This is a genomic window from Roseicyclus salinarum, from assembly GCF_029624655.1.
Taxonomy (GTDB): Bacteria; Pseudomonadota; Alphaproteobacteria; order Rhodobacterales; family Rhodobacteraceae; genus Roseibacterium; species Roseibacterium salinarum.
On sequence record NZ_JARRSA010000028.1, the window covers coordinates 1 to 49,529 of the forward strand.

The following is a 49,529-nucleotide window of genomic DNA, read 5'->3' on the forward strand; positions in this document are numbered from 1 at the left end:
CCCGCAGGCGCCGCACGCACGGACCGTCTCCCTGCGCCGCCCTCCGCCGGGCCGAAGCCCTGCCGCTGGCGGGCCGACAGGCCCCGGCAAGGCGTCAGCTCAGCGCGCTGGACCTGCACGGCGTGCCATGTGGACGCCTTCACCCAGAACGGCAGGCCGCCCAAGGAGTGCAAGCGCGCGCTTGGACCCGCCGCGCTCTAGCGCCGCCCCGTGCCATCCTCGGCCGCCGCACGCCTCGCGCGCCTTGCGTTCCGCCGCCGGGCAGGCAGGATGCGCCCGCAACCGCCACGCCGCCCCGGACCGCCTCAGGAAGGACCGCCCGACCATGCCCGACCGACAGGACACGCCACTTCCCCCGCCCGATGCCGAGGCGCGGCGCGCCGTGCGTCCCGTCATCTGCTACCCGACCGAGACGCTTGCCGCGCCCGACCCCGAAGGACTGGCCGCCGCCCGAACCGGGTTGCGCAAGGTGGGCGAGGTTCTGGTCCCGCCCCGCGACGCGCGGAGCTTCCGCGTGCGCGCGGGCCAGGTCTTTCGCATCACCAGCGTCGAGGGGCCGCAGGTCGGCGACCTGAACCTGTGGAATGCGCAGGACCTGTCCGAGCGGTTCTATTCCGGCAAGACCCGCGCCCTGCACGGCACCCACGTCAGCACCGGCGACAGGCTGTGGTCCAGCTTCCCCTCGCTCAGGCCGATGGCGACCATCGTGGACGACACGCTCGGCTGGTACGGCATCGACGCCTATGGCGGCGGCGTCCACGACGTGATCGGCACGCGCTGCGACCCCTACACCCACGCCCTCCTGTCGGGCGGGCAGTATCACCATTGCTGCCACTCGAACCTGACGCGCGCGCTGGCCGATGCGACGGGGCTGACGCTGGCCGAGGCCGAGGGGCATGTCCACGATGTTCTCAACGTCTTCATGTGCACCGGCTTCACGCGCGACACCGGCCAGTATTTCATGAAGGCCAGCCCCGTGCGCCCCGGCGATCACATCGACTTTCTCGCCGAGGTCGATCTTCTGGGCGCGCTGTCGGCCTGCCCCGGCGGCGACTGCGGGGCCGAGCATTCCTCGGACGCCGCGCCCTGCTTCCCGCTTCTCGTCGAGGTCTTCGACTGCGCGCTGACGGCCGGGCACGAGCCCCCGCCGCGCAGCCGCTACGACCGCAGCCACGGCCGCTGAGGCGGGCCGGACCGGCCGACACGCGGTGCAAAACGCAGCGCCCGAAAAAAATTTCGGGGCGCCCCAAATCTATCCTTGATTCGACTCACGCTTTGCCCCAGATGCCCCCGCATAGACGCCAACGCACGCGCCTCTGTCACGGGTGGCACTCGACCGGCAACCGGATCCGAACCACCGCAGTTACGTAGCGACGGTAACGTCTCCCTTGGAACTTTTCGGCCACCACCTGGCCGGGTCTATTGGAGATGACCATGAACGCTACGTTCGCCGGCTTCCCGGCGGCTTTCGCCGCATCGTATCCTCAGCGCAGCTCGGCCCGCATCGAGGCCCATATCCGCGAGCGCCATTTCGACCGTCCGACCCTCGTCCTCGATATCGACGCGGTCGAGGCGCAGTATCACGCGCTGAAGGCGGGCCTCGGCCGCGCCGACATCCACTACGCGGTCAAGGCGAACCCCGCCCGCGAGGTCGTCGAGCGCCTCGTCGAGGTCGGATCGCACTTCGACGCGGCCTCGCGCGGCGAGATCGAGCTGTGCCTGTCGCTCGGCGCCCGCCCCGAGACGATCTCGTTCGGCAACACCGTCAAGCGGGTGTCCGACATCGCCTTCGCGCATTCCGCCGGCATCACGCTGTTCGCCGCCGACGCCGAAGAAGAGCTGGAGAAGATCGCGGCCCACGCCCCCGGCGCGCAGGTCTACATCCGTCTCATCGTCGAGGCCTCCGGCGCCGACTGGCCGCTGACGCGCAAGTTCGGCACCGCGCGCGACAAGGTCCTGTCGCTGATGGGCATGGCCCGCGATCTCGGCCTCGCGCCGGTGGGCCTGTCGTTCCACGTCGGCTCGCAGACGCGCGACCCCGCGATGTGGGAAGGCACCCTCGACCAGGTGGCGGCGGTCTGGACGCAGGCCGTCGAGGCGGGCTTCGAGCTTTCGCTCCTGAACATCGGCGGCGGCTTCCCGGCCTTCTACGGCGACGACATCCCGCATCCGACCGTCTATGCCTCTGCGGTAATGGACCGGGTCGAGGCGCGCTTTCCCGGCGCGGCGCAGATCATGGCCGAGCCCGGTCGCGGTCTGGTGGCCGAGGCCGGCATGATCGCCGCCGAGGTGCTTCTGGTGTCGCGCAAGTCCGACGACGACCTCTGCCGCTGGGTCTACCTCGACATCGGCAAGTTCTCGGGTCTGGCCGAAACCATCGACGAGGCCATCCGCTACCAGTTCACGACCGATCGCGACCACGAGGCGGCGGGTCCCTGCATCCTCGCCGGTCCCTCCTGCGACAGCGCCGACGTGCTCTACGAGAAGCGTCCCGTTTCCCTGCCGCTGGGCCTGAAGTCCGGCGACCGGGTCATCATCCGCAACTGCGGCGCCTACACGTCGAGCTATTCCTCGGTCGGCTTCAACGGCTTCCCGCCGCTGGACGTGGTGATCATCTGACTGCGAAAGGGCGCCCCCCGGGCGCCCTTTTCGTCTCAGCCGTATTGCTCCACGCCGATCCACTGCGCGTCGGAATACCGCGAGCCGTGGGCGAAGCCGATTGGCAGAATCGTCTCTATCTCGGCGATGTCCTGCGGCGAAAGCGCGATCTCCGGGGCCTGCGCGAGGTCGCGAAGGTGGTCCGCGCTGCGGGTTCCGGGGATCGGAAGGACATGGTCACCCTTGTGCAGCGTCCATGCCACGGCCGTCGCGGCGGTGGACCAGCCGCGTGCGCGGCACCAGTCCCGGAAGGGCGCGATGGCGGCCGTGTTGGCCGAGTAGTTGGGTTCGGTGAAGCGGGGATTGCTGGCGCGGAAATCGCCCCTGGGGAAGGATTTCGGGTCGGGGAAGCGGTCCGCGAAGATGCCGCGTCCGACGGGCGAGAAGGCCACGAAGGTCACGCCCAGCTCCGCGCAGGCCTGCAGCATCCCCAGTTCGGGCTGCCGCGTCCACAGCGAGTATTCAGACTGCACGGCCGCGACGGGATGGACGGCGCAGGCGCGGCGCAGCGTGGCGGGCGACACCTCGGACAGGCCGATGCCGCCGATCATCCCCTCCTCGAGGAAACCCACCAGCGTGGTCATCACCTCCTCGATCGGGCGGGCGGCCTCGCGGCGGTGGATGTAGAACAGCTCCACCCGGTCGCGTCCAAGCCGCTGCAGCGAGCCCTCCAGCGAGGCGCGCAGCGCGTCCGCATCGTTGCGGAAATGGCGCTCGGGTTTGGGATAGATCCCGGCCTTGGTGGCGATGCTGACCTCCGCGCGGTGCTGCGCGAGGAAGCGGCCCATCACCGTCTCGGAGACGCCCATCCCGTAGATCTCGGCCACGTCCCAGTGATCGACGCCCAGCACCAGCGCCTCTGCGAGGCAGGCGAAGCTTTCGTCCTCGTCGGTCGCGCCGTAGACGCCGCCGAAGCTCATGCAGCCGAGGCCGACCGCCCCCACGGTGCGCCCCGCGAGTGTCCGTTTCAGTCTCATGCGAAGGCCGCCTCCAGCGCGATCTCGACCATGTCCGAGAAACTGGACTGCCGATCCTCCGAGGGCAACGCCTCATGCGTCAGAAGGTGGTCCGAGATGGTCAGCACCGCCAGCGCGCGCACCCCGTGCCGCGCGGCGACCGAGTAAAGCTCGGCCGTCTCCATCTCGACGGCGAGGATGCCGTGGCGCGTCATCTGCTCGTTGAGGTCGGGGCGCTCGTCATAGAACACGTCCGAGGAATAGATCCCCCCGACATGCACGGCGCACTCCTTCGTCCTCGCCGCGGCATGGGCCGCCGCCAAGAGGCCGAAATCGGCGCAGGGCGCGAAGTTCAGGTCGCCGAAGATGCCGCGCGAGGGCGTCGAAAGCGACGAGGACGTCATCGCCAGCACCACGTCGCGCAGGCGCACGCCATGCTGCATCGCCCCGGCCGAGCCGATGCGGATCAGCGTCCTTGCGCCGTAGTCGCGGATGAGTTCGTTGGCGTAGATCGACAGGCTGGGCATCCCCATGCCCGACCCATGGATCGTGACGCGGTGCGAATTTCCGTCCGCGCCGGTCCAGGTGCCGGTGTAGCCCAGCATCCCCCTGACCTCGTTGACGCAGACGGGATCTTCGAGAAACCGCTCGGCGGCCCACTTTGCACGAAGCGGGTCGCCGGGCATAAGGACGGTCTCGGCGATGTCGCCTGGCGAAGCGCCGATGTGGACCGTCATCGTTCAGATCGCGAGATCGTCGAGGGATTTGCCCTTGGCGAGCGCGTCCTTCACCCAGGTCGGCTGGCGGCCACGGCCGGTCCAGGTCTGATCGGGGTTCGCGGGGTTCGCATATTTCGGAAGCCCCTTGGAGCCGCCCTTGTTGCTGAGGATATCCTCCAGCGAAAAGCCATGCTCCTGCGCGGCCTTTTGTGCGGCGACAAGCGCATCCTTCTTCTTGCGCTTTTCGAAATTCTTGATCTGGGCGTCCACCTGCTTCCTCAGATCATGCAACTCTTGAAGGGACAGCCTTTCGAGGTCGATTGACATGTTATTTCCTTTGCCGTCGTTGCCGGAATTGATCCGGCATGCGCCACATATCAGCGCGCCCCGCGAAAAGACAAGGGGTATGCCCCGGCTTGCGCGTCATCGGCAAAAAGCCGTCCGCGCGGGCTATTCGGCGGCGATCGAGTCCGGATCGGCCAGCGCCACGATATCCATCATGATGCGGTTCAATTCGAAATCCTTGGGCGTATAGACGCGCGCCACGCCCGATGCCGTCAGCCGGGCCGCATCCTCGTCGGGAATGATCCCGCCGACCATGACCGGAATATGGTCGAGGCCTTCCTCGCGCAACCGGTCCATGACCTCCCCGATCAACGGGACGTGACTGCCCGACAGGATCGAAAGCCCGATCACGTCGGGGGCCTCGGCGCGGGCGGCGGCGACGATTTCGGCGGGCGTCAGCCTTATCCCCTCGTAGGAGATGTCCATGCCGCAGTCGCGCGCGCGGAACGCGATCTGCTCGGCTCCGTTGGAATGGCCGTCCAGCCCCGGCTTGCCCACGAGGAACCTCATGCGGCGGCCCAGCCTGTCGGAGACCGCGTCGACCGCCTCGCGGATCTCGTCGAGGCCTTCGGTCTTGTTGGACATGGATTTGGACACGCCCGTGGGCCCGCGATACTCGCCGTGGACGGCGCGCATGACGCCCGCCCATTCGCCCGTCGTGGCCCCGGCCTTCGCCGCCGCGATGGAGGCGGGCATGACGTTGCGCCCCTCGGCCGCCGCCTGCCGCAGGTCGGCCAGCGCCGCCTCGACCGCGTCCGTGTCCCGCGTGGCGCGCCAGTCGTTCAGCCGGGCGATCTGGTCCTGTTCGACCGCCGGATCGACGACCATGATCCCGCCATCCTCGCCCATCAGCGGCGAGGGTTCCGATTGCGTATACCTGTTGACGCCCACGACCACGGTTTCGCCGCGCTCGATGGCGTTCACCCGGTCGGCGTTGGATTCCACCAGCCGCGATTTCATGTAGTCGATCGCCGCGATCGCCCCGCCCATCGACTCGAGGTTGGCAAGTTCGGCGCGCGCGCCCTGCTTCAGCTCCTCGACCTTGGCGTCGACCACGGGATTGCCGTCGAAGAGGTCCCCGTATTCCAGAAGATCGGTCTCGAAGGCCATGATCTGCTGCATCCGCATCGACCATTGCTGATCCCACGGCCGGGGCAATCCCAACGCCTCGTTCCACGCGGGCAATTGAACCGCGCGCGCGCGCGCCCTTTTCGAAAGCGTCACCGCCAGCATCTCGATGAGAATACGGTAAACGTTGTTCTCGGGCTGCTGTTCCGTCAGTCCCAGCGAATTCACCTGCACTCCGTAGCGGAAGCGGCGGTATTTCGGATCCTGCACCCCGTAGCGGTCCGCGCAGATCTCGTCCCAGAGATCGACGAAGGCGCGCATCTTGCACATTTCGGTGACGAAACGAATGCCCGCGTTCACGAAGAACGAGATCCGCCCGACCAGCACCGGGAAATCTTCTTCCGGCACGCGGGGCCGGAGTTCGTCGAGGACCGCGATCGCGGTTCCCAGCGCATAGGCCAGTTCCTGTTCGGGCGTCGCGCCGGCCTCCTGCAGGTGGTAGGAGCACACGTTCATCGGGTTCCATTTCGGGACGTGCCGGTAGCAGTATTCGGCCACGTCCGCGATCATGGCGAGCGAGGGCTTCGGCGGGCAGATGTAGGTGCCGCGGCTGAGGTATTCCTTCATCAGGTCGTTCTGGACCGTGCCCTGCAGCTTCGAGACGTCCGCCCCCTGTTCCTCGGCCACCGCGATGTAAAGCGCGAGCAGCCACGGCGCGGTCGCGTTGATCGTCATGGACGTGTTCATCTGCTCCAGAGGGATCTCGTCGAACAGCGCGCGCATGTCGCCCAGATGGCTGATCGGCACGCCGACCTTGCCCACCTCGCCGCGCGACAGGACATGGTCGCTGTCGTAGCCCGTCTGGGTAGGCAGGTCGAAGGCGACCGAAAGGCCGGTCTGCCCCTTGGCGAGATTACCCCGGTAAAGCGCGTTCGAGGCCTTCGCCGTGGAATGGCCCGCATAGGTGCGGATCAGCCAGGGCTTGTCTTTCTGCATGGCGGTCACGGGCGGCCTCCGGATTTTCGTCTCGGCAATTTCATTTCGTTCATCGCGGTATATGGAGAAGAATATGACCCTGTCAATTCGCTGCATCGCGGCAGAGCCGGGGTGCGGGGCAGTCCCGCGCCCGTGCCGCCGCTGGCCGCGACCGCCCCGGCCAATCGCCCGCAACGCCGCGCATCCCCTCCCGAAAACGCCGTATTGTCCGCAGGCGTCATTCCTGCCACCGTTCGCGGCGATGACCGGCACCGTCACCCTGCCTCTCTGGCTGTTCCTCTTGATCCTGCTTTTCGCGGGCGTGACCTTCGCGTCGCATTTCCTGTTTCCGTCGGTGCGCTGGTATTTCCGCCGCCGCCTCGAGAACGCGGTGACGCGGCTGAACCAGAGGCTGGAGCGTCCGATCCAGCCCTTCAAGCTCGCCCGCCGCATGGATACGGTGCGCCGGCTGATCTACGACCCCGAGGTCGCCCGCGCCATCTCGGAGCACGCCCACGAGAACGGCATCCGCGAGGACGTCGCCTTCCAGAAGGCCGAACGCTATGCCCGCGAGATCGTGCCGGGCTTTTCGGCCTTCACCTACTTCTCCTTCGCGATCCGCGCCGCCCGCCTGTTCAGCCAGTCGCTGTATCGCGTGCGCCTCGCCAATCCCAACGAGGAGGCGCTGGCCGCCATCCCCGAGGACAAGACCGTCATCTTCGTGATGAACCACCGCTCGAACATGGATTACGTCCTCGTGACCTGGCTGGTGGCCGAACGCTCGGCGCTGGCCTACGCGGTGGGCGAATGGGCGCGGGTCTGGCCCCTCGGACAGCTGGTGCGCGCGATGGGCGGCTACTTCATCCGGCGCCGGCACAACAACGCGCTCTACCGCAAGGTGCTGGCCCGCTATGTCCAGATGGCGACCGAGGCGGGCCTGACGCAGGCGGTCTTCCCCGAAGGCGGGCTCAGCCGGACCGGGGGGCTGGGGCGGCCCAAGCTGGGACTGATCTCCTACATTCTCGACGGGTTCGATCCGCGCACCTCGCGCGACGTCGTCTTCGTGCCCGTGGCGCTGAACTACGACCGCGTGATGGAGGACCTCGACCTGATCGCGGCGCGCGAGAACGGCACGCGCGCCTTCCGTTTCTCGCTCAGGCCGATCTGGCGCTACCTGCGGCGGCAGATCTGGCTCAGGCTGCGGGGCAAGCTGCACCGCTACGGCTACGCCGCCGTAAGCTTCGGCGCGCCGCTCAGCCTGTCGGAGTTCATGAAGCACCCGCACGAGGACCCCTCGCACGATCTCGGCGGCGACCTGATGGACCGCATCGCCGCCGTCATGCCGGTCACGCCCGTGCCGCTCGTCGCGCACCTGGTGGCGCAGGGCGCGGAGACCGAAGCCGCGCTGCGCGACGCCGCCCACGAGGCGATGGCCGCCGCGCGCGACAGGGGCATCACGCTGCTTGTTCCGCGCGGCGACGAGGCCGACACCGTCGAGGCCGGCCTTCGCGCCTTCACCGTGCGGCGGATGCTCGTGATCGGCGAGGACGGCAGCCTCGCCTTCACCGAACAGGGCAGGCGCCTCGTGGATTTCTACGCGGCGTCCGTCGCGCACCTGTTCCCCGAAACGGCCAGGGAAGACGCCCGCGAGGTCGCTGCCGTCGTATCGAGTGCGACATAATATTTCGCGAAAACCAATTTCCGGTTTGCTTTATTGCGTGGCCATCCTTATGTCTCGCTGCAACAGCATATCGCGATTCCGCATTGCGGCATCGCCACGTCCACCGGAGACCCGCCCATGGCCCTCGACCGTGAATCGCCCATCGCCGCCTACGACGCGCCGAAGAAAGACCTCTACGAGATGGGAGAGATCCCGCCCCTCGGCCACGTCCCCTCGCGGATGTACGGCTGGATCCTGCGGCAGGAGCGGCACGGCGACCCGACGGAGGCCCTCAAGGTCGAGGTCGTGGACACCCCCGTCCTCGACAGCCACGACGTCCTCGTCCTCGTGATGGCGGCGGGCGTGAACTACAACGGCGTCTGGGCCTGCCTCGGCAAGCCCGCCTCGGTCTTCAACCAGCACAAGGCCGACTACGCCATCATCGGCTCGGACGCGGCGGGCATCGTCTGGGCGGTCGGCGACAGGGTCACGCGCTGGAAGGTCGGCGACGAGGTCGTGGTCCACTGCAACCAGGACGACGGCGACGACGAGGAGTGCAACGGCGGCGACCCGATGCTGTCGCCCTCGCAGCGCATCTGGGGCTACGAGACGCCCGACGGCTCCTTCGCGCAGTTCACCCGCGTGCAGTCCCAGCAGCTGATGCCGCGCCCCAAGCACCTCACATGGGAGGAAAGCGCCTGCTACACGCTGACGCTCGCCACCGCCTACAGGATGCTGTTCGGGCACGAGCCGCACGACCTGAAGCCCGGTCAGAACGTGCTCGTCTGGGGCGCGTCGGGGGGCCTCGGGTCCTTCGCGATCCAGCTCATCAACACGGCCGGCGCCAACGCCATCGGCGTGATCTCGGACGAGGACAAGCGCCAGTTCGTCATGGACCTCGGGGCCAAGGGCGTCATCAACCGCAAGGATTTCGACTGCTGGGGCAGGCTGCCGGAAGTCGGCACCGAGGACTACAAGACCTGGTTCGGCGAGGTGCGCCGCTTCGGCAAGGCGATCTGGGACATCACCGGCAAGGGCGTGAACGTCGACATGGTGTTCGAGCACCCCGGCGAGGCGACGTTCCCCGTCTCCACCTTCGTGGTCAAGCGCGGCGGCATGGTGGTGATCTGTGCGGGCACCACGGGCTACAACTGCACCTTCGACGTGCGCCACATGTGGTCCCACCAGAAGCGCCTTCAGGGCTCGCACTTCGCGCATCTCAAGCAGGCGGCCGCCGCCAACAAGCTGATGCTCGACCGCAGGCTCGATCCCTGCATGTCCGAGGTCTTCCCGTGGGAGGAGCTGCCGCAGGCGCACATGAAGATGCTCCGCAACGAACACAAGCCGGGCAACATGGCCGTCCTCGTGCAGGCGCCGCGCACCGGTCTGCGGACGCTGGAGGACGTGCTTGAGGCCGGGCCGACCGCGGGCTGATCGCCCGCGCCGCCCGCGCGCCCCGGGCCCTGTCCCGCCATGCGTTGACGGGCGTTAAGGCGTCGCCGCGCCCGGCGGATTATCGTTCCTCCCAGGTTCACCGACCAGGGAGGATGTCCGCATGTATGCGAATCTGACGCGCTCCAGGACCAAACCCGGCATGACCTCAGCCTCGCTCGCCCTGATGGAGCGGATGAAGGACCGGATCATGTCGCTGCCCGGCCTGCGGCAGTTCCTCGACATCATGGACGAGGACGGCGCGGGCTGCGTCATCGGCCTCTGGGACGACCGCGAGGCCGCCTGCGCGAATGCCGGCCGCGAGGCCGGGATGTGGGCCGCCTACGTCGATTGCCTCGAGCCGCCCGACCCCCAGCTGGCCCACGAGGTGCGCGCCAACTGGTCCGCCTGAGCCGGGCCGCGCCCCGTTCCCCCGGCGCATGAAACAAGAAAGGACCCGCCATGAAAGTGCCCGGCCTGATCCTCATGATCTCGGCCCTTCTCGCGCTGACGGCGTGCGAGACGCCGACGCGATACCCGGTGACGGGCGAGCCCTGTTCTTCGGGCGACCCCGTCCTCGAGCTCGATGCGCGGGATTGCGTCCCGCCGGTCTGATGCGCGACGGGCGCGCGCCGTCCGGGCCACCCTCTTGTCCTGCACGATCGCCCTCGTGCCGCAGTTCATGCCGCAGCGCGCAGTGCCCGCGATGCCCCGCTGCGTGCCCATGGACCTGCCCGTGGCGAGCGTGGAGGACGCGCCGACGCAATACGCCGACTTCTGCACCCGCCACCCCGCCGCCTGCGAGCTGACCGGCGCGCCGCGCCTCGAATGGACCGACGCCCTGCACGGGCAGCTCGAGGCGGTGAACCGCACCGTCAACGCGGAGGTGGAATTCGTCAGCGACATGGACAGCCTCGGCCTCGAGGAGCACTGGGACTTTCCGGTGGAGTGCCGTGGCGACTGCGAGGATCTCGTGCTGGAAAAGCGCGAGCGGCTCGTCGGCCTCGGCCTTCCGCGCGCCGCGCTGACCATCGCCTTCGCCTTCCACGAGGTCGATTTCTTCCCCCACGCCGTCCTTCTGGCGGAAACCAGCGCCGGAACCCTCGTGCTCGACAATTTGTACGACGAGGTCGTGTGTTGGGACGCTTTGCCCTATAGGTTCACTAGACGGGAAGCGCCGGACGGAAGCTGGCTCCGCTTCGATCCCTGGCGCTGAGGGCGGCGCGGGGCCCGGCCGGGGTCTCCGTTGTCAAGGGAAGGCGCAAGGAAAGAACGGCGGCACGGCCGCGAGGGATGAGACCGGATGGACAACACGACGGTGCACTACTGGATCGAGGCGATCGGCTGGCTCGCCTCGATCCTGACGGTCGGGACCTATGCGATGAACACCATGCTTCCGCTGCGGATCCTCGCGATCGGATCGTCGCTGTGCTTCTTTGCCTACGGCTTCGCGCTGCAGCTCTGGCCGCTGCTCGCGATGGAGATGCTGCTGCTTCCGATCAACTGCTACCGTCTCTGGCAGATCGTGTCGCTGCGCGGCAAGCTCGCGGCGCCCGAGCGGGCGCGCAGGCCCGACTTCTCCGTCATCAGGACCTACGGCAAGTCGCGCCGCGTCGCGGCGGGCTCGGTGATCTTCAGGCGCGGCGACCCGGTGGACCAGCTCTATTACATCGGGTCGGGCAAGGTCCTGATCGAGGAGCTGGGCATCGAGATCGAAGGAGGCGAGATCTTCGGCGAGATCGCCTTCTTCACCGACGCCGCCACCCGCACCGCCACCGCGCGCTGCACCGAGGACGCGCAGCTCTACGAGATCGACGAGAAGCGCTTCATGCGGCTCCAGTTCGAGGACCCGAGCTTCGGCCTTTCGGTCATGCGCACGGTCACGCGCCGCATCGCCGAGAACGGCAGCTGGCCCGTAGGTCTGTCGGGCGGAGGCGCTGTCGCGGACGGGGCAGGGGGCGGGGCGTCCTTCACGCAGTCTTAACCTTGCCACGGCATAAGACCGGGTGCTGCAGCGAAGCTATCGGTTCGATCCCGGCCCCAGACCACCCCGCCACGGGTGCAGGCCCGGATGCCAGACCAACGATCGGCCGGGGCCCTTCCCCGGATCGGCCGCCGGACCCAATGGGCCCGGCGCACGGCAACCGCATCGCCCACCAGGGCGGCGCCGCCATTCGTCCGACAGATCCGGTCCCCCGGGCCCGGAAACCTGTTCAGTGTCCTTCCTGCGGCCCGTCAGCGACCGCCGCCTCGCGGATCGCCCGGATGTTCTCGCCGTAGACCTGCGGCGCATCCACCGATCCGCCCCGGAACACGGCCGAGCCCGCAACCAGCACATCCGCGCCCGCACGGGCCACCAGCGGGGCCGTCGCCGTGTCCACGCCACCGTCGATCTCGATATGCACCGGCCGGTCGCCGATCATGCCGCGCAGGGTCGCGACCTTGCCGGTGAGGTCGATGAACTTCTGCCCGCCGAATCCCGGGTTCACCGTCATCACGCAGACGAGGTCGCACAGGTCCAGAAGGTGCGCGACCGCCTCGGCCGGGGTGCCGGGGTTCAGGGCCACGCCCGCCTTCATGCCCGCCGCCCTTGTCGCCTGAAGCGTCCGGTGGATGTGCGGCCCGGCCTCGACATGCGCGGTCAGGATGTCCGCGCCCGCATCGGCGTAGGCGTCGATGTAGGGATCGACCGGCGCGATCATCAGGTGGACGTCCATCACGGTCGTGACATGCCTGCGGAATGCCTTCACCGCCATCGGGCCGAAGGTGAGGTTCGGCACGAAATGCCCGTCCATCACGTCGACATGCACCCAATCCGCGCCCTGGTCCTCGATCGCCCGGATCTCGCGGCCGAAATCGGCGAAGTCGGCGGACAGGATGGAGGGCGCGATCTTGATCGAACGGTCGAAGGCCATGGCGGTGTTCCCCTGGATGTGCGCCCGCGTGTTAGACGCTCCGCCGCGTTCTGTCACGCCCGCTCGCCGCACATGGCCCCCCTTGCCCGGCATCGGGTCCGGGCGCAGTCTCGGTGCGTTCCTGGGAGGAGACGGTTCCATGAGCATCCAGGTCATCGCCGCGCTGGCCTTCGCGGCGCTCGGCGGCGCGGCGAGCGCGCTTCAGGCCCCCATCAACGCGCGGCTCGCGGCCCATGCGGGCGACCCCGTCGCCGCCGCCGCGCTGTCCTTCGGCGTCGGGGTCCTGCTGCTGTCGGCGCTGGCGCTGCTGCGCTCGGGCCTGCCCGAGGGCTCGGCGCTGGCCGCCGCGCCGTGGTGGGCATGGGCGGGCGGCGCCTTCGGGGCGGTCTACGTCTGGAGCGCTCTGGCCACGGTCGGCACGCTTGGCGCCGTGACCATGGTGGCGGCCCTGATTCTCGGCCAGCTTTCGGCGGCGCTGGTGATCGACGCGACGGGCGGCTTCGGCCTTGCGGTCCGCGAAATCGACTGGACGCGGATCGCCGCGGTGGGCTTCGTCGCCATGGGCCTCGTCCTGTCGCGCGTCTGACGATTTTGACCGTTTGGTCAAGCTTGCCTTCCTGCCCCGCGCATGAGACCTTCCGCTCCGACCACAGCCGCTCATGGCCCCCGGCCGCAGGCCCGATGAAGGGGATGCCCCGATGACCCATCCGCAGACCGCAGCCCATGATCTCAAGGCCGAGGCGTCGGGCCAGCTGCCGCAGGTGCACCTGCCGCGCAACGCGGGCCAGCCGCTCGACCTCGACTGGGTCGCGCGGGTGCAGGCGAACACCTCCGCCATCGAGCGCCGCGCGGCAAGCCTTCCGGGCCGTCGCACCGTCAAGAAGGAGTGGCAGGCCGCGTGGCTCGCAAGGGCGATCACGCTGATCGACCTGACCACGCTTTCGGGCGACGACACCGAGGGGCGGGTCCGACGCCTCTGCGCCAAGGCCCGACAGCCGGTACGCGCCGACATCCTCGAGGCGCTCGGCCTGCCGCCGATCACCACCGGCGCGGTCTGCGTCTACCACGAGATGGTGCCCGCCGCCGTCGAGGCGCTGGAGGGCTCGGGCATTCCCGTGGCCGCCGTCTCGACCGGCTTTCCGGCGGGCCTGTCGCCGTTCCGCCTGCGCGTGGCCGAGATCGGCGAAAGCGTGAAGGCCGGCGCCAGGGAGATCGACATCGTCATCTCCCGCCGCCACGTCCTGACCGGGAACTGGCAGGCGCTCTACGAAGAGATGGCCGAGTTCCGCGCGGCCTGCGGCGATGCCCACGTCAAGGCGATCCTCGCGACGGGCGAGCTTGGCACGCTGCGGAACGTCGCGCGCGCCTCGCTGGTCTGCATGATGGCCGGCGCGGACTTCATCAAGACGTCCACCGGCAAGGAAAGCGTCAATGCGACCCTTCCCGTCACGCTCACCATGATCCGCGCCATCCGCGCCTACGAGGCCGCGACCGGCTACAAGGTCGGCTACAAGCCCGCCGGCGGCATCTCCAAGGCCAAGGACGCGCTGGTCTACCTCACCATGATGAAGGAGGAGCTGGGCGACCGCTGGCTGCAGCCCGACCTCTTCCGCTTCGGCGCGTCCTCGCTTCTGGGCGACATCGAGCGGCAGCTCGAGCATCACGCGACCGGCGCCTATTCCGCCAGCTACCGCCATCCGGCGGCCTGAGCCCCGTGGCCCTGTCCTTCCAGAGCCTCGCACTTGCCGTCGCCGTCCTCATCGGCGTCGCGCTCGCCGTCGTGCAGCACCGCCGCGCCAGGGCGCTCGCCGAAGGCCTGACCGAGGCCGAGCGCGCCCGCTTCGAGGCCGAGTTCCGCGACCGCGCCGCCCGCGACGCCATGCCCGCGAAATTCGCGCCCTACGCAAGCGCCCATGACCGCGCGCAGGGCGGCAAGGCGGGGGCGGGCCTCCTGATCCTCGTCGCACTTCTTGTCACCATCCTCTGAGAGGGCCCGCCCATGACCACCCGCGAGATCTTCGACAACATGGAGTACGGCCCCGCCCCCGAAAGCGACGCCGAGGCGCGCGCATGGATCGCGGAACGCGGGCCCGCCTTCGGGCACTTCATCGACGGCGCCTTCACCGCGCCGGGCGACACCTTCGAGACGAGGAACCCCGCCCGCGGCGAGGTGCTGGCCCACGTGACCCAAGGCACCGCCGGAGACGTGGACGCGGCGGTGAAGGCCGCGACGCGCGCCGCGCCGAAATGGGCGAAGCTGTCGGGGCACGAACGCGCGCGCCATCTCTATGCGCTGGCCCGCCTCCTGCAGAAGCATTCGCGGCTTTTCGCGGTGCTGGAATCCCTCGACAACGGCAAGCCGATCCGCGAGGCGCGCGACATCGACATCCCGCTCGCTCAGCGGCATTTCTACTATCATGCGGGCCTCGCCCAACTTCTTGCAGAAGAACTTCCCGGACATGCGCCGCTCGGCGTCTGCGGGCAGATCATCCCGTGGAACTTCCCGCTTCTCATGCTGGCTTGGAAGATCGCGCCCGCGCTGGCCGCGGGAAACACCGTCGTCCTGAAGCCCGCCGAATACACCTCGCTCACCGCGCTTCTGTTCGCCGACATCTGCCGGGAGGCCGGGCTGCCCAGGGGCGTCGTCAACATCGTCACCGGCGACGGCGCGACGGGAGAGGCCATCGTCGGCCATGACGGCATCGCCAAGATCGCCTTCACCGGCTCCACCGCCGTCGGCCGCCGCATCCGCGAGGCGACGGCCGGAACGGCGAAGTCGCTCACGCTCGAGCTTGGCGGCAAGTCGCCCTACATCGTCTTCGACGACGCCGACATCGACAGCGCGATCGAGGGACTGGTGGACGCCATCTGGTTCAACCAGGGGCAGGTCTGCTGCGCCGGCTCGCGGCTTCTGGTGCAGGAAGGCATCGCCGAGGATTTCCACGCCCGGCTCAAGGCGCGGATGGACAAGCTGCGCGTCGGCGATCCGCTCGACAAGTGCATCGACGTGGGCGCGGTGGTGGACCCCGTGCAGCACGCGGCGATCACGCGGCTGGTGGACGCCAACACCGAGGGCGAGGTCTACCGCGCCGCCACCGACATGCCCGAAACGGGCTGCTTCTATCCGCCGACGCTGATCACCGGCCTCTCGCCCGCCGCCCCCCTGATGCAGGAGGAGATCTTCGGCCCGGTCCTCGTCTCCGGCACCTTCCGCACGCCCGCCGAGGCGGTGAGCCTCGCCAACAACACGCGCTACGGCCTTGCCGCGACGCTGTGGACCGAGAACCTCAACCTCGCGCTCGATGTCGCGCCCAAGCTTGCGGCGGGCGTCGTCTGGGTGAACGCCACCAACCTCTTCGACGCGGCCGCGCCCTTCGGCGGCGTCCGCGAAAGCGGCTTCGGCCGCGAAGGCGGCTGGGAGGGGATGCTGGCCTATCTCAGGCCCGACGTCGCGCTGAAGCCGGTCCGCCCGGTCGAGCCCGAGCCCGCCCCCGAGACGGTGGAGGCGGCGGGCCTCGACCGGACGGCGAAGATGTATGTCGGCGGCAAGCAGGCGCGCCCCGACGGCGGTTATTCGCGGCCGGTCTACGGGCGCAAGGGCAGGCTTCTGGGCCATGCCGGGATCGGCAACCGCAAGGACATCCGCAACGCCGTGGAGGCCGCGCGCGGCGCCTCGGGCTGGGCGAAGGCCACGTGCCACCTGCGCGCGCAGGTCCTCTACTACGTCGCCGAGAACCTCTCGGCGCGCGGGGCCGAGTTCGCCCAGCGCCTGCGCGACATGACGGGCGTCAGCGCGTCGCGCGCCGAGGCCGAGGTCGCGGCCTCGGTGGACAGGCTGTTCTCCTGCGCGGCATGGGCCGACAAGTTCGACGGCGTGGCCAAGTCGGTCCCGATCCGGGGCGTGGCGCTGGCCATGCGCGAGCCCGTGGGCGTGATCGGCATTCTCGCGCCCGAGGACGCGCCGCTTCTGGGCGCGGTATCGCTCGTGGCGCCCGCCATCGCGATGGGCAACCGGGTCGTGCTGGTGCCGTCATGGCCCTGTCCGCTGGCGGCCACCGACCTCTACCAGGTCCTCGACACGTCCGACGTGCCGGGCGGCGTGGTCAACATCGTGACCGGCGACCCGGCCGAGCTTGGCGGCACGCTGGCAAGCCATCTCGACGTCGACGCGCTCTGGTCGTTCTCGGGGCAGGCGGACGCGGCCGCGCTTCAGGCCGCCTCGGCCGGGAACCTCAAGCGGACGTGGATCAACCACGGCGGCAACCCGGACTGGGCGACGCCGGCGGGTGGCGGGCGGCGCTTTCTCGAGGCCGCGACCGAGGTCAAGACGATCTGGGTGCCCTACGGCGAGTGAGGCGCGGGCTACCGCCGCCCGGAAGCCCAGTCCTTCATCTTGGCCCAGCGCACGGCGACACGGTCGGCGGCGGGTTCGATGACGCGGTCCTCGAACCGTTCCCAGATGCGCCACGCCATGAACAGCACGACCGCGAGGATCAGCAGGATCACGATGTTCAGCCACGGGATCAGCGTGACCTCGGGACCCGCCACCTCGCGCAGCGAGATCGCGTTGGGGTAGGTCGTCAGCAGCCGCGAGCGCCAGCCGTAATGCGTGACCGCGACCCAGACCGGGTCGGCCGAGCTCGACACCAGGTTCGAGGCCTCGGCCTGCAGGTCGGCGGAGTCGAGCTTGAAGTAGGGCGGCCAGCCGAAGCCCGTGTCCTCGTTGCGGTAGACCATCACGTCGCCGTCCGCCTGCACCGTGTTGATCAGCCGCAGGTCGCGGCTGTCGACCTGCGCGCCGCCACTGTCGCCCTGGGCGTAGAAGATGCGGTTCAGCCCCGAGAAATCGGTCCGTATGATCTCGGTCCCGTTGATCCGCACGATGTCGCGCTGGGGCAGCGTGTAGTGCAGGAAGGCCCCGATCAGGAGCGCGAGGATGCTGAAGAAGATGATCCGGGGCCAGCGCATGGGAGAAGCCTTCAGTTGGTGACGTAGACGTAGACGGACAGCGCCACGAGCGGCACGACGTAGACGAACAGCAGCAGCCGGTTGCGGATGCGCTCGGCATGGGGGGCGAGGCGTTCCTCAACCCAGTCGGCGCGGTCGCCGGGGCGGCCCTGCATCACCCAGTCCTCCTCGAGGCGCATCTTCGCGCCCGACCGGAAGTAGAAGTAGAGGCTGACATAGACGACCGTAAGCCCCACGAGGAGAACGATCGCCATGCGGCCGAGACTGAAGATCATGCACCCGCTCCATCGTGAAGGTCGGGGCCCTGCCGCCGATCCCTTTTCTCCATATAGAACAACGAGGCCGGAATTGGCAGGGGCAGCGGCTTCGGCCGGGGCTTGCCGGGCGCGGCACGCGGGCGCAGTGTGACGCCATGAAGGATGACGCCCCCCTGCTCGATGCCGTCACGGCACGCACCGACGACCTCGTCGCCCTGACGCGCGACCTGATCCGCATTCCCACGCTGAATCCGCCGGGCCGGAACTACCGCGAGATCTGCGACTACCTCGCCGCGCGGCTGGAGAAGCGCGGCTTCGCGGTGGAACTGGTGCGCGCCACGGGGGCGCTTGCCGACAGCGACCGGCACCCGCGCTGGAACCTCGTGGCCCGGATCGAGGGGACGGGCGGTCCCGGCGACTGCGTGCATTTCAACGGGCATCACGACGTGGTCGAGGCGGGCCACGGCTGGACGGTCGATCCCTTCGGTGGCGAGGTGCGCGACGGCCGCGTCTACGGGCGCGGCGCGTGCGACATGAAGGGCGGCATCGCGAGCGCCGTGATCGCGGCCGAGGCCTTCGTGGACATTCATCCCGGCTTTCGCGGCGCGATCGAGATCAGCGCGACGGCCGACGAGGAATCGGGTGGCTTCGGCGGCGTCGCCTACCTTGCCGAGCAGGGCTATTTCGACCCCGCCCGCGTTCAGCACGTCATCATCCCCGAGCCCCTGAACAAGGACCGCATCTGCCTTGGCCATCGCGGCGTCTGGTGGGCCGAGATCGAGACGCAGGGACGCATCGCCCATGGCTCGATGCCGTTCCTCGGCGACTGCGCCGTGCGCCACATGGGCGCGGTCCTCGCCGAGATGGAGGAGACGCTGTTCCCGCTGCTGGCGGGCAAGCGGACCGAGATGCCCGTCGTCCCCGACGGCGCGCGCCAGTCCACGCTGAACATCAACGCCATCCACGGCGGCGAGCCCGAGCAGGAGGACGGCTATACCGGCCTTCCCGCGCCCTGCGTGCCCGACCGCTGCCGCATCACGATCGACCGGCGGTTCCTGATCGAGGAGGACCTCGGCGAGGTGAAGGCCGAGATCGCGTCCCTGATGGAGCGGGTGCGCGCGCGCCGGCCCGAGCTGAAATACGAGATCCGCGACCTGTTCGAGGTGCGCCCCACCATGACCGACCGCGACGCGCCGGTGGTCCGCACGGTGGAGGCCGCGATCGCGCGCGTGCTCGACCGGCACGCGCAATTCGTGGTGTCGCCCGGCACCTACGACCAGAAGCACATCGACCGAATCGGGCGGCTGAAGAACTGCATCGCTTACGGGCCGGGCATCCTCGACCTTGCGCACCAGCCCGACGAATGGGTGGGCATCGACGACATGGCCGATGCCGCGAAGGTCATGGCGCTGACCTTGAAGGAGCTTCTGGCCTGAGACCGCGCCTCAGGCGCAGTCCTCAGGCGCAGTCGACGAAACCCAGGTGCCTGAGCGCCCGCGCCGCCATGTCGCTGGCCGTCGCGTCGCCGCCCATCAGGTCCGCGTTCAGCTTGCGCACCAGCGGGCTGAGGTTGCGGCTGCTGGCCTGATCGCGGATGAATGCCCCGATGCTTTCAGACGAGATCGCGAGGATCTCCTCCGGTTCGATCCTGTGCATGTTGTCCCCCATGTCTTGCCGAGACGCCCGCCCATGCGCCGTGACGGCGTCCCCCGGGCGGGCCGGAGCCGGGCACGACCGCGGCTCCACCGTTAACCTGCGTCGATTCGGCCTCCGCGAAAAGGGTTGCGTGGCGGAGGTGCGACAAACCGGCCTTCCGGCCCCGGCCGCTGCCCAATCGGCGGGCGTCAGCTGTGGATGACCAGCGAAACAAGGGGAATCCGGCCTCTGCCCGGTCTTGCAGATCGGATAATTTTCGACGCGCATTTTCCCTCGGAACGCGCCAGTATGCCCGTAGGGAATACAAGCGGGAGACTCTGGGACAATGACACGATCGCTTCGGATGAGCGCGTTCGCCCTGCTCATGGGCACCGGCGCGGCGCTGGCGCAGCAGGCCGACATCTCGATCGGCATGGTGCTCGAGCCGCCGAACCTGGACCCCACGGGCGGCGCGGCGGCGGCCATCGACGAGGTCGTCTACGCCAACGTCTTCGAGGGGCTGACGCGCTTCGCGCCGGACGGTTCGATCGTGCCGGCGCTGGCCCGCAGCTGGGAGATCTCCGAGGACGGGCTGACCTACGTCTTCACCCTCGCCGAGGGCGTGACCTTCCACGATGGCACCGCGATGACGGCCGAGGACGTCGTGTTCTCGCTCGACCGCGCGCGGGCCGAGGACTCCACCAACGCGCAGAAGCCGCTCTTTGCGGGGATCGACACGGTCGAGGCGGTGGACGACACGACGGTGCGCGTCACGCTCACCGATCCCGACGGGGCGTTCCTGTTCAAGATGGCGTGGGGCGACGCGGTGATCGTGGCGCCCGAAAGCGCCGACACGAACGCCACCAACCCCGTCGGCACCGGGCCCTTCCGCTTCTCGGACTGGGTGCAGGGCGACCGGGTCGAGCTTGTGCGCAACGACGATTACTGGGGCGAGCCCGTGGCGCTGGAGGCGGCGACGTTCCGCTTCATCTCGGACCCCAACGCGGCCTTCGCGGCGCTGATGTCGGGCGACGTGGACGCCTACCCGAACTTCCCCGCGCCCGAGACGCTGGCCCAGTTCGAGGCGGATCCCCGCTTTCGCGTCGTCGTGGGCTCGACCGAGGGCGAGACGATCCTCGCCATGAACAACGCGGGCGAGCCGCTGAACGACGTGCGGGTGCGCGAGGCGATCTCGCACGCGATCAACCGGCAGGACATCATCGACGGGGCGATGTTCGGCTACGGCACGCCGATCGGCACCCATTTCGCGCCGCACAACCCCGACTACGTCGATCTGACCGCCAACTCGGACCACGACCCCGAGCGCGCGCGCGCGCTTCTGGCCGAGGCCGGCGCCGAGGACCTGACCCTGCGCCTGATGCTGCCCCCGCCCTCCTACGCGCGGCGCGGCGGCGAGATCATCGCGGCGCAGCTTCGCGAAGTGGGCATCGAGACCGAGATCACCAACATGGAATGGGCCGACTGGCTCGAGCGGGTGTTCCGCGGCAGCGACTTCGACCTGACCATCGTCAGCCACACCGAGCCCTTCGACATCAACATCTACGCCAATCCCGACTACTACTTCCGCTACGACAGCCCCGATTTCCAAGCGCTGAACGCGGAGCTGACCGTGACGTCCGACCCTGCCGCCCGCTCGGCGCTTCTGGCGGAGATGCAGACGACCATCGCCGAGGACTTCGCCAACGGCTTCCTGTTCCAGCTTGCCAAGACCGGCGTCGCGAACGCCGACATCGAGGGCCTGTGGGAGAATTCCCCGACGCAGGCCAACGACCTGACCGGCGTGCGCTGGACCCGGTGACACGACCCCGCTCCGCCCGGCAGGTCCGGGCGGGGCGGCCCCAAGCAAGGCATGACCGCACCGGAGCGCCCGCCGCATGTCCGCCAGAGCCTCCGACCGGGTGCTGCCCGCGATCCTGATCAGCCTGCTCGCGATCCTGTTCTTCGACCTCATGGCGCTGGTGATCAAGCACCTCTCGGCCCGCTACGGCGCGGCCGAGCTGTCGGCGTGGCGCAACCTCTTCGGCCTTCTGCCGGGGCTGATCACGCTGTGGTCCACGCGGACGTGGCACGACGCGGGCCGCCCGCTTCGCCTGCGGCAATGGCACATCCCGCTGATCCGGGGGCTGGCCGTCACCGTCGCGCAGTTCTGCTTCTATCTCGCGCTCGGGCGGCTGGCCTTCGCGACGGCGGCCACGATCTCCTATTCCAACGCGCTGTTCATCGTGGCGCTGTCGGTGCCGATCCTCGGCGAGCGCGTGGGCCCCTTCCGCTGGAGCGCGGCGCTGGTGGGGTTCGCGGGCGTGGTCATGGTGATGGGGCCGGGGCGCGACGCCTTCAGCTTCGACGCGGTCCTGCCGCTGATCGCCGCCATGCTCTATGCCGTGGCGGGCGTCACCTCCCGGCTGCTGGACGAGGACGTTCCAAGCCCCCTCGTCAACCTGCACTCGTCGGGAGTCGCGGCGCTGGGCGCGCTGGGCCTCGCGCTGGCCACGGGGGGCTTCACCCCGATCGCCTCGGCGGCGGACATGGCCTGGATCGTGGCGATGGGGATGTTCGGGGGCACGGCGGTCCTGTGCCTCGTGGTGTCCTACCGGATGACCGAGCCGTCCAACCTTGCGCCGTTCAGCTATGCCGGCATTCCCACCGCGCTGCTTCTGGGGTGGGTGTTCTTCGGCGAGGCGCCGGTGCAGGACCTGTTTCCGGGCGCGATCCTGATCGTCGCGGGCGGCCTGATGATCGTCTGGCGCGAGCGGCGTCTGTCGCGGCGATACCGCGAGGGCACGCGTCAGACCGGCATCAGCGCCCAGTAGTCGAGATCCAGAAGCACGTCGGGAAGGTATTTCCCGTCCTCGCCGCGCAGCGCGCCGGGCGCCGCGCCGTCCTTCACCGCGACCAGCCGCAGGCGGATGGCGCCGACGCCGGGGGCGGGGGTTTCGGCCCGGTCCAGGACCTCGGACCACGCCCGCACCGTGTCGCCCGCGAAACAGGGGTTGGCGTGGCTTCCGCCGTTGATCGCCACGATGCACTGAGCGTTCGCGAGGCCGTTGAAGGACAGCGCGCGCGCCATCGACATGACGTGCCCGCCGTAGATCAGGCGCTTGCGATCCTCGCGCGGGGTCGCGTCGAAATGCGTCCTCGAGGTGTTCTGCCACAGCCGCGTGGCCATCATGTGCTCGGCTTCCTCGATCGTCACGCCATCGACGTGATCGATGATCTCGCCCGGCGCATAGTCGGCCAGCCGGTGCGCCTCGCCCGCCTGCGCGAAGTCGTAGCCCGAGAAATCGAGGCCGCCGGGCAGCACGAGGTCGCCCGGCGCGACCGCATCGGCAAGCGCGGGCACCACCGTCTCGGGCGCGGGGGCCTGCGCGTCGCGCTTGCGCACCATGACCCAGCGGGCGAATTCCATCACCGCCAGCCCGTGCTGGTTGCGCCCCGTGGTGCGGACGTAGACCACGCCGGTCTTGCCCGACGAGTTCTGCTTCAGCCCGATCACCTCCGAGGAGGCCCGGATCGTATCGCCCGCGTAGACCGGCCTCAGCCAGCGCGCCTCGGCATAGCCGAGGTTGGCGACCGCGTTCAGCGACACGTCGGGCACCGACTTGCCGAACACGATGTGAAACGCGGCGAGGTCGTCGAGCGGGCTTTGCGGCAGGCCGCAGGCGCGGGCGAACTCGTCCGAGGAATAGAGCGCGTGGCGCGCGGGATAGAGCGCGTGGTAAAGCGCGCGCTCGCCGCCCGAGACGGTGCGCGGCACCGCGTGCTCGATCACCTCGCCGACGCGGTAATCCTCGAAGAAGCGGCCGGGGTTCGTCTTGGTGGCGGGCATGGCGTCCTTCGGAAGGTCAGCGGGCGGCGGTTACTGGGCGCCCAGTTTCATGTCGGGCGAATAGGGCGTGTCGATCTCCTTCGTCACGGCCTGTCCGCAGCGCATCACGGCGCGCGCGGCGTCGAAGGACATCACCGGGTCGCCATGCAGCACCCAGCCCTTCGACAGAGCTTCGGACACCTTGTGGCAGAAGGCGGACGTGTCGTCCTCGGTCAGCAGGCGATAGATCTTCATGGCCTCACCCGAACGCCGGATAGCCGAACCAGTAGTGCACCCAGGCGATCGCGCCATAAAGCGCCAGCGTGCCGATGACCGCGCCGGCCTCCTTGCCGGGCTTCACCTCGACGGTCGCGGGCTTCGTCCAGGCGGTCTGGCGGTTGATGAGGATGACCTCGACCACCGCCCATGCCAGAAGGCCGCCGAACAGGATGAAGGCCGGCAGGTCGCCGTTGACCAGCAGGTGCGCCACGGCCCAGGTCTTGATCGCGGTCAGTTGCGGGTGGCGCATCTTCTGGCCGAGCCAGGTCTTCATGCCTGAGGCCGCGAACAGGTAGAGCGCCAGAAGGTTCAGGAGGTTGTTGATGCCGACCGTCGCGGGATGGCGGCCCCAGAAGAACGGCCCGCCATAGGCGTTGCGGTAGCCCCACCACATCAGCACGACCGAAGCGATGACGGCCACGGCCACGGCGCCCTTCGCCGCGTCGCCCATCCGCGCGCGGCGCGCGGGCGCGATCCGCTTGAACAGGTGCGCGACGGACCACAGCGCCACGCCCGCGATCAGTGAAAGATATCCCATCAGGCCGCCTCCAGCGCCGCGATTGCCTCTGCCCGGGCCAGCGTCGCCCGCGCCGTGTCCACATGCAAGTTCTCGACGATCCTTCCGTCGACGACCGCGACGCCTTGTCCCTCCCGCACGGCGTCCTCGTAGGCCGCGATCTGGCGCCGCGCGAGGTCGATCTCGTCGGGCGAGGGGGCGAAGGCCGCGTTGGCGACAGCGACCTGCGCGGGATGGATCAGCGTCTTTCCGTCGAAGCCGAAGTCGCGCCCCTCGGCGCATTCCGCCCGCAGGCCGTCCTCGTCCCGGAAGGCGTTGTAGACGCCGTCGACGCAGACGAGGCCGTGCGCGCGCGCGGCCAGAAGGCAGTGCTGAAGCGCGGTCGTCATGGCGGCGCGCGTGCGGCTGCCCAGTTCCTTGGCGAGGTCGTTGGTGCCCATCACGAAGCCCGCCATGCGCGGGGCGGCCGCGATTGCCTGCGCGTTGAGGACGCCCACGGGCGTCTCCATCATCGCCCAGATCGCCGTGTCCGAGGTCTCGGGCCGCGCATCCAGCCGGTCGGCCAGCGCCGCGATGTCGGCGGGGCCGTTCACCTTTGGCAGAAGGATCGCCTGCGGCTGCGCGGCGGCGATGGCGTCCAGATCGTCTGCGCCCCACGCGGTCTCGAAACCGTTGATCCGCACGATCTGCGCGCGCGGGCCGTAGCCGCCGCCTGCCAGCGTCTCGGCCAGCAGGGTGCGCGCGGCGGGCTTTTCCTCGACCGAGACGGCGTCCTCGAGGTCGAAGATGATCGCATCGACGGGAAGCTCGCGCGCCTTCTCCAGCGCGCGCGGCTTCGAGCCGGGAATGTAGAGGACCGAGCGGTAGGGTCGCGCGCGGTGATCCATGAGATGCCTCCGTCGGCGTGGACCGGGCAGGGCCGAAGCCCCTTCGGCCGCTTGGAAACACGTCGCCTGCGCGAAATCAAGTTCCGAACTGCCGCGCTGCAGAAGAATATTGTTGCGCGCGCAAACGGGCTCCGGATGCGGGCCTCAGGCGAGGCCGTCCCACAGAAGCCGCGCCGCCGTGACCGTGAGCGCGGCGTAGGCGACCGAAAAGAAGGCGCGTTCGGGGATGCGGGCGTGCGCGTGGACGCCGATCCATGTGCCCAGCAGCGCGAAGGGGATCATCAGGGCCGAGGTCCCGAGGCTGGAGAAGGTGAACAGGCCGAGCATCGCGTAGAGGACGGCCTTCGCGGCGTTCACCAGCCAGAACACGATGACCGAGGTGGCGTGATATTGCGTCTTGCCGATGCCGTCCTGCCCCAGCATGAACATCGCGAAGGGTGGCCCGCCCGCGTGCGCGACGAAGCTGGTGAAGCCCGCCGCCGCCCCCGCGGCCCACCCCTTGCGCGCGTCGAAGGGGCGCGGGCGCGGCGCGATCAAGCCCGTCGCGCCGGCGAGGCGGAACGCCACGAAGCCCAGCGCGACGACGCCGATCATCACGCGGATGAAGTCGTCCGACACCACCGAGAACAGCGCCGCCCCCAGCGCGAGGCCGGGAACCGCGCCGGTCAGCACCGCGCGCGCCGAGGCCGCGTGCCAGCGGCCCCAGTAGGTGCGCACGGCGGCCAGGTCGATCGCCATGAGGACCGGCAGCATCAGCGCGAGCGCGACGCCGGGATCCACCACCAGCGCGAGAATCGCGGTTCCGGCAAAGGCGAGCGACCCGCCGAAGCCGCCCTTGGAGATGCCGGCCAGAAGTGCGGCGAAGGCGGCTGCCGCGAAGGCCCATTGGTCGAGCACGTTCAGTCCTTTCGCCAAGCGTTCCAACATCTTGGCCGGGGCACCGCCGCGGGGCCAGCCCTGCCGCGCCCGGCCCCGGCTGCGCGCGGGGCTTGCGCGGGGCGCGGGGCGGGGATACGCCTCGCGCCGATATCAACGAGGGACTTGGAGATCAATCTCATGGCCAGACCCAAGATCGCGCTGATCGGCGCTGGGCAGATCGGGGGCACGCTCGCCCATCTCGCCGCGCTGAAGGAGCTTGGCGACGTCGTTCTGTTCGACATCGCCGAGGGTGTTCCGCAAGGCAAGGCGCTCGACATCGCCGAAAGCGGACCCTCCGAGAAGTTCGACGCGAAGCTGAAGGGCACCAACGACTATGCCGACATCGCAGGCGCGGACGTCTGCATCGTCACCGCCGGCGTGCCGCGCAAGCCCGGCATGAGCCGCGACGACCTGCTCGGCATCAACCTCAAGGTCATGAAGGCCGTGGGCGAGGGCATCCGCGACAACGCGCCGAACGCCTTCGTCATCTGCATCACCAACCCGCTGGACGCGATGGTCTGGGCGCTGCGCGAGTTCTCGGGCCTGCCCCACAACATGGTCTGCGGCATGGCCGGCGTGCTGGACAGCGCGCGCTTCCGCCACTTCCTCGCCGAGGAATTCGACGTGTCGATGAAGGACGTCACGGCCTTCGTGCTCGGCGGCCACGGCGACACGATGGTGCCCTCGGTGCGCTATTCGACCGTCGCGGGCATCCCGCTGCCCGACCTCGTGGAGATGGGCTGGACGACCAAGGACAAGCTCGACGCGATCGTGCAGCGCACGCGCGACGGCGGCGCCGAGATCGTCGGCCTGCTGAAGACCGGGTCGGCCTTCTACGCGCCGGCGACGTCGGCGATCGAGATGGCCGAGGCGTTCCTGAAGGACCAGAAGCGCGTCCTGCCCTGCGCCGCCTATTGCGACGGCGAGTTCGGGCTGAAGGGCATGTATGTCGGCGTTCCGACCGTGATCGGCGCGGGCGGCATCGAGCGGATCGTCGAGATCCGGCTGACGAAAGACGAGCAGTCGATGTTCGACAATTCGGTCGCCGCCGTGAAGGGCCTTGTCGAGGCCTGCAAGGGGATCGACGAAAGCCTCGCCTGAGCGCGCCGGGCCTTCGCAATGAAAAGGCGGCCCGCCGGGGCCGCCTTTTTTCGTGCGGATGCGGGCGTCAGTCCGTGGCGGTTTCGGCCGCGCCACCGGCGTCCGCCCCGGTCTCGGCCACGCCCGAAGCGTCGATCCGCAGGCTCAGGGCGTCGCCTTCGCCGCCCGTCTCCGCGTCGCCTGTCTCCGCATCGCCCCGGTCCGCATCGCCCCGATCCGCGATCTGCCGTTCCCGGCCCGCCAGCGTCTCCTGCACCTCGTCGAGCCGCGCGGCCGTCGCCTCCAGTTCCTGCGTCAGCCCCGACAGGATCGGTTGCAGCGCGGCGCGGCGTTCCTCGGCGGAGGCGACGGCGGTGCGCAGCCGGTCGAGGCGCTCCTCCGCAGTCGCGATCTCGTCGCGAAGGCGTGCCGCCTCGTCGCGGGCCGCGTCGCGCTCGCGGGCGATGCGGTCCATCTCGTCGCGCAGCGCGTTCTCCTGCTCGCGCAGGTCGGCGATGCGCGCCTCGGCGTCGGTGACGCGCTGCGTCATCTGGGCGGCGTCCTCCTCGAGCGCGGCGAGGCTGGTGCGCACCTCCTGCTCGCGGGTGAGCGCGGCTTCGAGGCGGGCGTCCGTCTCCTCGAGGCGCTGTTCGGCCGTGCCGATCGCGCTGTCGAGGTCGCTCATCCGGGTCTCGTGGGTCGCGATTTCCTCGCGCAGGGGGGCTGCTTCCTCCTCGAGGCGGCGCAGCTCGGCGCGGGCGTCGTCCACCTCGGCGGAAAGCGCTTCGCTGTCCTGCGCGAGGCGGTCGCGCTCCTGCTCGAGGTCCGAGACCTCCGTGCTGAGCGTGCCGCGCGAGGCCTCCAGCGTCGCGATCTCGGGCTCCAGCCCGGCGATGCGGGTCCGCATCTCCTCAAGCGTGCCCGAGGTCTCGCGCTGTTGTCGAAGGTCGCCCTCGACGCGGGACATCTGCGCGCGCAGGTCGTCCTCGATCGCGCCGCCATTGACGAAGGCCCATACCGCGAGGACCCATCCGATTGCGGCCAGAAGGCCGAGCCCGATCAGTTTCATGTCTCTGTTTCCGCCGCCGTTTTCGGCCATCGCCTTGCGCCCCCGTTCCAGGAATGTGATCGCGGGACCAACCGGGCGACGCGCTTTCCGGTTCCGGCATGGTGTGTCGCGCGGGTGAGTCGGCCCTGTTTCGCGGTTGCGGCAAATGGTGGAATGCGATGCGGCGAAATTTTGTGATCACACTTTTTCAGGCTGTGATCACAAATGTCGCTTTTTCCGCCGAAACCCTGCATCTGCGGCAGATTGGCGTTTCAATGCGACCTTGGGTTGTGCTTTAGCAGGTCGCGACACCACCAACGACGGGACAGTTTCATGAACATTCATGAATACCAGGCGAAGGCGCTTCTTCGTCAGTACGGCGCCCCGGTCAGCGACGGCCGGGTGGTTCTGCGCGCCGAGGAGGCCAAGACGGCCGCTGGCGAGCTTGACGGACCGCTCTGGGTCGTCAAGGCGCAGATCCATGCAGGCGGCCGCGGCAAGGGCCACTTCAAGGAGGAAGGCGCGGGCGAGAAGGGTGGCGTGCGCCTTGCCAAGTCGGTGGAGGAAGCCGAGGCCGAGGCCAAGAAGATGCTGGGCCGGACGCTGGTGACGCACCAGACGGGCCCCGCGGGCAAGCAGGTCAACCGCATCTACATCGAGGACGGTTCGGGGATCGAGCGCGAGCTTTACCTCGCGCTTCTGGTGGACCGCCAGACCAGCCGCATCTCCTTCGTGTGCTCCACCGAGGGCGGCATGGACATCGAGGAGGTCGCGGCCTCCACGCCCGAGAAGATCCTGTCGTTCAGCGTCGATCCCGCCACCGGATACCAGCCGTTCCACGGCCGCCGCATCGCCTTCTCGCTCGGCCTGGAGGGCAAGCAGGTCAAGGAATGCGTGAACCTGATGGGCATCCTCTACAAGGCCTTCGTCGAGAAGGACATGGAGATGCTCGAGATCAACCCGCTGATCGTCACCGACGAGGGCGGCCTGAAGGTTCTGGACGCCAAGCTCGGCTTCGACGGCAACGCGGTCTACCGCCATCCCGACATCGCCAGCCTGCGCGACGAGACGGAGGAGGATCCCAAGGAACTCGCCGCCTCCAAGCACGACCTGAACTACATCGCGCTCGACGGCGAGATCGGCTGCATGGTGAACGGCGCCGGCCTTGCGATGGCGACGATGGACATCATCAAGCTTTATGGCGCGGAGCCCGCGAACTTCCTCGACGTGGGCGGCGGCGCCACCAAGGAGAAGGTCACCGAGGCGTTCAAGATCATCACGAGCGACCCGAACGTGAAGGGCATCCTGGTGAACATCTTCGGCGGCATCATGCGCTGCGACATCATCGCCGAGGGCGTGATCGAGGCGGTGAAGGAAGTCGGCCTGAAGGTGCCGCTGGTGGTGCGCCTGGAGGGAACCAACGTCGAGAAGGGCAAGGAGATCATCAACTCCTCCGGCCTCGACGTGATCGCCGCCGAGAACCTCTCGGACGCCGCCGAGAAGATCGTGAAGGCGGTGAAGGGCTGATGGCCGTGCGGGGCCACGGCATCGCGATCCTCGGCTGCGGGATCGCGGCGGCGGCCCTGCCGTCCGCCGCGCAGACCGACGCCGAGGCGGCCGCGATGAACATGCGCCTCGCCGCGACGCTCTGCCTGCAAAACGTGCGGACCCCCGGCGGCATGGCGGGCGCGTTCGAGGCTGCGGGCTTCGTCGTGACCCCCGGCATGGACGCGGGCACGCACGAGGTCAGCGCCCCGGGCGTGAGCGGCCTGCTGCAGGTGCGGACCCCGCGCGAAGGCTACTGCACGGTGATGTCGCCGATCGTGGACCTGGCGATGGCCAACGCGATCGGGCGCGCCATCACCGTCGAGGTCGCGCCGCAGGCCTGGGTTCCGGGGCAGCCCGACCAGCAGGCCGGCGCCCCGGTCGGGCCCTGCGGCGGCTTCACCAACTGGGACGTCACGCCCATCGTGACCCTGAGATACGCCGCCGCCGGGAATTCCGGCGAGTGCATCGATGACGGAACCTCCGCCATCATCATCAACTGAACGCGGCCATGGCCTAGGGCCGGGCGCAAGACAACGTGAATGAGGGACCGCAATGGCCGTACTCGTCGACGAAAACACCAAGGTCATCTGCCAGGGCTTCACAGGCAGCCAGGGCACCTTCCACTCGGAGCAGGCCGTCGCCTACGGCACCAAGATGGTCGGCGGCGTCACGCCCGGAAAGGGCGGCATGAGCCACCTCGACCTGCCGGTCTTCAACTCGGTCCACGAGGCGATGGACGTCACGGGCGCGAACGCGAGCGTCATCTACGTTCCGCCGCCCTTCGCCGCCGACTCGATCCTCGAGGCGATCGACGCGGAGATGCCGCTGATCTGCTGCATCACCGAGGGCATCCCGGTGCTCGACATGATGAAGGTGAAGCGCGCGCTGGAGGGGTCGAAGTCGATCCTGATCGGCCCGAACTGCCCCGGCGTCATCACGCCCGGCGCCTGCAAGATCGGCATCATGCCCGGCCACATCCACAAGCGCGGCTCGGTCGGCGTGGTGTCGCGCTCGGGGACGCTGACCTACGAGGCGGTCAAGCAGACCTCCGACAGCGGCCTTGGACAGTCCACCGCCGTCGGCATCGGCGGCGACCCGATCAAGGGAACCGAGCATATCGACGTGCTCGAGATGTTCCTCGCGGACCCCGAGACGCAGTCGATCATCATGATCGGCGAGATCGGCGGCTCGGCCGAAGAGGAAGCGGCGCAGTTCCTCGCCGACGAGAAGAAGCGCGGCCGCTGGAAGCCCACGGCGGGCTTCATCGCGGGCCGCACGGCGCCTCCGGGCCGCCGGATGGGCCATGCGGGCGCCATCGTCGCGGGCGGCAAGGGCGGCGCCGAGGACAAGATCGAGGCGATGAAGTCGGCCGGCATCGTGGTGGCCGACAGCCCCGCGACGCTTGGCGAGGCGGTGCTGAAGGCCATCGGCTGAGGCATCGTCCGAACAGGGAGGCGCCGGTGAAGGACCGCGCAGTCTTGCAGAGGCTCTGGCGCGCCGCCCATGCGGTCGGCGCGGCAGGGCTTTTCGCGCTTGCCGCGATGCTGTTCCTGTCGCTGCCCGCGCGCGCCGAGGCGCCCCGCGCCGCGGCCCCGGCGCAGATGCAGCACGCACCGCTTGCGACGGAAGGCGCGGCGATCACGCCCGCCCGTCGATCGAACATCCAGTTCCCGGAAGGAATTGACCCATGACCGAGCAAGGCCCCAACGACCAGTTCCACGCGTCGAGCTTCATGCAGGGCGCGAACGCGGAATACCTCGAACAGCTCTATGCGCAGTACGCCCGCGACCCCGACGCGGTGGACGAGGGCTGGCGCGCGTTCTTCGCCGAGCTTGGCGACGCCGCGGGCGATGCCGTGGCCGAGGCGCAGGGCCCGTCCTGGGCGCGCGCCGACTGGCCGCCGCAGCCCGACGACGACTGGACCAGCGCGCTGACCGGCGAATGGCCGGCGGCGGCCGCCGAGGTCAAGGAAGCGGGCCGGAAGATCAAGGCAAAGGCCGAGGAGCAGGGCGTCGAGCTGAGCCAGGCGCAGATCCAGCGCGCGGTGCTGGATTCGATCCGCGCGCTCATGCTGATCCGGGCCTACCGCATCAGGGGCCACCTGGTGGCCGACCTCGACCCGCTGGGGATGCGCGACCAGACCCCGCACCCCGAGCTCGACCCCCGGTCCTACGGCTTCACGGACGCCGACATGGACCGGCCGATCTTCCTCGACAACGTGCTGGGGCTTCAGCACGGGTCGATCCGGCAGATCCTCGACATCGTGAAGCGCACCTACTGCGGCACCTTCGCGCTGCAGTACATGCACATCTCCGACCCCGAGCAGGCCGCATGGCTGAAGGAGCGGATCGAGGGCTACGGCAAGGAGATCGCGTTCACCCGCGAGGGGCGCAAGGCGATCCTGAACAAGATGGTCGAGGCCGAGGGCTTCGAGAAGTTCCTGCACGTCAAGTACATGGGCACCAAGCGCTTCGGCCTCGACGGCGGCGAAAGCCTGATCCCGGCGATGGAGCAGATCATCAAGCGCGGCGGCGCGCTGGGCGTGCGCGAGATCGTGATCGGGATGCCGCATCGCGGCCGGCTTTCGGTGCTGGCCAACGTCATGCAGAAGCCCTACCGCGCGATCTTCAACGAGTTCCAGGGCGGCAGCTTCAAACCCGAGGACGTCGATGGGTCGGGGGACGTGAAATACCACCTCGGCGCCTCGTCCGACCGCGATTTCGACGGCAACATCGTGCACCTGTCGCTGACGGCCAACCCCTCGCACCTGGAGGCGGTGAACCCCGTCGTCCTCGGCAAGGTCCGCGCCAAGCAGGACCAGAAGGGCGACACCGAACGCAAGCAGGTCGTGGGCGTCCTGCTGCACGGCGACGCGGCCTTCGCGGGGCAGGGCGTGGTGGCCGAGGGCCTCGGCCTGTCGGGCCTGCGCGGCCACCGCACCGGCGGCACGATCCACTTCATCGTGAACAACCAGATCGGCTTCACCACCGCGCCGCATTTCTCGCGCTCGTCGCCCTATCCCACGGACATCGCGCTGATGGTCGAGGCGCCGATCTTCCACGTCAACGGCGACGACCCCGAGGCGGTTGTCCACGCCGCGAAGGTCGCGATCGAGTTCCGCCAGAAGTTCGGCAAGGACGTCGTCATCGACATGTTCTGCTACCGCCGGTTCGGACACAACGAGGGCGACGAGCCCATGTTCACGAACCCGCTGATGTACAAGCGGATCAAGACGCAGAAGACCACGCTTCAGCTTTATACCGAGCGGCTTGTGAAGGACGGCCTGATCCCCGAGGGCGAGATCGAGGACATGAAGGCGGCCTTCCAGGCGATGCTCAACGAGGAGTTCGAGGCCGGCAAGACCTACAAGCCCAACAAGGCCGACTGGCTCGACGGGCGCTGGAGCCATCTCGACCGCGAGGGCGAGGAATACCAGCGCGGCGAGACGGCGATCAAACCCGAGACGCTGGAGGAGATCGGCCGCGCGCTGACCACCGCGCCCGAGGGCTTCCAGATCCACAAGACGGTCGGGCGGCTGCTCGAGGCCAAGCGGCAGATGTTCGACACCGGCGAGGGCTTCGACTGGGCGACGGCCGAGGCGCTGGCCTTCGGGTCGCTCCTGACGGAGGGCTATCCCGTCCGCCTGTCGGGGCAGGATTCGACGCGCGGCACCTTCAGCCAGCGTCATTCGGCCATCGTCGACCAGGCGACCGAGGACCGTCACTATCCGCTCAACCACATCCGCGAGGGCCAGAGCCGCTACGAGGTCATCGACTCGATGCTGTCGGAATACGCGGTCCTCGGCTTCGAATACGGCTACTCCCTCGCCGAGCCCAACGCGCTGGTGATGTGGGAGGCGCAGTTCGGCGATTTCGCCAACGGCGCGCAGATCATGTTCGACCAGTTCATCTCGTCGGGCGAGCGCAAGTGGCTGCGGATGTCGGGGCTCGTGATGCTTCTGCCGCACGGCTTCGAGGGGCAGGGGCCGGAACACTCCTCGGCCCGGCTCGAGCGCTTCCTGCAGATGTGCGCCGAGGACAACTGGATCGTGGCGAACTGCACCACGCCGGCCAACTACTTCCACATCCTGCGCCGGCAGATCCACCGCTCGTTCCGCAAGCCGCTGGTGCTGATGACGCCGAAATCGCTCCTGCGCCACAAGCTTGCGATTTCGGACGCGGCCGACTTCACCACCGGGTCGAGTTTCCACCGCGTGCTGTGGGACGACGCCGAGAAGGGCCATTCCGACACGAAGCTGAAGGCCGACGACAAGATCCGCCGCGTCGTGATCTCGTCGGGCAAGGTCTATTTCGACCTGCTCGAGGAACGTGACGCGCGCGGCATCGACGACGTCTATCTGCTGCGCCTGGAGCAGTTCTATCCCTTCCCGGCGCTCGCGCTGATGAAGGAGCTGGAGCGCTTCAAGGGGGCCGAGATCGTCTGGTGCCAGGAAGAGCCCAAGAACCAGGGCGGCTGGACCTTCGTCGAGCCGAACATCGAATGGGTGCTCACGCGGATCAAGGCGAAGAACACCCGCCCGCGCTATGTCGGCCGGGCCGGAAGCGCCTCGCCCGCGACGGGCCTCGCCAGCATGCACAAGGCACAACAGACCGCGCTCGTGAACGAAGCGCTGACCATCGAAGGGTAATTCAAGATGTCAATCGAAGTCCGCGTGCCCACCCTGGGCGAAAGCGTCACCGAGGCGACGGTCGCGACCTGGTTCAAGAAGCCGGGCGACGCGGTGGCCGCCGACGAGATGCTCTGCGAACTGGAAACCGACAAGGTCACGGTCGAGGTTCCCGCACCCGCCGCCGGAACGCTGGGCGAGATCGTGGCCGGCGAGGGCGAGACGGTCGGCGTCGACGCGCTGCTCGCCACGCTGAACGAAGGCGGTGGCGGGGCCGAGGCCGCGCCCGCGAAGGCCGAAGCCGCCAGCGGGTCCGAGGCGAAGCCGGACGGCGGCGGAGACAGCGTGGACGTGATGGTTCCGACGCTGGGCGAAAGCGTGACCGAGGCGACCGTGGCCACGTGGTTCAAGAAGGTGGGCGACCACGTCGAGCAGGACGAGATGCTGTGCGAGCTGGAGACCGACAAGGTCTCGGTCGAGGTTCCCGCACCCGCCTCGGGCACCCTGAGCGAGATCGTGGCGGCCGAGGGCGCCACGGTGCAGGCCAACGGCAAGCTGGCCGTGATCGGCGGCGGCGCGGACGTGAGCGCGCCCGCTCCCGGCGGCGAGGCCACGGCCGCGCCCAAGGCCCCCGCGGCGGCGGATGCGGGCCGCGGCAGCGACGTCGAGCACGCCCCCTCGGCGCAGAAGATGATGGCGGAGAAGGGTCTGGATCCCTCGCGGGTGCAGGGCACCGGCCGCGACGGCCGCATCATGAAGGAGGACGTGATGAAGGCGGGGTCCGCGCCTGCGCAGTCCGCGCCCGCGCCCGCAGCGCCCGCACAGGCGCCGCGCGCCCCCGTGGCGGCGCAGGACGCCGAGCGCGAGGAGCGGGTGAAGATGACCCGCCTGCGCCAGACCATCGCGCGCCGTCTGAAGGACGCGCAGAACACCGCCGCGATCCTGACCACCTACAACGAGGTGGACATGACCGAGGTGATGGCGCTCAGGAACGCCTACAAGGACCAGTTCGAGAAGAAGCACGGCGCGCGGCTGGGCTTCATGTCGTTCTTCACCAAGGCCTGCGTGCACGCCCTGAAGGAGGTGCCCGAGGTCAACGCCGAGATCGACGGGACCGACATCGTCTACAAGAACTACGTGCACATGGGCATCGCGGCGGGCACGCCGCAGGGCCTCGTGGTTCCGGTGATCCGCGACGCCGACCAGCGCTCGTTCGCCGACCTCGAGAAGGAGATCGCCGAGAAGGGCCGCCGCGCGCGGGACGGCAAGCTGTCGATGGCCGAGATGCAGGGCGGGACGTTCACGATCTCGAATGGCGGCGTCTACGGATCGCTCATGTCCTCGCCGATCCTGAACCCGCCGCAGTCGGGGATCCTTGGGATGCACAAGATCCAGGAGCGGCCGATGGTCATCAACGGCGAGATCAAGATCCGTCCGATGATGTACCTGGCGCTGAGCTACGACCACCGGATCGTGGATGGCAAGGGCGCTGTGACGTTCCTCGTCCGCGTGAAGGAGGCGCTGGAGGACCCGCGCAGGCTGCTGATGGACCTGTGAGGGACGCAAGCGACGCGCGGGACTGCATCCGCCATGCTCGCGCGCGCCGCGGGCATGGCGGCCGTGCCCTGCGCCCCGAAAGACGGCGGGGCGGCGCGCGCCGTCCTGTCGAAGGCGCAAGCGAATGATCCTGTCCAAGGCTGACCAATGACCCCCGAACTCACCGTCCTCATCCTCGCCGCCCTTCTGCAATGCGTGCAGATGGCGCTTTATTCCGTGGCCGGGAACGCGCAGGCGGGGACCAGGGCGGCCTTGAGCCCGCGCGACCGGAAGGTCGAGCTGACGGGCAGGGCCGGCCGCCTGCAGCGGGCGATGAACAACCATTTCGAGGGGCTGATCCTGTTCGGGATCGCCGCCGTCGTCATTGCGGTCACGGGCCAGTCCAGCGACGTCACCGCCACCGCCGCGTGGATCTACCTGATCGCGCGGGTCCTCTACGTTCCCGCCTACCTGTTCGGCCTCGTGCCGTGGCGAAGCCTCGTCTGGGGCCTGGGCTGGGGCGCCACGCTGGTCATGCTTCTGGCCGCGCTGGTCTGAACCCGCGGGCGATGCCGCGCGTTTCCCTTGCGCCACCCACGCGCAGGAAGGACAGCGTCATGGCCCAGCCACCCATCCACATCCGGCCCGGCGACACCGAGCTTCGCACATGGGACGACCCGCGCCGCGGCAGGGCGGCGTTCCGCCTGCTCGTCAGCGCCGACGGCGGGCCGTCCTCGAAGCTGGTGCAGGGGGTCGCCGAGATCGCGCCGGGCGAGAGCGAGGCGCGGCACCGCCACGACCGGCCCGAGACAGCCTACGTCCTGTCGGGCGGCGGGCGGCTTACGCTGGCGGGGCAGGACATCGTGGCGGACGCGGGCGAGATGTTCTTCATCCCCGAGGGCCTGACCCACGGATGGCTCGCCGGCGAAGAGGGGTTGCAGATCCTGTGGACCTTCCCCGGCGACCGCTTCGCCGACGTGAGGTATGACTGGGCCGAGGATTGAGGCGTCTGCCGTCGCGCGCGCCTCGGGGGGATTGCGACGCCCTTCGTCGCGTGCCTGCGACACATGCCTCCGACACCGCCCCCGCGTGCCTGCGACACCGTTCCTGGCGTGCCTGCGACACCGTTGTTCGCGTGCCTGCGACACCGTTTTGTGCGTGCCTGCGACACGACGCGCGCTCAAAAAGCACCGCCGGATGGGCCATACCGGCTGTGAGCGCTTGCATGTCGTATGCCGCTGCATACAAGGTCGCGGTGAATGACAGCCGGCACAGAGACGACCCGAGGAGGACCCATGTCCAGCTATGACGTCATCGTAATCGGCTCCGGCCCCGGCGGATACGTCTGCGCCATCCGCTGCGCGCAGCTGGGCCTCAAGACGGCCTGCGTCGAGGGGCGCGAGACGCTTGGCGGCACCTGCCTGAACATCGGGTGCATCCCGTCGAAGGCGCTTCTGCACGCCTCGCACCAGCTGCACGAGGCCGAGCACAACTTCGAGAAGATGGGCCTGAAGGGCAAGGCGCCGACCGTCGACTGGAAGCAGATGCAAGCCTACAAGGACGACGTGATCGGCCAGAATACCAAGGGCATCGAGTTCCTGTTCAAGAAGAACAAGATCGACTGGTTGAAGGGCTGGGGGTCGGTGCCCGAGCCCGGCAAGGTCAAGGTCGGCGACGATGTCCACGAAGCGAAGTCCATCGTTATCGCCAGCGGCTCGGAGCCCTCGGCGCTGCCCGGCATCGAGATCGACGAGAAGGTCGTCGTGACCTCCGAAGGCGCGCTGTCGCTGGGCAAGATCCCCAAGAAGATGGTCGTGATCGGCGCGGGCGTGATCGGCCTCGAGCTCGGGTCGGTCTATGCGCGGCTCGGCGCCGAGGTGCAGGTCGTGGAATACCTCGACATGATCACGCCGGGCATGGATGCCGAGGTGTCCAAGACCTTCAAGCGGCTTCTGGAGAAGCAGGGCCTGAGCTTCACCATGGGGGCGGCCGTGCAGGGCGTGGAGGCCACCAAGACCAAGGCCAAGGTCAACTACAAGCTAAAGAAGGACGACAGCGACCACACGCTGGAAGCGGACGTGGTCCTGGTCTCGACGGGGCGGCGGGCCTATACCGACGGGATCGACCTCGACGCGCTGGGCGTGAAGGTGAACGCGCGCGGGCAGGTCGAGACGGACGGGCACTGGGCGACCAACGTGCCGGGCATATACGCCATCGGCGACTGCATCGCGGGCCCGATGCTGGCCCACAAGGCCGAGGACGAGGGCATGGCCGTCGCCGAGGTCATCGCGGGCAGGCACGGCCATGTGAACTACGGCGTGATCCCCAGCGTGATCTACACCCACCCCGAGGTCTCGGCCGTCGGCGCGACCGAGGAGATGTTGAAGTCCGAGGGCCGCGCCTACAAGGTCGGCAAGTTCAGCTTCATGGGCAACGGGCGGGCGAAGGCGAACTTCGCGGGCGACGGCTTCGTGAAGATCCTCGCCGACAAGGAGACCGACCGCATCCTCGGCGCGCACATCATCGGGCCGATGGCGGGCGACCTGATCCACGAGATCTGCGTCGCGATGGAATTCGGCGCGGCGGCGCAGGACATCGCGCTGACCTGCCACGCGCACCCGACCTATTCGGAGGCCGTGCGCGAGGCCGCGCTGGCCTGCGGCGACGGTCCGATCCACAGCTGACGCGGCGCGGCGCGGCAGAGCGCCGCGCGGGGCATCGAGCCCCGCACGGCGCGCGCCACGGCTTGCGTATTTCGGGAAAGATGAAGGGCGAGGCCGGGCTCAGCCCGCAAGAAGCCTGAGCCCCTGCGTGACGTCGGCGCGGGTGGCGAGGCGCAGTCCGGGCTCGTCGCCGGCGTTCAGCGCGGCGAGGATCAGGCGGTGGTGATGCGGTGGCTCGGTGCGGTTCAGGCGCCCGTAGAGCGCGCGCATCGTCGGGCCGAGTTGCAGCCAGACGGTTTCGGCGAGGGCCAGCATCGCGGGCGCCTGCGCGCGCAGGTAGAGCGTGCGGTGGAACTCGAGGTTGGTGCGAATGTAGCCGACGGCGTCGCGGCGGGCGACGGCCTGCGCGATCGCGGCATTGATCGCCTCCATCCGCTCGATCAGGGCGGGATGGGCGCGGGGCAGCGCGCGCGAGGCGAGTTCGGGTTCCAGCAGCGCGCGGATCGCGGCAAGTTCCTCGATGCGTTCGTTCGACAGCTCGGGCGTCGAGACCCGGCCCGAGGCCGAGAGGAACAGCGCGCCCTCTGACACGAGCCGGCGCACCGCCTCGCGGGCCGGGGTCATCGAGACGCCGAACTCGCGCCCGAGGCCCCGCAGCGTCATCGCCTCGCCGGGATTGACCTCGCCGTGCATGATCCGGCTGCGCAGCGCGCGGTAGACGCGGTCATGGGCGACGGCGGCGCCGGTCTCGGTCGGGCGGGGGTTCATCAGCATTGCGTCACCCCTCGGCTTCGCCGTCGAAGCGCCACGCCAGCAGGTCGTTGCCATGCGCGCGAAGCCAGGTCCGGTGCGTGTCCGTCTCGGGGCAGAGCGCGCGGCAGAGCTTCCAGAAGCCGGGGCCGTGGTTCATCTCGGCGAGGTGGGCGACCTCGTGGGCCGCGACGTAGTCGAGCACGGGGGCGGGCGCCATGATCAGGCGCCACGAGAACATCAGGTCGCCGCGCGCCGAGCAGCTGCCCCAGCGCGAGCGCGGATCGCGCAGCGTGAGCCGGCCCGCGCTGCGGCCGATGGCCCCGGCATGGACCGACACCGCGCGCGCCAGGCGTTCGCGCGCGAGCGCGGTCAGGAGCGCCTTGAGGCGAGGCCCCTCGCGGGGGCCGGGCGGCACGGCGATGCGCCCGTCCACGAAGCGCGCCGCGCGCCCCTCCCCCGCCACCACCGGGCGCGGCACGCCGCAGACCGGCACTTCGGCCCCGATCCGGGCCTGAAGCCGCGGCGGCGCGCGGTCGAGATGGCGGCGCACCCAGTCCGCGCGGTCGTGCAGGAAGGCCAGCGCCTCGTCCTCGGGCGCCCAGAACGGCAGGCTGAGGGACACGCGCCCGTCCGCCCGCGACACCCTGAGCGAGAATCGCCTCGCGCGGCGGTTGCGGCGCAGGACGACCTCGACCGGCGGGTCGCCGGGCAGCACATGGGTTGAACTGGGGGGTTTGGGTGACAATATCCACTCCGGTGAACGGGCCGCAGCGTCCGGGTCGCCGCCCGGCGGGAAAGGCTTTGACAGGCCGTGGCCCGTATGGCAATTGGCCGCAATTCTCTCGATAGCGATGAATGAAGGGGGTGTCATGCCCAAAGAGGAATGGGGCGTCAAACGCGTCTGCCCCACGACCGGAAAGCGCTTCTACGACATGGGCCGCAGCCCGATCGTGAGCCCCTATACCGGTGAAGTGGTCGAGCTGGACACCGGCAAGACGAGCAGAAGCCTCGTCTCCGAGAAGGCCGAGAGCAAGCGCGCGAAGTCCAAGGAGACCGAGGACGAGGATATCGTCCTGGAAGACGACGACGTCCTCGACGACGACGACTCGGATCTCGAGGATGACGTTCTCGACGACGACGACGACGACAGCGACACCGTGGCGCTGGACGACCTCGCGGACGTCGCGTCGGAGGACGAGGAGAGCTGATCGCGCGACGGCGCGCCAGTTCCCCCCGACGAGCTTGCGCGGGCCGCTTCAGGCCCGCGCCGCGACCCCCGGGACGGAGCATTCCCCGGGATTTTGCCCTTGCACTCGCGTGGGGCAGACCTTAGAGACCTGATCGCTGCCGAGGGCAGCGCGGATGGGGCCATAGCTCAGCTGGGAGAGCGCTTGCATGGCATGCAAGAGGTCAGGGGTTCGATCCCCCTTGGCTCCACCAAAATCTTCCAAGATCGTCTGAAAATCCCTGTCTTCGGCCGTACGCCGTTCGTCCTTTCGCAGGACCCCGAACCCGGGGCCGGAAATTGGCTGTCCGGCGCTCGAGGTGCGGCGGGGGGGGGGTGATTCAGGGAGCGGCGGCGCAGGCGTGGCGAGGACGTCGCCCGCCTCCGGATGGCCCAGGTCCATGCCTTTCGCCGGGGCCTTGGCGAGGGGGCTTCGGGGAGGCTGCCGCGCCCGGGATCCGTACGTCATGCCGGCTGTTCGCAAACATGGGCGCCGCGCCGGGTTCGTGGGTCCCGCGCGGCACGGCGCCGTCGGGCCGGGGAATCGAGGGGGACGGCACCCGGCCCGGCCCCGCCTTGCGCCACGTTCCCGGACGCCGCCCTGCGCGGGGCCCGTGCGATAGCCCCTCGCGCAGGCGGTCGTCCCCGGATAACCTGACCTGCGACCGACGCCGCGAACCAGTGCGAGCGTGGCCGTGGCAGCGGGACGAGGGAGGGCATGTCCTTGGCAAAGCAGCCTGAGATCGACCTGAGCGCGCCCGTGGGCGACCGGGTCGCCAAGACGACGTGCTACATGTGCGCCTGCCGCTGCGGGATCGACGTGCATCTGCGCGATCGTCCCGACGGGCGCGCGGACGTGCGCTACATCGAAGGCAATCGCGACCATCCGGTGAACAAGGGCGTGATCTGCGGCAAGGGCGCGTCGGGCATCATGCAGCATTGCTCGCCCGCGCGGCTTCGGGCGCCGATGAAGCGCGTCGGTCCGCGCGGCTCGGGCGAATTCGAGGAGATCACCTGGGAGGAGGCGCTCGGGCTGGCGACCGAGTGGATGGGCGCGGTCCGCACGACCGACCCGAAGCGCCTCGCCTTCTTCACCGGGCGCGACCAGAGCCAGAGCCTGACGGGGTTCTGGGCGATGAAATACGGCACGCCGAACTTCGCGGCGCATGGTGGCTTCTGCTCGGTCAACATGGCGGCGGGCGGGCTTTACACGTTCGGCGGTTCGTTCTGGGAATTCGGCGAGCCCGACTGGGAGCGCACCAAGTACTTCATGCTGTTCGGCGTGGCCGAGGACCATGCCTCGAACCCGATCAAGATCGGCATCGGCAGGTTGAAGGCGCGGGGCGCAAAGGTCGTGTCGGTCAACCCGGTGCGGACGGGCTACAACGCCGTGGCCGACGAATGGGTCGGGGTGCGGCCCGGCACGGACGGCCTGTTCGTGGGCGCGCTGATCCACGAGCTGTTCCGGACGCAGGCGATCGATCTCGACTACCTCGTGCGCTACACCAACGCGCCCTGGCTGGTGATCGACGCCCCGGGCACCGCCGAGGACGGCCTTTTCGCGCGCGACGGCAAGGGCGACCCGCTCGCCTACTCGTGCGACAGGCAAGCGCTGGTGAGCGGCAAGGCGGGCGACCTCAGCCTCGCGCTGACCGGCGCGCGGACGCTTGACGACGGACGCCGTGCCCGCCCGGTCTTCGAGCTGATGGCGGAGCGCTACCTCGGCGACGACTACGCGCCCGAGGCGGTGGCCGAGCGCACGGGCATTCCGGCCGAGCAGATCCGGCGCATCGCCGCCGAGATGGCGCATGTGGCGTTCCAGGAGGAGATCGTCGTTCACCGGCCCTGGACGGACGCATGGGGGCGGCGGCACGACAACATGATCGGCCGCCCCGTCTCGATGCACGCGATGCGGGGGATCTCGGCCCATTCCAACGGGTTCCAGACCTGCCGGATGCTGCATGTCCTGCAGATCCTGCTGGGCTCGATCGATTGCCCCGGCGGCTTCCGCTACAAACCGCCATACCCCAAGCAGACGCCGCCGAACCTGCTGCCGCACGGGCTGCCGCAGGACATCCGGCCCGAGATGCCGCTGGGCGGCCCGCACCTGGGATTTCCGCACGGGCCGCAGCACCTGCTGATCGACGACGACGGCACCCCCGGCCGCATCGACAAGGCGTTTTCGTGGGATGCGCCGCTGTCGGCGCACGGGCTGATGCACATGGTCATCGGCAACGCGGCGCGGCGCGATCCCTACGGCATCGAGGTCCTGTTCCTGTACATGGCGAACATGGCGTGGAACTCGTCGATGAACGTGGGCGGCACGCTCGACGCGCTGACGGCCACGGACGAGGACGGCGCCTACGTCATCCCGAAGATCATCTATTCCGACGCCTACTATTCCGAGACGGTGCCCTATGCGGACCTGATCCTGCCCGACACGACCTACCTGGAGCGGTGGGACTGCATCTCGCTTCTGGACAGGCCGATCTCCGAGCCCGAGATGGTCGCCGACGCGATCCGGGTGCCGGTGGTCAAGCCCGACCGGGACGTGCGGCCCTTCCAGGACGTGCTGATCGAGCTTGGCGCGCGGCTGGGCCTGCCGGGTTTCGCGCACGACGACGGCTCGCCCGTCTATCCCGGCGGCTATCCCGACTACATGGTCAACCACGAGCGCAAGCCCGGCATCGGGCCGCTGGCGGGCTGGCGCGGGGACGGGACGCAAAGCGGCGTCGGCGCGCCGAACCCCGGCCAGCTCGGCCGCTACATCGAGAACGGGGCGTTCCACGTCGAGCACCTCGTGCCCGAGCACGCCTATTACAAGCACGCCAATCGCGGCTATCTCGAATGGGGCATCGAAAAGGGCATCCGCCTGTCGTCCGAGCCCACGATCTTCCAGCTCTACTGCGAGCCGCTGCAGCGTTTCCGCCTCGCGGCGCGGGGCCACGGCGAGCGCCAGCCGCCCGACCACGCGCGCGGGCGGATCGAGACGCATTTCGATCCGCTGCCGTTCTGGTATCCGCCCTTCGAGGAGCAGATGACCGACGCCGCGGCCTTTCCCCTGCACGCCATCACCCAGCGGCCGATGCACATGTATCACTCGTGGGGATCGCAGAACGCGTGGCTGAGGCAGATCACGGCGGAGAACCGGCTTTACATCCATCGCGACCTCGGGGCGCGGATCGGGGTCCGTGACGACGACTGGGTCGCCATCGCCTCGCATCTGGGGCGGGTGACGTGCCAGGTCCGCCTGATGGACGGCGTGAACCCGCACACGGTCTGGACGTGGAACGCCATCGGCAAGCGCAAGGGTGCCTGGGCCCTCGACGAGGACGCGCCCGAGACGACGCGGGGCTTCCTTCTGAACCACCTGATCTCCGAGCTGCTGCCCAAGGGGGGTGGCGGATACCGTCATTCCAACTCGGACCCGATCACGGGGCAGGCGGCTTGGTTCGACCTGCGGGTGTCGATCGAAAAGGTGGAGACGCGCGCGGACAGCGAGCCGCGGCTCGAGCCGCTCGGGCGCGGCGGCCTGCCGCGCGCCCCCCGACGCCTCGCCTATGGCGCGCTGTTCAAGGAGCCGGCCGAATGACCGATCTGCCCGGAGAGACGCCGAGGAAGCTTGGCCTCGTGATCGACCTCGACACCTGCGTCGGCTGCCATGCCTGCGTGACGAGCTGCAAGGAATGGAACACCGGCGGCTATTCCGCGCCGCTGGGCGACCGCGACCCCTATGGCGCCGACCCGGACGGCGCATGGCTGAACCGGGTGCACGGCTACGAGATGAAGATCGACGGCCGCCCGCGCACGGTGCATTTCCCGCGCTCGTGCCTGCATTGCGAGGACGCCGCCTGCGTCACGGTGTGCCCCACCGGCGCCAGCTACAAGCGGGCGGAGGACGGCATCGTCCTGGTCAATCCCGACACCTGCATCGGCTGCAAGCTGTGTTCCTGGGCCTGCCCCTACGGCGCGCGGGAATACGGCCAGGACGACGGCGTGATGAAGAAATGCACGCTGTGCGTCGACCGGATCTACAACGAGACGCTGCACGAGGAGGACCGCGTGCCCGCCTGCGTGCGCGCCTGCCCGACGGGCGCGCGCGCCTTCGGCGACCTCGCCGACCCGGCCAGCGGCGTCTCGGCCCTGGTGAGAGAACGGGGCGGGTTCGACCTGCTGGCCGAGGCCGGCTACAAGCCCGTGAACAAGTACCTGCCGCCGCGCGCGCCGGCCGTGGCCCCGACCATGCCCGAGACCCGGGAGACGGACGGAGCCGCCGACGCGCCGCGCGACCGGATGGAGCGTCTGTTCGCATGGGTCGACAGGCGCCTGAGCAGCTAGGAAACCGGAACCCAGACCCGAAGGCCGAGGCCGATGCACCCAGCCTATTCCGTCATCTTCTTCACCACGGCCTCCGGCGCGGGCTACGGCCTGTGGTTCTGGCTTGGCCTCCGCCTTGCGGTGGAGGGCGTCGCGGGGCCGTCCCTGCCCGCCGTGGCCGCGCTGCTTCTGGGTGGCGCGCTCGTGACGCTCGGCCTTCTGTCCTCGACCCTGCATCTCGGCCATCCCGAGCGGGCGTGGCGCGCGCTCGGCCAGTGGCGCAGCTCGTGGCTTTCGCGCGAGGGGGTGGCGGCGGTGGCGACCTATCTTCCGGCGGGCGCGGTCTTTCTGGCGCTCGCCCTGCCGGGGGGACTGCCGGGCGCGGGCCTTGCGGCGGCCCTGCTCGCCGCGGGCTCGGCCGCGACGGTCTGGTGCACCGGCATGATCTACGGCTCGCTCAGGACCATCCCGGCCTGGAGCGACCGCGCGGTGCCCTTCGGATATCTCGCGATGGCGGGGGCGACCGGGGCGCTTCTTTTCGTGCTGAGCGACACGGTCTTCCGCAACGAGGCGGGCCCGTGGCCCGCGGTGGCGGGGTTCGCCCTGGTGATGGCGGCGGTCATGAAGTGGTTCTACTGGCGGCGCATCGACGCCGCGCCGGCCGCCTTCGGCATGGCCGAGGCGCTGGGCGTGCCGGGCGCCTCGGAGATCCGCACGCTCGACCCGCCGCACACGCAGCCGAACTTCGTGATGCGCGAGATGGGTTATGCCGTCGCCCGCCGCCATGCCCGCAGGCTCCGGCTTCTGGCGATCAGCTTCCTGATGACGCTGCCACTGGCGGGCCTGGTTCTGGCAAGCGTCCTGCCGGCGCTGGCGCTGCCGTTGCAGGCGCTCGCCGTCGTGTCGGCCGGCCTCGGGGTCTGGATCGAGCGCTGGCTGTTCTTCGCCGAGGCGCGCCACGTCTCGATGCTGTACTACGGGGCGGGGCCGGGACAGCCGCAGGAGGGCGCATGAACGCCCCCCACCTCGACGAGACGCACGACCCGGCCCGCCGGAGCTGGGTCGAAAGCGCCAACGCGGAGGGGTGCGACTTCCCGATCCAGAACCTGCCCTATGGCGTCTTCTCGCAGGAGGGCGGCGCGCGGCGGGTGGGCGTGGCGATCGGGGACATGATCCTCGACCTGATGGCGGCCGAGGCGCAGGGACGGCTGGGCGGCGGCGCGCCGCTGTTCTCGGGCGGCAGCCTGAACGCCCTGATGGGCCGCCCGCAGGCGGAGTGGACGGCGATGCGCCGCGCGATCGCGGCCCTGCTCGACGCGCGCGGCGGCGCGCGCGACCTGCCCCTCGTGGCGCGGCGCGACGTGACGATGCACCTTCCCTTCGAGGTCCGCGGCTTCACCGACTTCTATGCCTCGCGCGAGCACGCCACCAATGTCGGCACGATGTTCCGCGACCCGGAGAACGCGCTGTTGCCCAACTGGCTTCACATCCCCATCGGCTACAACGGGCGCGCCTCGACCGTCGTGGTTTCGGGCACGCCGATCACGCGGCCCATCGGGCAGCTGAAGGCGCCCGCCGACGATGCGCCGCACCTCGGGCCTTCCGCGAAGCTCGACTTCGAGGTGGAGCTGGGCGCGGTCGTCGGCACGGGCACGGCGATGGGCAGGCCGATCACCACCGCCGAGGCGCGCGACGCAATCTTCGGCTACGTCCTTCTGAACGACTGGTCGGCGCGCGACATCCAGGTCTGGGAATACCAGCCGCTGGGCCCGTTCCAGTCCAAGGCCTTCGGCACGACGATCAGCCCGTGGGTCGTCACGCGCGCGGCGCTCGAGCCGTTCCGCCGCCCAGCGCCGGACCGGGTGCGGCCGCTTCTGCCCTACCTGCACGAGGACACGCCCAACAACCTCGACATCGTGATCGAGGCGCACCTGACGCCGGCGGGCGGGCGCGCGACCCGGCTTCTGCGCACGAATGCGCGCTGGCTCTATTATTCCGCCGCGCAGCAGCTTGCGCATCATGCGCTGTCGGGCTGCGCGATGGAGACCGGCGATCTGCTGGGGTCCGGCACGATCTCGGGCGGGACGCGGGACAGCTGCGGCTCGCTTCTGGAACTGACGTGGAACGGGCGCGACCCGCTGGACGTGGACGGCGGCACGCGGACCTTCCTGCGCGACGGCGACAGCGTGACGCTCAGGGGCTGGTGCGAGGGGGCCGTCCGCATCGGCTTCGGCGCCTGCGAGGGCACGATCCTGCCCGCGCCGGACGCCCCCGGCGCCTAGCGCGCGAGGGGCACGTCGCGCGGCATGATCGCGCCGCGATGGCCGATGACCTGCACGGCGAGCGCGTGGCCGGAGCGCGCGGCCGCCTCGGGCGGGGCGCCGCGGAGGCGGGCGGCGAGGTAGCCCGCGTTGAACGCGTCGCCCGCCGCGGTCGTGTCCAGGATCTTCGGCGCCTTCGGGCAGTCCGGCGCCGCGCGCGCGCCGTCCGCCACGACGACGGGCCCGCGCTCGGCCCGCTTCAGCACGATCTCGCGGGGGCCATGGGCGGCGATGCGCGACAGGACCGCGGCCTCGTCGGCGTCGCCGAAAAGCGCCATCTCGTCATCGACCGAGGGCAGGGCGATCGAGGCGGCCGAAAGCGCCTCGGCCATCCATTGCCGCGCCTCGTCGCGCGAGGTCCAGAGCCGCGGCCTGTAGTTGCCGTCGAAGGCCACGTCGCCGCCGCGGTCGCGGTGGATGCGCAGACGCTCCAGAAGGCCGGCGCGGTCGACCTCGGGCAGGATGGCGAGCGTGATGCCCGACAGGTAGACGAGGCCGAAGCCCTCCAGCGCCTGCGCGCCCAGGCCCTCGGGCGAGAACAGGGCGCGCGCCGCCGACGCATCGCGCCAGTAGCGGAAGCTGCGCTCGCCGGCGTCGTCGACCTCGATGGCGTAGATGCCCGGCAGCCGGTCGGGCAGGCGCACCACGAGGTCCGTGCCGATCCCCTCGTCGCGCATCGCGGCGATCATCCGGTCCGAAAAGGCGTCTTGCCCCAGCGCCGTGACGTAGGAGACGCCCGTTCCGTCCTGCGCCACCAGGCGGGCGAGGTAGACGGCGGTGTTGAAGGTGTCCCCGGCGAAGCCCATGCGGATACGGCCATCGTCCGCGGCGAGGTCGGACAGCTCGATCATGCATTCGCCGATGGACGCGACCGGGCCCTGCAGCATCTCGGTTTCCCTTTCGTCCCGGGGCGTTTCGTTCGGGGCTTTCTACCGTATTCCGGTAGCGGGAACAGCGCAAACCCCTGGCGATCATCGCGCCTTGCGGGAGGCGTTCCGGCCTTCTAACATGCTAGCATGCCAATGGCGGCGAGGGGAGGGCAGACCGTGAGCGCGCGTATCATCGAAGTGACGACACATGACGTCCGTTTCCCGACGAGCCGCCTGCTCGACGGGTCGGACGCCATGAACCCGACGCCGGACTATTCGGCCGCCTACGTCATCCTGCGCGCCTCGGACGGAAGCGAGGGGCACGGCATGACCTTCACGATCGGGCGCGGCAACGAGATCTGCTGCGCGGCGATCGAGGCGGTGGGCGACCTGCTGAAGGGCCGCGATGTCGACGGGCTTTTCGCGGACATGGGCGCGGCGTGGCGGCTGGTGACGGGCGACAGCCAGCTGCGATGGACCGGGCCCGAGAAGGGCGTGATCCACCTTGCGGCGGCAGCAGTGATGAACGCGCTCTGGGACATGTACGGCAAGCGCGCGGGCAAGCCCGTCTGGCGGCTGATCTGCGAGATGCCGCCGGACGAACAGGTGGCGCTGGTGGACTGGCGCTACCTCGCCGATGCGCTGCCCCCCGCCGAGGCGCGCGAGCGGCTGGAGAACAAGGCGGCCGGCCGCGCCGCGCGCATCGCCGCGATGGAGGCCGAGGGCTATCCGGCCTACACGACCTCGGCGGGGTGGCTGGGCTATTCCGACGACAAGATCCGGGCGCTGATGCGCGAGGCGCTGGCGGAGGGCTGGACGCATTTCAAGATGAAGGTCGGCGCCAGCATCGAGGACGACCTGCGCCGCGCCGCCCTGATCCGCGAGGAGATCGGGCCCGACCGCTTCCTGATGATGGACGCAAACCAGGTCTGGGGCGTGGAGGAGGCGATCGCCAACATGAAGCGGCTCGCCGCCTACGACCCCTGGTGGATCGAGGAGCCGACGAGCCCCGACGACATCCTCGGCCACGCCCGCATCGCGCGCGAGATCGCGCCGGTCAGCGTGGCGACGGGCGAGCATTGCCACAACGCGGTGATGTTCAAGCAGCTGATGCAGGCCGGCGCGATCCGCTTCGTCCAGGTCGACAGCTGCCGCCTCGCGGGGCCGAACGAGATCCTCGGCGTGATGCTTTTGGCCGAGAAGTTCGGCCTGCCGGTCTGTCCCCATGCCGGCGGGGTGGGTCTGTGCGAGCTGATCCAGCACATGAGCTTCGTCGATTACGTCTGCGTGTCTGCGAGCCTGGAGGACCGGGTGCTGGAATACGTCGACCACCTGCACGAGCATTTCGTGGATCCGGTCCGGACGCGGAACGGGCGCTACCTGCCCCCCGCGCGGCCCGGCTTCTCGGTCGAGATGAAGCCCGAAAGCATTGCGCGGCATGAATTCCCGGACGGCGCGGAGTGGCGCGGCTCGGCCGGTTGAGGGCGCCCAAGGGGTCGTGTTTCGCCGCCTGCGGCGCCGACCGGTG

General features: G+C 69.3%; 48 protein-coding genes and 1 tRNA gene. 32 read left to right on the forward strand and 17 right to left on the reverse strand.

Going from position 1 to position 49,529, the window contains the following annotated elements; all coding sequences use genetic code 11:
• Positions 1-325: 325 nt before the first annotated feature.
• Positions 326-1,183: an urea carboxylase-associated family protein gene (locus P6F26_RS15645; RefSeq protein WP_278029633.1), complete on the forward strand. Its 858-nt coding sequence runs from the start codon at positions 326-328 to the stop codon at positions 1,181-1,183.
• A 251-nt stretch (positions 1,184-1,434) separates the two neighbouring features.
• Positions 1,435-2,619: a type III PLP-dependent enzyme gene (locus P6F26_RS15650; RefSeq protein WP_278029634.1), complete on the forward strand. Its 1,185-nt coding sequence runs from the start codon at positions 1,435-1,437 to the stop codon at positions 2,617-2,619.
• A 35-nt stretch (positions 2,620-2,654) separates the two neighbouring features.
• Here the strand turns inward: P6F26_RS15650 and P6F26_RS15655 are convergent, their stop codons facing one another.
• The 4 genes from P6F26_RS15655 to P6F26_RS15670 form a co-directional block, all read right to left on the reverse strand.
• Positions 2,655-3,635 (reverse strand): aldo/keto reductase, encoded by a 981-nt coding sequence (locus P6F26_RS15655; RefSeq protein WP_278029635.1) that lies wholly within the window; start codon positions 3,633-3,635, stop codon positions 2,655-2,657.
• Positions 3,632-4,351 carry a purine-nucleoside phosphorylase gene (gene deoD / locus P6F26_RS15660; RefSeq protein WP_278029636.1) on the reverse strand — a complete coding sequence of 240 codons (720 nt, stop codon included), beginning with the start codon at positions 4,349-4,351 and terminating at the stop codon, positions 3,632-3,634. Before deoD ends, P6F26_RS15655 begins: the two co-directional genes overlap by 4 nt.
• A 3-nt stretch (positions 4,352-4,354) precedes the next feature.
• Positions 4,355-4,660 carry an H-NS histone family protein gene (locus P6F26_RS15665; RefSeq protein ID WP_278029637.1) on the reverse strand — a complete coding sequence of 102 codons (306 nt, stop codon included), beginning with the start codon at positions 4,658-4,660 and terminating at the stop codon, positions 4,355-4,357.
• A gap of 123 nt (positions 4,661-4,783) precedes the next feature.
• The gene (locus P6F26_RS15670; RefSeq protein ID WP_278029638.1) at positions 4,784-6,751 is read right to left on the reverse strand and encodes a protein meaA; all 1,968 of its coding nucleotides are present in this window, start codon (positions 6,749-6,751) and stop codon (positions 4,784-4,786) included.
• A gap of 232 nt (positions 6,752-6,983) precedes the next feature.
• Here P6F26_RS15670 and P6F26_RS15675 point away from each other — a divergent pair, with 232 nt between their 5' ends.
• The 6 genes from P6F26_RS15675 (at position 6,984) to P6F26_RS15700 (ending at position 11,796) form a co-directional block, all read left to right on the forward strand.
• Positions 6,984-8,402, forward strand: a complete 1,419-nt coding sequence (locus P6F26_RS15675; protein WP_278029639.1) for a 1-acyl-sn-glycerol-3-phosphate acyltransferase — start codon at positions 6,984-6,986, stop codon at positions 8,400-8,402.
• A gap of 117 nt (positions 8,403-8,519) precedes the next feature.
• Positions 8,520-9,815, forward strand: coding sequence for a crotonyl-CoA carboxylase/reductase (gene ccrA, locus P6F26_RS15680; protein WP_278029640.1), 1,296 nt, complete (start codon positions 8,520-8,522; stop codon positions 9,813-9,815).
• A 160-nt stretch (positions 9,816-9,975) separates the two neighbouring features.
• Positions 9,976-10,224 carry a hypothetical protein gene (locus tag P6F26_RS15685; RefSeq protein ID WP_278029641.1) on the forward strand — a complete coding sequence of 83 codons (249 nt, stop codon included), beginning with the start codon at positions 9,976-9,978 and terminating at the stop codon, positions 10,222-10,224.
• A 50-nt stretch (positions 10,225-10,274) separates the two neighbouring features.
• Entirely contained in the window at positions 10,275-10,427 is a 153-nt protein-coding gene (locus P6F26_RS15690; RefSeq protein WP_278029642.1) for a hypothetical protein, read from the forward strand.
• Between the two features lie 34 nt (positions 10,428-10,461).
• Entirely contained in the window at positions 10,462-11,028 is a 567-nt protein-coding gene (locus tag P6F26_RS15695; RefSeq protein WP_278029643.1) for a transglutaminase-like cysteine peptidase, read from the forward strand.
• Positions 11,029-11,115: 87 nt separating this feature from the next.
• Complete coding sequence (locus P6F26_RS15700; RefSeq protein ID WP_278029644.1) at positions 11,116-11,796, forward strand: cyclic nucleotide-binding domain-containing protein; 681 nt, start codon at positions 11,116-11,118, stop codon at positions 11,794-11,796.
• A 229-nt stretch (positions 11,797-12,025) separates the two neighbouring features.
• On the opposite strand, the gene rpe is transcribed toward P6F26_RS15700, so the two are convergent.
• On the reverse strand, positions 12,026-12,727 hold the full coding sequence (gene rpe, locus P6F26_RS15705) for a ribulose-phosphate 3-epimerase (protein WP_278029645.1): 702 nt from the start codon (positions 12,725-12,727) through the stop codon (positions 12,026-12,028).
• Positions 12,728-12,866: 139 nt separating this feature from the next.
• On the opposite strand from rpe, the gene P6F26_RS15710 reads away from it, so the two are divergent.
• From P6F26_RS15710 to P6F26_RS15725, 4 genes are all read left to right on the forward strand, one after another.
• Positions 12,867-13,313, forward strand: coding sequence for a DMT family transporter (locus tag P6F26_RS15710; RefSeq protein ID WP_278029646.1), 447 nt, complete (start codon positions 12,867-12,869; stop codon positions 13,311-13,313).
• Positions 13,314-13,425: 112 nt separating this feature from the next.
• Positions 13,426-14,436: a deoxyribose-phosphate aldolase gene (deoC, locus tag P6F26_RS15715; RefSeq protein WP_278029647.1), complete on the forward strand. Its 1,011-nt coding sequence runs from the start codon at positions 13,426-13,428 to the stop codon at positions 14,434-14,436.
• 5 nt (positions 14,437-14,441) lie between these two features.
• Positions 14,442-14,714 carry a hypothetical protein gene (locus P6F26_RS15720; protein WP_278029648.1) on the forward strand — a complete coding sequence of 91 codons (273 nt, stop codon included), beginning with the start codon at positions 14,442-14,444 and terminating at the stop codon, positions 14,712-14,714.
• A 12-nt stretch (positions 14,715-14,726) separates the two neighbouring features.
• Positions 14,727-17,081, forward strand: a complete 2,355-nt coding sequence (locus P6F26_RS15725; RefSeq protein WP_278029649.1) for an aldehyde dehydrogenase family protein — start codon at positions 14,727-14,729, stop codon at positions 17,079-17,081.
• Positions 17,082-17,089: 8 nt separating this feature from the next.
• On the opposite strand, the gene P6F26_RS15730 is transcribed toward P6F26_RS15725, so the two are convergent.
• Entirely contained in the window at positions 17,090-17,695 is a 606-nt protein-coding gene (locus P6F26_RS15730) for a DUF1523 family protein (protein WP_278029650.1), read from the reverse strand.
• 11 nt (positions 17,696-17,706) lie between these two features.
• Positions 17,707-17,970, reverse strand: a complete 264-nt coding sequence (locus P6F26_RS15735; RefSeq protein WP_278029651.1) for a hypothetical protein — start codon at positions 17,968-17,970, stop codon at positions 17,707-17,709.
• A gap of 137 nt (positions 17,971-18,107) precedes the next feature.
• On the opposite strand from P6F26_RS15735, the gene P6F26_RS15740 reads away from it, so the two are divergent.
• Complete coding sequence (locus P6F26_RS15740; RefSeq protein ID WP_278029652.1) at positions 18,108-19,388, forward strand: acetylornithine deacetylase/succinyl-diaminopimelate desuccinylase family protein; 1,281 nt, start codon at positions 18,108-18,110, stop codon at positions 19,386-19,388.
• Positions 19,389-19,410: 22 nt separating this feature from the next.
• Here the strand turns inward: P6F26_RS15740 and P6F26_RS15745 are convergent, their stop codons facing one another.
• Entirely contained in the window at positions 19,411-19,608 is a 198-nt protein-coding gene (locus P6F26_RS15745; protein ID WP_278029653.1) for a hypothetical protein, read from the reverse strand.
• Positions 19,609-19,933: 325 nt separating this feature from the next.
• Between P6F26_RS15745 and P6F26_RS15750 the strand changes: the two genes are divergently transcribed.
• The gene (locus P6F26_RS15750; protein ID WP_278029654.1) at positions 19,934-21,406 is read left to right on the forward strand and encodes an ABC transporter substrate-binding protein; all 1,473 of its coding nucleotides are present in this window, start codon (positions 19,934-19,936) and stop codon (positions 21,404-21,406) included.
• A 76-nt stretch (positions 21,407-21,482) separates the two neighbouring features.
• Positions 21,483-22,418, forward strand: a complete 936-nt coding sequence (locus P6F26_RS15755) for a DMT family transporter (RefSeq protein ID WP_278029655.1) — start codon at positions 21,483-21,485, stop codon at positions 22,416-22,418.
• Here the strand turns inward: P6F26_RS15755 and P6F26_RS15760 are convergent.
• The 5 genes from P6F26_RS15760 to P6F26_RS15780 form a co-directional block, all read right to left on the reverse strand.
• The gene (locus P6F26_RS15760) at positions 22,394-23,434 is read right to left on the reverse strand and encodes a MaoC family dehydratase (protein WP_278029656.1); all 1,041 of its coding nucleotides are present in this window, start codon (positions 23,432-23,434) and stop codon (positions 22,394-22,396) included. The two genes, P6F26_RS15755 and P6F26_RS15760, sit on opposite strands and share 25 nt — an antisense overlap.
• Before the next feature lie 30 nt (positions 23,435-23,464).
• Positions 23,465-23,668 carry a DUF1737 domain-containing protein gene (locus tag P6F26_RS15765; protein ID WP_278029657.1) on the reverse strand — a complete coding sequence of 68 codons (204 nt, stop codon included), beginning with the start codon at positions 23,666-23,668 and terminating at the stop codon, positions 23,465-23,467.
• Positions 23,669-23,672: 4 nt separating this feature from the next.
• Positions 23,673-24,230, reverse strand: a complete 558-nt coding sequence (locus P6F26_RS15770; protein WP_278029658.1) for an NnrU family protein — start codon at positions 24,228-24,230, stop codon at positions 23,673-23,675.
• A complete protein-coding gene (locus P6F26_RS15775) occupies positions 24,230-25,096 on the reverse strand; it encodes an HpcH/HpaI aldolase/citrate lyase family protein (protein WP_278029659.1) in 867 nt (288 codons plus the stop codon). The genes P6F26_RS15770 and P6F26_RS15775 overlap by 1 nt, the downstream gene beginning before the upstream one ends.
• A 144-nt stretch (positions 25,097-25,240) precedes the next feature.
• On the reverse strand, positions 25,241-26,011 hold the full coding sequence (locus P6F26_RS15780) for a sulfite exporter TauE/SafE family protein (protein ID WP_278029660.1): 771 nt from the start codon (positions 26,009-26,011) through the stop codon (positions 25,241-25,243).
• Positions 26,012-26,152: 141 nt separating this feature from the next.
• Here P6F26_RS15780 and mdh point away from each other — a divergent pair, with 141 nt between their 5' ends.
• Positions 26,153-27,115, forward strand: a complete 963-nt coding sequence (gene mdh / locus P6F26_RS15785; RefSeq protein WP_278029661.1) for a malate dehydrogenase — start codon at positions 26,153-26,155, stop codon at positions 27,113-27,115.
• 67 nt (positions 27,116-27,182) lie between these two features.
• Here mdh and P6F26_RS15790 read toward each other — a convergent pair whose 3' ends face one another.
• Complete coding sequence (locus tag P6F26_RS15790) at positions 27,183-28,163, reverse strand: coiled-coil domain-containing protein (protein ID WP_278029662.1); 981 nt, start codon at positions 28,161-28,163, stop codon at positions 27,183-27,185.
• Positions 28,164-28,475: 312 nt separating this feature from the next.
• Between P6F26_RS15790 and sucC the strand changes: the two genes are divergently transcribed.
• The 9 genes from sucC (at position 28,476) to lpdA (ending at position 38,537) form a co-directional block, all read left to right on the forward strand.
• Positions 28,476-29,669 carry an ADP-forming succinate--CoA ligase subunit beta gene (sucC, locus tag P6F26_RS15795; protein ID WP_278029663.1) on the forward strand — a complete coding sequence of 398 codons (1,194 nt, stop codon included), beginning with the start codon at positions 28,476-28,478 and terminating at the stop codon, positions 29,667-29,669.
• Entirely contained in the window at positions 29,669-30,190 is a 522-nt protein-coding gene (locus tag P6F26_RS15800) for a hypothetical protein (RefSeq protein WP_278029664.1), read from the forward strand. Before sucC ends, P6F26_RS15800 begins: the two co-directional genes overlap by 1 nt.
• 52 nt (positions 30,191-30,242) lie before the next feature.
• Positions 30,243-31,124 carry a succinate--CoA ligase subunit alpha gene (gene sucD / locus P6F26_RS15805; RefSeq protein ID WP_278029665.1) on the forward strand — a complete coding sequence of 294 codons (882 nt, stop codon included), beginning with the start codon at positions 30,243-30,245 and terminating at the stop codon, positions 31,122-31,124.
• A 26-nt stretch (positions 31,125-31,150) separates the two neighbouring features.
• The gene (locus P6F26_RS15810) at positions 31,151-31,381 is read left to right on the forward strand and encodes a hypothetical protein (RefSeq protein WP_278029666.1); all 231 of its coding nucleotides are present in this window, start codon (positions 31,151-31,153) and stop codon (positions 31,379-31,381) included.
• On the forward strand, positions 31,378-34,338 hold the full coding sequence (locus tag P6F26_RS15815; protein ID WP_278029667.1) for a 2-oxoglutarate dehydrogenase E1 component: 2,961 nt from the start codon (positions 31,378-31,380) through the stop codon (positions 34,336-34,338). The genes P6F26_RS15810 and P6F26_RS15815 overlap by 4 nt, the downstream gene beginning before the upstream one ends.
• A gap of 6 nt (positions 34,339-34,344) precedes the next feature.
• The gene (odhB, locus tag P6F26_RS15820) at positions 34,345-35,874 is read left to right on the forward strand and encodes a 2-oxoglutarate dehydrogenase complex dihydrolipoyllysine-residue succinyltransferase (RefSeq protein ID WP_278029668.1); all 1,530 of its coding nucleotides are present in this window, start codon (positions 34,345-34,347) and stop codon (positions 35,872-35,874) included.
• A 147-nt stretch (positions 35,875-36,021) separates the two neighbouring features.
• Positions 36,022-36,411 carry an MAPEG family protein gene (locus tag P6F26_RS15825; RefSeq protein ID WP_278029669.1) on the forward strand — a complete coding sequence of 130 codons (390 nt, stop codon included), beginning with the start codon at positions 36,022-36,024 and terminating at the stop codon, positions 36,409-36,411.
• Positions 36,412-36,470: 59 nt separating this feature from the next.
• The gene (locus tag P6F26_RS15830; protein ID WP_278029670.1) at positions 36,471-36,857 is read left to right on the forward strand and encodes a cupin domain-containing protein; all 387 of its coding nucleotides are present in this window, start codon (positions 36,471-36,473) and stop codon (positions 36,855-36,857) included.
• A gap of 291 nt (positions 36,858-37,148) precedes the next feature.
• The gene (lpdA, locus tag P6F26_RS15835; RefSeq protein ID WP_278029671.1) at positions 37,149-38,537 is read left to right on the forward strand and encodes a dihydrolipoyl dehydrogenase; all 1,389 of its coding nucleotides are present in this window, start codon (positions 37,149-37,151) and stop codon (positions 38,535-38,537) included.
• A 99-nt stretch (positions 38,538-38,636) separates the two neighbouring features.
• Here the strand turns inward: lpdA and P6F26_RS15840 are convergent, their stop codons facing one another.
• Together P6F26_RS15840 and P6F26_RS15845 are read right to left on the reverse strand one after the other, a co-directional pair.
• On the reverse strand, positions 38,637-39,290 hold the full coding sequence (locus P6F26_RS15840; RefSeq protein ID WP_278029672.1) for a GntR family transcriptional regulator: 654 nt from the start codon (positions 39,288-39,290) through the stop codon (positions 38,637-38,639).
• Between the two features lie 4 nt (positions 39,291-39,294).
• Positions 39,295-40,014 carry a M48 family metallopeptidase gene (locus P6F26_RS15845; protein ID WP_278029673.1) on the reverse strand — a complete coding sequence of 240 codons (720 nt, stop codon included), beginning with the start codon at positions 40,012-40,014 and terminating at the stop codon, positions 39,295-39,297.
• A 124-nt stretch (positions 40,015-40,138) separates the two neighbouring features.
• Here P6F26_RS15845 and P6F26_RS15850 point away from each other — a divergent pair, with 124 nt between their 5' ends.
• The 6 genes from P6F26_RS15850 to fahA all read left to right on the forward strand — a co-directional run bounded on the left by P6F26_RS15850 (position 40,139) and on the right by fahA (position 47,093).
• Entirely contained in the window at positions 40,139-40,477 is a 339-nt protein-coding gene (locus P6F26_RS15850; protein WP_278029674.1) for a TIGR02300 family protein, read from the forward strand.
• 156 nt (positions 40,478-40,633) lie between these two features.
• Positions 40,634-40,709: transfer RNA gene (locus tag P6F26_RS15855), tRNA-Ala, on the forward strand.
• A 509-nt stretch (positions 40,710-41,218) separates the two neighbouring features.
• Entirely contained in the window at positions 41,219-44,086 is a 2,868-nt protein-coding gene (locus P6F26_RS15860; protein WP_430736758.1) for a molybdopterin oxidoreductase family protein, read from the forward strand.
• A complete protein-coding gene (locus P6F26_RS15865; protein ID WP_278029676.1) occupies positions 44,083-44,832 on the forward strand; it encodes a 4Fe-4S dicluster domain-containing protein in 750 nt (249 codons plus the stop codon). The genes P6F26_RS15860 and P6F26_RS15865 overlap by 4 nt, the downstream gene beginning before the upstream one ends.
• A gap of 33 nt (positions 44,833-44,865) precedes the next feature.
• Positions 44,866-45,825, forward strand: a complete 960-nt coding sequence (locus tag P6F26_RS15870) for a dimethyl sulfoxide reductase anchor subunit family protein (RefSeq protein WP_278029677.1) — start codon at positions 44,866-44,868, stop codon at positions 45,823-45,825.
• A complete protein-coding gene (gene fahA, locus P6F26_RS15875) occupies positions 45,822-47,093 on the forward strand; it encodes a fumarylacetoacetase (protein ID WP_278029678.1) in 1,272 nt (423 codons plus the stop codon). Before P6F26_RS15870 ends, fahA begins: the two co-directional genes overlap by 4 nt.
• Here the strand turns inward: fahA and P6F26_RS15880 are convergent.
• Positions 47,090-48,019: a sugar kinase gene (locus P6F26_RS15880; protein ID WP_278029679.1), complete on the reverse strand. Its 930-nt coding sequence runs from the start codon at positions 48,017-48,019 to the stop codon at positions 47,090-47,092. The genes fahA and P6F26_RS15880 overlap by 4 nt on opposite strands.
• 159 nt (positions 48,020-48,178) lie before the next feature.
• On the opposite strand from P6F26_RS15880, the gene P6F26_RS15885 reads away from it, so the two are divergent.
• Positions 48,179-49,483, forward strand: a complete 1,305-nt coding sequence (locus P6F26_RS15885; RefSeq protein ID WP_278029680.1) for an enolase C-terminal domain-like protein — start codon at positions 48,179-48,181, stop codon at positions 49,481-49,483.
• The last annotated feature ends 46 nt before the right edge of the window (positions 49,484-49,529 follow it).

Bases quoted from the DNA above. Each gene is read 5' to 3' on its own strand.
- P6F26_RS15760 (WP_278029656.1), bottom strand. From the start codon at position 23,434: ATGCCCGCCACCAAGACGAACCCCGGCCGCTTCTTCGAGGATTACCGC.
- mdh (WP_278029661.1), top strand. From the start codon at position 26,153: ATGGCCAGACCCAAGATCGCGCTGATCGGCGCTGGGCAGATCGGGGGC.
- P6F26_RS15735 (WP_278029651.1), bottom strand. From the start codon at position 17,970: ATGATCTTCAGTCTCGGCCGCATGGCGATCGTTCTCCTCGTGGGGCTT.
- P6F26_RS15675 (WP_278029639.1), top strand. From the start codon at position 6,984: ATGACCGGCACCGTCACCCTGCCTCTCTGGCTGTTCCTCTTGATCCTG.
- P6F26_RS15815 (WP_278029667.1), top strand. From the start codon at position 31,378: ATGACCGAGCAAGGCCCCAACGACCAGTTCCACGCGTCGAGCTTCATG.
- P6F26_RS15800 (WP_278029664.1), top strand. From the start codon at position 29,669: ATGGCCGTGCGGGGCCACGGCATCGCGATCCTCGGCTGCGGGATCGCG.
- P6F26_RS15725 (WP_278029649.1), top strand. From the start codon at position 14,727: ATGACCACCCGCGAGATCTTCGACAACATGGAGTACGGCCCCGCCCCC.
- deoD (WP_278029636.1), bottom strand. From the start codon at position 4,351: ATGACGGTCCACATCGGCGCTTCGCCAGGCGACATCGCCGAGACCGTC.
- rpe (WP_278029645.1), bottom strand. From the start codon at position 12,727: ATGGCCTTCGACCGTTCGATCAAGATCGCGCCCTCCATCCTGTCCGCC.
- odhB (WP_278029668.1), top strand. From the start codon at position 34,345: ATGTCAATCGAAGTCCGCGTGCCCACCCTGGGCGAAAGCGTCACCGAG.
- P6F26_RS15825 (WP_278029669.1), top strand. From the start codon at position 36,022: ATGACCCCCGAACTCACCGTCCTCATCCTCGCCGCCCTTCTGCAATGC.
- P6F26_RS15710 (WP_278029646.1), top strand. From the start codon at position 12,867: ATGAGCATCCAGGTCATCGCCGCGCTGGCCTTCGCGGCGCTCGGCGGC.
- fahA (WP_278029678.1), top strand. From the start codon at position 45,822: ATGAACGCCCCCCACCTCGACGAGACGCACGACCCGGCCCGCCGGAGC.
- P6F26_RS15740 (WP_278029652.1), top strand. From the start codon at position 18,108: ATGAAGGATGACGCCCCCCTGCTCGATGCCGTCACGGCACGCACCGAC.
- P6F26_RS15790 (WP_278029662.1), bottom strand. From the start codon at position 28,163: ATGAAACTGATCGGGCTCGGCCTTCTGGCCGCAATCGGATGGGTCCTC.
- P6F26_RS15655 (WP_278029635.1), bottom strand. From the start codon at position 3,635: ATGAGACTGAAACGGACACTCGCGGGGCGCACCGTGGGGGCGGTCGGC.
- P6F26_RS15830 (WP_278029670.1), top strand. From the start codon at position 36,471: ATGGCCCAGCCACCCATCCACATCCGGCCCGGCGACACCGAGCTTCGC.
- P6F26_RS15730 (WP_278029650.1), bottom strand. From the start codon at position 17,695: ATGCGCTGGCCCCGGATCATCTTCTTCAGCATCCTCGCGCTCCTGATC.
- P6F26_RS15775 (WP_278029659.1), bottom strand. From the start codon at position 25,096: ATGGATCACCGCGCGCGACCCTACCGCTCGGTCCTCTACATTCCCGGC.
- P6F26_RS15690 (WP_278029642.1), top strand. From the start codon at position 10,275: ATGAAAGTGCCCGGCCTGATCCTCATGATCTCGGCCCTTCTCGCGCTG.
- P6F26_RS15685 (WP_278029641.1), top strand. From the start codon at position 9,976: ATGACCTCAGCCTCGCTCGCCCTGATGGAGCGGATGAAGGACCGGATC.
- P6F26_RS15870 (WP_278029677.1), top strand. From the start codon at position 44,866: ATGCACCCAGCCTATTCCGTCATCTTCTTCACCACGGCCTCCGGCGCG.
- P6F26_RS15880 (WP_278029679.1), bottom strand. From the start codon at position 48,019: ATGCTGCAGGGCCCGGTCGCGTCCATCGGCGAATGCATGATCGAGCTG.
- P6F26_RS15850 (WP_278029674.1), top strand. From the start codon at position 40,139: ATGCCCAAAGAGGAATGGGGCGTCAAACGCGTCTGCCCCACGACCGGA.
- sucD (WP_278029665.1), top strand. From the start codon at position 30,243: ATGGCCGTACTCGTCGACGAAAACACCAAGGTCATCTGCCAGGGCTTC.
- lpdA (WP_278029671.1), top strand. From the start codon at position 37,149: ATGTCCAGCTATGACGTCATCGTAATCGGCTCCGGCCCCGGCGGATAC.
- P6F26_RS15750 (WP_278029654.1), top strand. From the start codon at position 19,934: ATGACACGATCGCTTCGGATGAGCGCGTTCGCCCTGCTCATGGGCACC.
- P6F26_RS15700 (WP_278029644.1), top strand. From the start codon at position 11,116: ATGGACAACACGACGGTGCACTACTGGATCGAGGCGATCGGCTGGCTC.
- deoC (WP_278029647.1), top strand. From the start codon at position 13,426: ATGACCCATCCGCAGACCGCAGCCCATGATCTCAAGGCCGAGGCGTCG.
- P6F26_RS15765 (WP_278029657.1), bottom strand. From the start codon at position 23,668: ATGAAGATCTATCGCCTGCTGACCGAGGACGACACGTCCGCCTTCTGC.
- P6F26_RS15745 (WP_278029653.1), bottom strand. From the start codon at position 19,608: ATGCACAGGATCGAACCGGAGGAGATCCTCGCGATCTCGTCTGAAAGC.
- P6F26_RS15755 (WP_278029655.1), top strand. From the start codon at position 21,483: ATGTCCGCCAGAGCCTCCGACCGGGTGCTGCCCGCGATCCTGATCAGC.
- P6F26_RS15840 (WP_278029672.1), bottom strand. From the start codon at position 39,290: ATGCTGATGAACCCCCGCCCGACCGAGACCGGCGCCGCCGTCGCCCAT.
- P6F26_RS15770 (WP_278029658.1), bottom strand. From the start codon at position 24,230: ATGGGATATCTTTCACTGATCGCGGGCGTGGCGCTGTGGTCCGTCGCG.
- P6F26_RS15665 (WP_278029637.1), bottom strand. From the start codon at position 4,660: ATGTCAATCGACCTCGAAAGGCTGTCCCTTCAAGAGTTGCATGATCTG.
- P6F26_RS15650 (WP_278029634.1), top strand. From the start codon at position 1,435: ATGAACGCTACGTTCGCCGGCTTCCCGGCGGCTTTCGCCGCATCGTAT.
- ccrA (WP_278029640.1), top strand. From the start codon at position 8,520: ATGGCCCTCGACCGTGAATCGCCCATCGCCGCCTACGACGCGCCGAAG.
- P6F26_RS15645 (WP_278029633.1), top strand. From the start codon at position 326: ATGCCCGACCGACAGGACACGCCACTTCCCCCGCCCGATGCCGAGGCG.
- P6F26_RS15865 (WP_278029676.1), top strand. From the start codon at position 44,083: ATGACCGATCTGCCCGGAGAGACGCCGAGGAAGCTTGGCCTCGTGATC.
- sucC (WP_278029663.1), top strand. From the start codon at position 28,476: ATGAACATTCATGAATACCAGGCGAAGGCGCTTCTTCGTCAGTACGGC.